We start from the raw sequence: 56,745 nt of genomic DNA on the forward strand, positions 1-56,745 counted from the left end.
GGTGGCGGCCGTGGCGGCGGCGGTGGACGCGGCGGTGGCGGCGGACGGCGGTAAAACCTCTTTCTAGCTCAAGGAGTTACATCATGAGACGTCAATCGATCGCAATTCCGTTTATGCTTGCGACGGTGCTTTGCGCAATGCCGGCGGCACCGGCGCTCTCCCAAGTGCAGACAGATCTCGCCGAATACAGGGCGGCAACGCCGTCGCCGAAATTCGACAATCCATCGCTTGCTCTGGACAAACTGAAATCTGCCCTGAGTTCCGACAGTATCGACGATCTTGCCGCTCTGCTCGGCTTGAAGCCAGACAAGCTGCGCTCGAGCAATGAGGCGATGATCGCCTACGGATTGATCCGCGAGGGCGCCGAGCGTCAAGTGGTCCTGCGGGATTCTGCAGGCATGAAGATCGTTGCGATCGGCGATCGGCTCTGGCCGCTGCCGTTTCCGCTGACCGAAGGCAAGGACGGCAAATGGTCCTTTGACACCCAGCGCGGTTTCGAAGAGATCATCAACCGCCGCATCGGAGAAAATGAACTCGCCACCCTTGATACGATGCACGAATATGTCGCGGCGCAGTATCAATACGCATCCGAGGATCGTGACGGCGATGGCATTTATGAGTTCGCGAAGAAATTGATCAGCAGTCCGGGCAAACTTGATGGCCTATACTGGGATCCGAACGTCTATCCCGAGGAAAGCCCGGCAAGCGCGCTGGTCGAGACGGCGGCCTTCGGCGCCGCCAAACGCGGGGAAGGTTACTTTGGCTATCGCTATCGCATCCTGACTGCACAGGGAGACCAAGTCCTTGAGGGCAAGAAAAGCTATATCGTCAACGGCTACATGACGGGCGGCTTTGCCCTTATCGCTTGGCCGGTCAAATACCGGGTGACCGGCGTGCAGACATTTGTCGTCAACGGGAGGAGTGCCATCTACCAGCGCGATCTCGGCCCGCAAACCGAAGCGCGGGCCGCGGCGATAAAAGATTTCAATCCGGATGCCGATTGGACCATCGTAGGCGAGTAGGATCCGAGCCAGTGGCTCCCTGCGCTATGGCCGACACACGCGAGGCAGCGGCCATGGCGCGGTTGGAGTACCGGTTGTTGCCCGTTACCTCGCGTCCAAGCCATTGCGGCAGCGTGAAGCGCTCATCCTCGCTCGCCATTTCGATCTCGGCGAGCGTCAATCCTTCGTACGGTTCCGCAAAGACGTCCACCTGCCAATGTCTATCGTCATGAAGAACGCGGTAGCGGGTTTTCTCGAGAATGTGACCGGCGGCGAGCAGAAGATCACGTGCCTCGCCGACGGGAATTTCGTACTCATATTCCTCTTTAGCGAGGCGTGACATGGGGAACTTAATTGTGAGGTATCCACAATGTCCGTCAATCAGGCGAACGCGCACGCAGCTCTGATTGCGGTGGGACAGATAAGCCTGCTGTAGGACCTGCCCATTGTCGGCGCAATGACGCCAACTGTCGTCGCGGAACCAGAAACTTGCGCTCGATTTCAGTCGCTTTCAATTGTGGTTCCTTCGCTTGAATCGCTCCGTCGGTCAGTCACTCGACAGGCGGTTCCCAGGTCAGGAAGAAGCCCACGTCGCCCGGCATGCCGTCGGGGAAGTTGATGATCATCGCCTTGAGCCCGTAGCCCTGTGGCTTGGCAACCTCCTCGAACAGTTCCAGAAGCTCCTTTGCCCTTCCCTGCAGCGTCTTCTGCCATCCGGGAAGATTATTATTGATAGCTCGACCGCTATCGGTGCAGAAAGTCGAGGGGAAGCTGTAGATCAGGGCCTCGTACTTGCCGTCCGCAGCTGCCTTCATCACGAGCCGCTTGATAACGGCGCGTTCCGCTTCACCGATTTGCTTGCGAAAAAAATCCTCCACGAATTCGGCATGTTTCTTTGCCTCCCGCGATTTGATCTTTTCGTTGCGCTCCATTTCGAGAAGCTGAAGCTCCAGAGCACGCTTGCGCAGATCCTCTGCGCTTGTCATCGGATGGGATGTTGGCGTCTCAGGTGATGTCATCGTCGCTTCCTCCATAATGCGCGGAAATGATAAGGCGCGCGGGGAGGCTAGGGCAGTAAAATACACGTCCGCTTCGGTAGTATACTGTATCTTACGCTGGCATGAGGCTCTCTGCCCTCCCTGAACGTCGGTGGCCGAAAGTTAGTTTGTCCCGATCAGCTTGTTCTGTCGAATGGCGTTGCCGTTCTGACAAGTCGGGACTATTGTTTGAAGCATTATACTGCAGGTTGTTTGCAATCGGAAACTGGCGGGGAACCGATGACAAGTGCAGGTGTTGGTGCGACTGGCAGCGGCTTGGCTTCACACGAAGAAGTGCAGCAGCAACTCGAGCGCATTCTTTCCAGTCCGGAATTTCGCCTTCCCGAGCGGGCGAGACGATTCCTGGAATTTGTCGTGACCGAAACGCTTGCCGGTCGTCGCGACTATTTAAAGGCGTTTACCATCGCGCAAGCCGTTTTTGGCAGAGATGCGAATTTCGACGCCCAGCAGGATCCATGCGTGCGCATCGAAGCAGGGCGGCTGCGCAGAGAGCTGGAGCACTATTATCTGACTGCCGGCAGCGCCGACCGGGTCATCATCACGATTCCGAGGGGCGGCTATGCTCCGGTCTTCGACGTGAGGCCGGGCGTTGAAACGTTAGCGATGCCGCAATCCGAATGGCCGATATCTTCGGAGGAGGGCTTACAACGGATTGATGCCCCCGGGGATGTAATCAAGCGAATTACGGCAAATCCCCAATTGTCACGATCCCGAAATTGGCTCCTTGCCGGAGGCGTGTTGTTAAGTCTTCTCTCGGCCGCCGCGCTGCTTCAGCATGACAGGCCGCTTGACGCGGGAACTGAGATAGCATCCGGAGTCGGCAGTCGCCCGATCATTGTCGTCGAGCGCTTCGAAAGCAGTTCCGACGGGAGACTTGCGTTGGACATTTCGCAGGGCATCACCGACGACATTATTGAAAAGCTAGTTCCCTTTAACGACATTGTCGTCGTTACCGACTTGCCGCGGTCCAGAGAGGGGCAGATTTCGCCAGAGCCGCTTTATGCCCTTCAGGGAGGCGTGCGATTGGAAAGCAGCATGCTGCGTTCAACCGCGCGGCTTGTACGGCGGACGGATGGGGCCGTTATCTGGGCGAGCAATTACGATGCCGACATGAAAGTGCAGGGCATCCTGAAAACGCAGGCAAGTCTTGCCGAACAAATTGCAACGGCAGTCGCGCGTCCATTTGGCGTCATGTTCCAGACCGATACCGCCAATATCGCTAATGGCGCGGACGCCTTTTCATGTGTCTTGTCCTATTACAGCTACCGCAGCGAAATGACTGCCCGTGCACACGAAATGGCAAAAACCTGTCTGCAACTTTCAGTTGGGGAAAAATCGGCCGATTCCAATGCCACGGCCTTGTTGTCCCTGACCTATCTTGATGAGTTTCGCTTTCCGTATCAGTTGAACACAAGGCCGACCGTCGCCACGCTTGGCGTCGCAAAGAAATTTGCAGAGCGCGCCGTGCAACTCGACCCAAAGAATGCGCGCGCACTTCAGGCCCTCATGCTTGCCAATTTTTTCGGTGGAGATTTGGCCGGGGCCATGCGCGCCGGCGAGGCGGCCTATGCCAGCAATCCGAACGACACTGAAGTGGCCGGTGAATACGGCTTGCGCTTGTCGATGTCGGGCCAATGGGGCAGGGGATGCGAGCTGATTTCTGCGGTCGTCAGCAAAAATGCTGGCCCCCGCGGATATTACGAGGTGGGAATGGCGCTTTGCGCCTTCATGCGAGGGGATACACAGGCTGCGGAATTATGGTCCCGCATGTCGGACCTCAATTACAATCCGATGCATCGTCTCGTGCTGGTCGCTATCCTCGGCTCTATGGGAAAGAAGGCCGAGGCAAAGGAGCAACTCGACTGGATCGAGCTCCACTCACCGGCGTTGATCCCGAATATTAAACAGGAGGTCGCCAGTCGGCTGGTGCGGATCGAAGACCAAGAGCGGTTTTTTGTAGGACTGCAGGCAGCCGGCTTGCCGCTGCAAAACGACGAGAAGCCTGGGAACTGAGTGCAACGACTGCAACGTCTGTTTTATTCTCACTTTGGTGAATATCAGGCTCGTCGCGTGCAGCCTGCAGGTCGTCGTGACGGGCCGCTATGACAATGAGCTGATCAAAATCAGATCGCTATTGCCTTCACGACGAAAGGTTGATCGGCCCATCTATCCTGGGCATCGGAGCCGAACAGGATGAACTTCAAGATCCTGCCGCGCTTCTTGAACTCGACCGAGTTCTCGTTGCTTGCAAAGCGGCATCGGGATGGTTTCATGAGAAATCGACAGGCGAAAGTTTCGCATCGCTCGCTCTGAGCTTTGCGATCAGACCTCAAGAAACCTTCATGAAAGCTCGGGGTTGAAATGGCCGCACCCGGCTCCAAATCCGTCGGCGGTAGTCGAAACGCAAGGGCAGGGGCGCATGGGCAACGCGCATATCGATCGGATCGGCCGGGTCAAATCAGCCTTGGGTTTCGTTCTCGTGCTTTTCGGCCTCTTCTCCTGCCGCCAGGCATTTGCGCCGCCTGCCGATATCGGCGGCCTGACGGTGACGTCGCCTGATGCCGCTTCGGGCTGGAGGAAGGCTGGCAAGGGCAATCTCTTTATGCTGCAGAAAGATTTTCCGGAAACGGAGGACGATAAGCGCGGAAATGAGAGACAGCGCCCAAGCTATTGATAAAGTGGATTTATACGGCGACGCCATTGACCTCCCGGTCGGCTGGAAAGCCACCGTTGGTATCAGTTACTTCGAGCCGTCGGCAATGCGCGAATCACCTGAAATCTGTGTCATGTCGTCAGCCGTCTCGATCGGCTGAAACGGGCGGTTTGGTTAAGCATTTGTAAATTGGTAACGAATCGGGGCATATAGTAACTGCGCAACTGAAGCGCTTTCGTTCAAAATTGCGCAGTTACCTGGGAAAAAGATCATGCAGCCGAGTCTTGCTGTTCAGGACGATCAAGAGCACCTCCCATCGCTTCTGGCAACAGATGCGAAGGAGTTATCCTATCAACTTCAGCAGCATCAGGCAAAAATCTTCCCCCCGCTGTCGCAAAAGACGATCAGAACATTTTCGCCGGCGGAAGCTGCGGCCTTTATCGGCATCGGAGAAGGTTATCTCCGCCAGGTGGCCGCCGACGGCCATGGGCCCGATCCGCTCGCAAACGGACGGCGGCTTTACAGTGCAACGGATATGGATCGCATTCGCCGGGTCCTCGACGAGCGAAACGGAACGCCGAAATATGTGCCGGCTCGCAGGCCGGGCGAGAAGCTCCAGATCATCTCCGTCATGAATTTCAAGGGCGGCTCGGGCAAGACCACCACTGCGGCCCATCTGGCGCAGTTCATGGCGCTGCGAGGCTACCGCGTGCTCGCCGTCGACCTCGATCCGCAGGCCTCCTTGTCCGCCTTGTTCGGTCATCAGCCGGAGTTCGACGTCGGAGAGGGCGAAACGATCTACGGTGCGATCCGATATGAGGAGCCGCGCCCCATCGCCGACATCGTGCGCGCCACCTACACGCCCAATCTGCATCTCATTCCGGGCAATCTCGAGCTGATGGAATTCGAGCACGAGACGCCGAAGGCGATGGCGTCGGGGACGGCGGAGACGATGTTCTTTGCCCGCATCGGCGAAGTCCTGACGGAGATCGAAAGCCTTTATGACGTCGTGGTTATCGACTGCCCGCCACAGCTGGGTTTCCTCACGATGTCGGCGCTCTGCGCTGCAACCTCGGTCTTGATCACGGTCCACCCGCAGATGCTGGATGTCATGTCGATGTCGCAGTTTCTGACGATGACGAGTGAGCTGATGTCGGTCGTCGAAAAGGCTGGCGGACGTACCAGCTATGACTGGATGCGCTATCTCGTGACCCGGTTCGAGCCGAACGACGGACCGCAAAGCCAGATGACCGGCTTCATGCGGGCGATCTTCGGCAATCGAATGCTGCACAATGCCATGGTGAAATCGACGGCGGTCGCCGATGCCGGCGTCACCAAGCAGACTCTCTACGAGGTCGAGCGGTCGCAGTTCACACGCGGAACCTACGATCGGGCGCTGGAATCCCTCAACCTCGTTAATGGCGAGATCGAGGCGCATATTCGCTCGACCTGGGGAAGGAAATAGATAGATGGCGCGCAAGAACCTCATCGAAATTTCCGCTCCGAACCCGGAAAGGATGGACGCGGTCGCACCACGCGACAATCGTCCGATCGCCGGATTCGTGCCGCAGGAGCGCAGTGCTGCGCCTGTCGGCGGCATTACGAAAACGCTCGGCAACATTACCGAGAAAATGGAGCGTGCGAGTGAACTGGAACGGCAGCTTGCCACCGGCCAGACCATCGTCGAACTCGATCCCGGCCTGATCGACGCTTCCTTCGTTAGCGATCGATTGGCGATCGATGCGGCCGAACTTGCACAGCTTGTTGAGCAGATCCGCGAGCATGGGCAGCAGGTTCCGATCCTTGTCCGCCCGCATCCCGAAACCAGGGGACGCTATCAGGTTGCCTACGGCCATCGTCGCCTGGCTGCCGCCCGAGAAATTGGCATCCGGGTGCGCGCGGTCGTCCGCGATCTCACCGACGGTCAACTGGTCGTCAGCCAGGGACAGGAAAACAGCGCTCGAACCAATCTCTCCTACATCGAGCGCGCGCTCTTCGCATCGCGGCTCGAGGAACGCAGCTTTGGCCGCGATGTCATTATGGCGGCCCTCGGCGTGGACAAGGCGGCTCTGTCGAGAATGCTGATCGTCATACGACAGGTCCCCCTGAGGCTCGTCAACGCCATCGGTGCAGCACCTGATATCGGCCGCCGGCGATGGTTGGAATTGGGCGAGCGGCTTGAGAAAGCCGACGTCGAGAAGATCATCGCGGAGTTGTCCGCGGACGACGCGCGCAAAATTTCGAGTGACGAGCGGTTTCAGCGGGCACTCGTTCTGGCAACGAAGAAGACGGCCGCGCCGAAGCCGGCGGTGGCCAAAACCCAGGTTAGTGGCGTGCCTGTCATGATCAAGACGACAGCGTCCGGTGCGACCTTTGTCTTCGACGGCAAGACCGCACCCGGTTTCGATCAATTCGTCCAGGAACGGCTGAAAGGCCTGTTCCAGGAGTTCAACAAGGACAGAGGAGCGTAGCGAGCAAAAGAAAAAGGCCCCCAACGACGCCGTCGTGGAAGCCCTTCTCAGATCTTAAGCACATCGAGAATCGCATTTCCACGAATCACAGTCAAGCGTCTTAGGCACCAAATTGGTGGATGGTTTTCTTTTGCCTGAACGAAGGTGAAGGCAAATGGAGAGTGGATATGTGACGACGCCCTTTGGGCGGCGGCCGATGTCGCTTGGCATGCTGGCAAGTCAGCAATTGGCCGAGACCATCGAGCCGGGAATGAAGCGCAGTAAGTGGAAGCTGTTCAGGGCAATCTGTGAAGCGCGGCCGGCGCTCGGCGTGACCGATCGGGCGTTGACGGTGCTCGATGCGCTTTTGACCTTCTACCCAGACGATGAGATTTCCGAGGAGAAGGGCCTGATTGTCTTCCCGTCGAATGCGCAGCTGTCGCTGCGTGCTCGCGGCATGACGGCAGCCACCCTCAGGCGGCATCTTGCCGTCCTGGTCGACGCCGGCCTGATCCTGCGCAAGGACAGTCCGAACGGAAAGCGCTATGCGCGCCGCGACAGGGCAGGGGCCATCGGCGAGGCCTTTGGCTTTAGCGTCGCGCCGCTTCTGGCGCGTGCTGTCGAGATCGAAAGCCTGGCCGCCCAGGCGGTTGCCGACCGGGAACTGTTACGGGTGACCAGGGAACGCCTGACGGTGTGCCGGCGCGATGTCTCCAAGCTGATCGCGACGGCTATCGAAGAAGGGGTTTCCGGTGATTGGGAGGGCATTTCGGTGATGTTTCGAACGCTTCTTGCCCGGATTCCGCGCGTGGGGACCGCAGCAGAACTGGCACCGTTGCTTGACGAGATGGGGCTGCTTCGTACCGAGATCGTCAACATGCTGGAAAGACGGATAAAAACGAAAAAAATAAACGCCAATGAGTCTCAAATTGAGCACCACAAACAGAATTCAAATCCCGACTCCACTTATGAACTTGAACCAAGCTTCGAAACGAAGCAGGGCGAAAAGGCAGCAGCCGATGATGAACCGAACGCCGGGCCGCCGGACGAGCGAAGATTGAAACAGCCGAAGCGGTCCGGCGGGATGAGCAACAGGGCGGGAGGCGCGGTCGATCCAGGGGCCGGGCCAAGCCTGAAATCCTTCCCGCTCGGCCTCGTCCTCCAGGCCTGCCCCAGTATTCTCGACTACGGGCCCGGCGGAACCATCGGTAACTGGCGAGACCTGATGTCGGCCGCCGTCGTTGTGCGCTCGATGCTCGGCGTCAGTCCCTCGGCCCATGAGGAAGCCTGCTCCGGTATGGGGCCGGAAAACGCCGCAACCGTGATCGCCTGTATCCTGGAAAGGGGAGGGCACATTAACTCGCCCGGTGGTTACCTCAGGGATCTGACCCGAAGGACCGAAAGGGGCGAGTTTGCGATCGGCCCGATGCTGATGGCGCTCGTTCGGGCGAACGGACCGGCAGCAAGGCATGCCAGTTGATCGTAAGGAAGCTACGGCCGCGACAATCGCGTAACGAGGGGTGTGTAATCACCTCTTTACAGCTAACATGTTAGTCTGCTACGTCTGACGCGGTAATTGGGAGGATGCATAGTTGACACAGAAATTCGGGCTCTCGGTCGCGCTTGCGACACCGTTCGACAGCAATGGCGATATCGCGATCGAGGCGATGATCGAGCAGGCGCGGCGCAGCCTCGCGGCCGGATGCTCGAGCGTTACGCTGTTCGGGACGACGGGTGAAGGCTCTTCCATCGGAACGCAGGAACGTGAACGTGTCCTCGCTTCGATGCTTGATAGCGGGATAGCAGCAAAGCAAATCATCGTCGGCGTGCTGGTCGATGCGGCCGAGGATGCCGCGATGCTGGCAAGTCACGCGCTTTCCAAAGGCGCCCGAAATATCCTTCTTGCTCCCCCTTCCTACTTCAAGAACGTGAGTGATGACGGCGTCTTCCAGTGGTTTTCGGCTGTATTCGCCATCCTCGGCGACAAGTCGCGAGACATTATCGTCTACAACATTCCCTCGCTCACCATGGTTCCGCTGACCATATCGTTGATCGGTCGGCTGCGGACCGCCTTTCCCAACATCGTTATCGGCGTCAAGGATTCCTCCGGCGACTGGCCTTTCACGGAAGCACTATTGAAGGCGCATGGCGATCTCGTCATCCTGGTGGGGGACGAACGTCACCTGGCGAGGGGCGTGCGGCTTGGCGGCCAGGGTGCGATCTCCGGCATGGCGAATTTCGTGCCACGCGAGGTCAAGCTGATGGCGGAGGAAGGCATGGACGATTCCCGCATCGAGGATTTCGTGGAGGAACTGCTGAAATTTCCGGTGACTGCGGCCGTGAAAACCATGGTCACTCACGTGACGTCGGATGAAATCTGGCTTGCGGTTCGTCCGCCACTCGTCTCAATATCCGCAGAAGGGCAGGCGCAACTCTTTCGTGCCTTCGATACTCTTTTCCGCTCGAAAGCGGCATAGGGCGGACATGTTTCTGGGAGAGGCGATGGACGGAACCGACGAGCAGCCGACACTGCGGGAAAAGGCGTATGAAAGCTTCACACGCCACCTTCTTGCGCGTGATGTGCGCCCCGGCCAGTTCGTTTCGCAGCGTCGCCTCGTCGAGCTGACGGGGCTGACGCTTGGCGCCATCCGCGAACTTATCCCGAGGCTCGAAGCCGAAGGGCTGATCAAGACAGTGCCCCAGCGGGGTTTGCAGATCGCTCATATCGACCTTAACCTCATTCGCGAGGCGTTTCAGCTGCGCGTCTTCCTGGAGAAGGAAGCAGTTGCGCTTTTCACCCGCTCCGCGTCTGACGAGACGATCGCCAAGCTTTTGAAACAGCATCGGGATATTGCCGATGCCATTCGAAACGGCGATGGATCGCACGAGTTGGAAGTGCACGCGCAAGCTGTCGATTGGGGCATGCACGACGCCTTTATCGATGCATTAGGAAATACCATCATCTCGAACGCCTACCGGGTGAACTCGATCAAGATGCGCCTGATCAGTCAGGATCGTTTTCGCATCGATGGTCACGTCGGACCTGTCATGGGCGAACACCTCAAGGTGCTCGAGGCAATCGAACGACGATCGGCGGAGGACGCCGTCAACAGCCTTGTCGCACACATCAATCATGCAAGAGATCGTGCGCTCAGGATATAATCGGAAATAAACAGCCGGGGGTGAGGAGATCGCCGGCAAAAGGAGGAGGAATCACATGTCATCGTTTTTAAATCCGACGAGACGCGGCTTTCTGGCGGGTACGGCCGCTTTTGGGGCCAGCAGCATGCTCGGCGTGCGGCTGGCATCGGCTGCGGTCGATTGGAAGCGCTTTGCCGGCACGACGCTCGAAGTCAACCTGGTCAAGAGCCCTCGCAGCGAAATACTTCTGAAGTACCTGCCTGAATTCGAGGAGCTCACCGGCATCAAGGTCAATGCCGAAGCGACGCCCGAACAACAGCAGCGCCAGAAGACGACCATCGAGCTGAGCTCCGGCAAGCCGAGCTTCGACGTCGTGCACATGAGTTATCATGTCCAGAAGCGGCAGTTCGAAAAGGGCGGCTGGCTTGCCGATATCAGCGGTTTCCTCAAGGACTCCTCTCTGACCGACCCGTCTCTGGTTGAAAGCGATTTCGCCGAAGCCGGCCTGACTTTTGCCAAAGATCCGGACGGCGTTTTGCGTTCGCTTCCATTCTCGGTCGATTACTGGATAATCTATTGGAACAAGGCGCTGTTCGAGAAGAAGGGGCTTGCCTACCCGACGACGTTCGAAGAACTCGCCAGTGCTGCGGAGGCGCTCACCGATCCTTCCACCAACACCTACGGTTTCGTCGCCCGCGGCCTGAAGAACGCCAATACGCCGGTCTGGACGTCGCTGCTGCTCGGTTATGGTTCGAGCCCGCTCGGCCCTGATGGCAAGCTGCGCACAACATCGCAAGAAGCGATCGATGCGGCCAAGCTTTACCAAAGGCTGATGACCAAGACCGCCCCTCCCGGCGTCTCCGGCTTCAACTGGGCCGAGGCGCAGTCGGCCTTCCTGCAGGGCAAGATCGGCATGTGGCTGGACGGCGTCGGTTTTGCGCCGCCGATCGAGAATCCGGAAAAGTCACGCGTCGTCGGCCAGGTCGGTTACGGCATCATGCCGAAAGGTCCGAAAGCACAGGCCGCAGGCACCTTCGGCGACGGGCTTGGCGTCGTCGCGGCAAGCCAGAAAAAAGAGGCCGGGTACCTCTTCTGCCAATGGGCGATTTCGCATGAAATGGGCGCACGTCTGCTGCAGGCCGGCGCCGGCGTTCCTTTCCGCCAGTCTGTCCTCGAGGATGCGAAAGTCCGTGAAGGTGTCAAGATGCCGAGCGCATGGCTTGATGCCGTCGTCGGTTCCGGCAAGATATCGAAGCTCGCGCTGCCGGTCATCATTCCGGTCACCGAGTTCCGTGACGTTTATGGCGTCGGTCTTACCAACATGATCGGCGGCGCCGATCCCGAAACCGAACTGAAGGCAGCGACGGCACAGTTCGAACCCGTCCTGGCGAAAAGCGAGGGATAATGGCCTCGACAAGTATCGAAACGACCGCAGTGGCCAAGACGTCGAAAGGAAGGAGCAAACCGGATCGGTTTGCTCCCAACTACTGGCCCTTCGTCATCCCGGCGCTCATCGTCATAGCCGCGGTCATCGTCTTTCCATGGGTGTTTACGGTGTGGATGAGCGTCAACAGCTGGACGCTCGGCCAATCGCAGGTCTTTGCTGGGCTGGACAATTACGCGCGCCTCGCCACCGACATGCGCTTTTGGGAGTCGCTGTGGCATACGGTGCTCTATACGACGCTGTCGGTGGTGGTTCCCCTTTTTCTGGGGACACTCGCGGCGCTGATCTTCGATGCTCAATTTCCACTGCGCGGTCTTATACGCGGCATATTCGTGATGCCGATGATGGCGACACCGGTCGCCATCGCACTCGTCTGGACGATGATGTTCCATCCGCAGCTGGGCGTCCTCAACTATCTCCTCTCCTTCATCGGCATCGGCCCGCAGGAGTGGATCTATAATCAGAGCAGCGTCATCCCGTCGCTGGTGCTGGTCGAGACCTGGCAGTGGACGCCGCTTATCATGCTGATCGTGCTTGGCGGTCTGGCGGCGGTTCCGCGCGAGCCCTATGAAAGTGCTGAAATCGACGGAGCCAATGTCTGGCAAAAATTCCGCTATCTGACGCTGCCGATGATCGCGCCGTTCCTGATGATTGCCGTGATTATCCGCAGCATCGATGCGGTGAAAAGTTTCGACATCATCTATGCCATGACCCAAGGCGGCCCCGGCACGGCGTCGGAGACGATCAACATCTATCTCTACAACACCGCTTTCGCCTACTACGACATCGGCTATGGCTCGGCCATGGCGGTTGTCTTCTTCATCCTCATCGTCCTGCTCTCCTTCGTCCTTATGATGCTCCGGCAGCGCGTAAATTGGTCCGACGGGGAGGCACGCTGATGAAGCGCAAGACACTCGATCGCATCGGACTGCTGTTTGTTGCTTTGGTGATGATCTCGCCTGTCGTCCTGTTCTTCCTCTGGATGATCTCGCTGTCGCTGAAATATGAGATCGACAACGGCGCCTATCCGCCGATCTTCATTCCGGAGCGCTTGGCCTGGTCGAACTATCTGAAGGTCTTCGAAGAGAACAACTTCTTCCTCTATCTCTGGAATTCGGTGCTGGTGACGGGTGCAGCCACGCTTCTGGCGCTGCTGATCGGCGTGCCCGCCGGATATGGCATCGCGCGGCTGAAGGCGGAGAAGTCCGCGATGGTCATCATGATCGCGCGCATGACGCCCGGCCTTTCTTTCCTGATCCCGCTCTTCCTGCTGTTCCAGTGGCTGAATCTGCTCGGCACGCTCATGCCGCAGATCATTATCCATCTCGTGGTCACCGTGCCGATCGTCGTGTGGATCATGATCGGTTATTTCGAGACGACGCCGATGGAGCTGGAAGAGGCTGCAAGCATCGACGGCGCAACACCCTGGCAGGTTTTCCGGCTGGTCGCCTTGCCGATCGCAAGGCCGGGCATCGTGGTCGCCTTCATCCTGTCAGTCATCTTCTCGTGGAACAACTTCGTCTTCGGCATCGTGCTCGCCAGCCGCGAGACACGCACGCTTCCGGTCGCAGTCTACAACATGCTCTCGTTCGAGCAGGTCAGTTGGGGTCCGCTGGCGGCGGCGGCGTTGATTGTCACCTTGCCCGTGCTGATATTGACGGTGTTTGCGCAACGGCAGATCGTGGCGGGCCTGACGGCCGGGGCCGTCAAGTGAGCGGGTGAGACAACGGTTTTGACGACTTCTGCCTTCGACTCGCCGCCCGGTCAGGCGCGCCGCGTTTTGTGTGTCGGCGCGGCGGTTATGGACACGTTGTTTCGCGTGCGCTCGTTACCGACCGGCCAGGGAAAAATTCTGCCTTACGATATGCTGCAGATTGCCGAAGGCATGGCATCGAGCGCCGCCTTTGCGGTCGCCCGGCTGGGCGGCCATGCCAGCCTCTGGGGCGCAGTCGGCGGTGACGCCACCGGCGACCGCATCATCGCCGACCTCAGCGACAGCGGCATAGACACGAGCGGCATGGTGCGTGTGGCAGGCGCCCGCTCGGCCGTCTCGACGATCCTTGTCGATGACCAGGGCGAGCGCTTGATCGTGCCTTTCTACGATGCCGGCCTGCACGAAACGGTCAAGCCGGTCACAATACAGGACGTTTCTGCTTTCGATGCGGTGCTGGTCGACGTCCGGTGGCCGAAGCTTGCTCTGCGGGCGCTGTCGGCGGCCCAAGAGGCGGGCAAGCCGGCCATTCTCGATGGTGACGTTGCAGGCGATGGCGTGATCGAGATGCTGGCACCGGCCGCCAGCCATATCGTGTTCTCGCAGCCGGCCGCCGAACGGCTTGTCGGGACAGCCGAGCTGTTGAAGGTCGTCGGCGTTCTGAAGCGAAAGTTCCAGCATGCCTTCATCAGCGTCACGGCTGGCGGAAATGGCTGCTTCTGGTTCGACGACCGAACCGGCGAAATTGTCCATCTTGCCGCTCCGAAGGTGAGGGCGGTCGATACGCTCGCGGCCGGCGATATCTTCCATGGCGCTTTTGCGCTGGCTACTGCGGAAGGCTTGCCGATCGAAGAGACGATGCGGTTGTCATCCATGGCGGCAGCACTCAAATGCCAGGTATTCGGTGGACGTATCGGTGCGCCCACCAGAGCCGAAGTCTGCGATGCCCTGCGGGATTGGAGCGCTGGGCGGTAGTCGTGGCGGGCGGGCAGATCGGAGAAGTGATCTGCCTGTAGTATGCGTTCTCAAAGCCAGTTTAGGATCAGCGCTGCATCAGCTTTTGACCGAGCCGGCGGTCATGCCTGCCAGGAAGTAGCGTTGAGCGACCAGGTAAAGGACCAGGAGGGGAAGCGAACCGAGCACGCTCATGGCCATCATCTCGTTCCACTCGAAGGCGTGCTGGCCCATCAGAAGCTGGATGCCGATCGGAACGGTTCTAAGATCCATCGATTTCGTCAGCGTCAGCGCGAAGAGGAATTCGTTCCAGGCCAGCAGAAACGTGTAGACCCCCGTGGCGACGATCCCCGGGATCGAGACCGGAACGATGACGCGCCAGAGCGCCGTCCAGCTCGAGCCGCCGTCGACAAGGACGGCCTCGTCCAGCTCTTTCGGCAAGGTGTTGAGATAGCCTGTCATCAGCAGGACGGCATAAGGCAGTGTGAAGACCATGTAGGTCAGGATCAGCGCCAGATAGGTATCGAAGATCCTGAAGGCGACCACCATTCCGAAATAGGGGATGAGAAGGGTGATCGGCGGAACGGTCTGGGTGCTGATGATGAAGATGTTCAAGGTGTTCTTGAACCGGAACTGATAGCGGCTGAAGCCGTAGGCGGTCACGATGGCGACGACGAGGGTCAGGCAGGTGACGACGCCGGCAACGAAGTAGCTGTTGATGAAGAACCGCACTTTCACCGGATCGTTGAAGATCGTTAGATAGGCGGCCACCGTAAAATCCTGCGGAAAAAGCCGCGGCGGAAGGGCGAAGATTTCCGTATTCGATTTCAGCGAACTGAAAAACATCCACACGATCGGAAAGGCCGAAAAGACCAGGCCGATCCCCAGGCCGAGATAGGTCAGGATGGTCGGCAATACCGAGCTCTTGAAGGAACGCTTTGCCATGGCGATCACCTGCGCTGCTGGTGTTTGATGTAGAAGTAGGTGACGCTCATCGAGATGATGAGGATGATCATCGCGCTCGCCGAAGCCAACGAGAATTCGTACTGGGAGAAGGCGAGCTTGTAGGTGAAGGTGGAGAGCACTTCCGTCGAATAGATCGGCCCGCCGCCCGTCGTCATCCAAACGAGTGGAAAAACCTGCATCGTCCAGATGAAGTCGAGAAGCGCGATGCTGATGATGATCGGCATCAACTGCGGAATGGTGATGTACCAGAATTTTTCGAGTTCGTTGGCGCCGTCGATACCGGCTGCCTCGTAAAGCTCCTTCGAAATGCCCTGGAGGCCGGCGAGCAGGCTGACCATGTAGAGCGGATAGCCTGCCCAGATATTTGCGAAGGTCAAAGCGTGGATGGCTGTGCGCGTGGACGAAAACCACTCGACCTTGAAGTTGATGATATGGAGCGCCATCAGCACGCTGTTGACGACGCCGTTGGGGTCGAGCAGCAGGCGCCAGATGATGGCGATGATGACGGCCGTGAACAGCCAAGGCAGGATGAAGAGCACACGCAGGATGCTCCGGATGAGCGGATCGACGCGATTGGTGTTCAATAGCAGCGCGAAGGCCAGGCCGATGATGAAGTGGAAGACGACGCTCATGATCGTGAAATAAAGCGTCTGCACCACCGACTGCCAGAAGACAGGATTCTCGAAGATGGTCAGATAATTCTGCACCCCCGCGAATGCAGCGTCCTTTTTCATGATGGCGCCGTCCATCAATGAATATTTGAAGACCATCACCATCGGGAACAGCATCAGCAGAACAAGCAGGAGGGTCGCCGGCGACACGTAGAAATACGGCACCAGCTTCCTCAAGGTGCTGTAACGAAGCCATCCTTTTCTTCGCGCTTTGGGTTGCGCAGCGACCAGAGCCGGAGCCGAATGATTCATGAGCTGTGACTTCCATTCTGCCGAGATTTGACGACTGCACCGGCAGCGCCAGGGTGCGCTGCCGGTGATCCGTGAAAGCGACGTGCTTAGAACTTTGCGAGCCACGCCTTCTGGGTATTGGCAGCCGCATCCTTGGCTGATTGCCCCCCGTCGAACATCTTTTGAACTTCGACGTTCATGTCGCGCATCAGCTCTTCGGCGACCGGAAGGCCGACGAATTCGTTGGCAGGATAACCGCTTTGGAAGATTTTGAAAGCTTCCGCGAAAATCGGGTCCGAGGCCACGAAATCCGGCTTGGCGTGGACGTTGCCGGGGAAGGCGTTGGCAATCGAGACCAGACGGCCGTTGACGTCAGGGCTCATCAGATATTCGACGAGCTTCCAGGCCTCTTCTTTGTGCTGGCTGCCTTCGCTGATGCCGATGCCCCAGGACGCATAGGGCATGCCGCGCTTGCCGGTGTAGCCGTCAGTGGCCGGCAAGGCTGATATGCCGAAATTGAGCTTCGGATTGCGCTCGCGGATGAGGGTCACATGGGCGAGGGAATCCACCATCATGCCGACGCGGCCGTTGACGAATTCCTCGACCTTGTCCTGTTCCTTCTTGGCGAAAATGCCGGGAGAAATAACGCCTTCTTTATTGAGGGAAGCGATATAGTCGAGCGTTCCGACGACAGTGTCATTTTCGAGGTCAGGCTTGCCGTCCTTTAGCATCGAGGCGCCGGAGGCCCAGACCCAGGACATCACGTCGTTCTGGATTCCGCTCGGAGATTGCAGCGAGAGCGGCAGAACCCAGCCATACTGGTTCTTCGCGGCGTCGGTCATCTTCTTTGCGGCGTCTGCAAATTCCGTGCGGGTCGTCGGCAGCTTGTCGACGCCGGATGCCTTGGCGATATCGAGGTTCACGAAGACGGGATAGACGAAGGATGCGAGCGGGAACATCACGCTCTTGCCATCGACCTTGACGATATCGGTGATCTGGCTCTTGTCGTACTTGGCCTTCTCCATCAATTCGTCCATCGAGGCGATTGCGCCCTGCTTGGCGAGCCCGTTTACCCAGGCACCATCCAGCCCCACTACGTCGCTCAGCGTTCCCGAGGCGGCGCCGACGACGATCTGGTCACGCGTCGTGGCATAGGGACCGCTGACCAGCGTCACCTTGATGCCGGGATTTTTGGCTTCGAAATCGTTCATAATGCCGCGCAAGGCGCCGGACGGCATTTCGGGTTCCCACCATTGAATGAATTCGATGGTGGTGTCGGCAAACGCGGATGTGGCGCAGAGCGCCCATACCGCTACGGCAGCCCGCATGGTCACGCCGAATTTTCTGATATTCATCTGTGCCTCCCAAAGATTGTCAGTTAATCGATCCTCCTCAAGATCGTAGGCAAAGTAGGTTCCCTGAAGCCCCCATCTGTCAATGAAGAACTGTGATCGGGAAAGGATGGGAGGCTGGCATTCACGAAGTCGGTTGAGTTAAATCATTGATAGAAAATAATAAAAATGATTGACATCGTCAGTATTTTTCTGCAGCATTTGTGTTGCTTGTGACGCATTTTTTCTTTACTTTCGTAAACAAATGAAAGTTTACCCAACAAAATGAAAAGAGTGGCGCCCGGCAGTCTTCACTGTAAATTTTCGAATTTAGGCGCTGAAACAAGCGCCTTTTGCAACCACGCGGCGCAGACTGCGCAAGTCGCAGATGAAGGGAATATTTCGATTTTCGAAAGGGAGGGGATGGCCCGCACCAAAAATGACGGATCACACCGGCTTAGGTGTTGATTTTCGACGATTCCGGAAAACGAAGATCACCCTGTACAAATTGCCGAATGCGTGATTTGGCGCGTCAGTGGATCTGCCGTTGAGTGCGAAATCATTCCTGACCAGTTGTCGTCCCGCCAATAAGGAATTGAATGGCCAAGAAAAGCTATAAATCGATGGATGACTTCGCGACGGCCGCCGGCGTATCGCGTCCGACATTGTCGAAATATTTCGATGATCCCTCGCAGATCAAGGAGGTCACCCGCAAGCGTATCGAGGCGGCTCTCAAGAAGTCGAATTTCGAGCCGAACCTTTTTGCGCGGCATCTCAATCGCAAGCGGACCAGGAATATCGGGATTCTGGTCCCGACCATGTCGGATCCCTTTTATGTGCAGGTGGTGTCGCTGATCGAGCTGGAGTTGCGCGAAAAGGGTTTCTGGCCCGTCCAGATCTCTTCGCACACGCGGCCAGAGCTGGAGGCGGAGGCCGTGCGGACCCTGCTCTCGCTGAAGGTTGCAGGTGCGATCGTGGCGCCGCTCGGGGCCGGTTCTCGCCGTTCTGCGCTGGAAAGACTAAGCGACGCAATCCCCGTCGTCTGCTTCGACAACCCTGCCAGCGCTGACCTTCCTTATGTCGGCAACGACAACGCGCAAAGCATGGCAGCCATTGTGCAATATCTCTGCCGATCCGGTGAGCCACCGATATTCTTGGAAATTCCGCATTTGACAGAAAATGCCGGCGAGCGGCAGGCGAGCTACCGCGCGACCATGGCGAGGGAAGGGCATTCCCCGCTCGTCATTGATTGCGACGCACCACCTTCCTGGGAATTCGAGCGTCTCGGATACGAGCAGATGCAGAGAATTCTTGCGAATGGCGGTCTTCCCGGCAAAACGCTCCTATGCGCCAACGACCGCTTCGCTTTCGGCGCGATGGCAGCCGCATTCGCTTCGGGACTGAAAATCGGCCGGAGCGACGCTTGTGACGTACGCATCGCCGGGCACGACGATCATCCGCTGAGCCGATATACCTGTCCGTCGCTGACGACCATGGCCCAGAACGCGCCCGAGATCGCGGCAAAGTCCGTGGAGCTTTTGCTGGCGCACATCGAGAGCGAGGATGATGGGACGACCCCTGTGACCAACAGGGTGATCCTCGAGGCGACGCTTGTTATGCGCGACTCGGCTTGAGACCGGGCGGGTTCCCGCTTCAACGGGCAAGCGCAGGGTCCATGGCGCGCCATGCCATTGCAATGGCTTCGAGGGCCTCTTGCCCCTCCGGAATGGCCCGCCTCTTCGATACGAAGCCATGGATCTGTCCGGGCCAGGTCCGGCTTGTGGCCTGCGCTTCCAAGCTCAGCCGCTCGGCATAGGCGGCCCCTTCGTCAAATAGTACGTCGTATCCGGCAAGGATCACGAAGGCTGGCGCCACCCCCGCCAGCGACGCTGCGCTGAGCGGCGAGGCGCGCCAATCCGCCCCGCTCGCGGCTTCCGGCAGATAGTGGTCTCGGAACCATTTCATCGCCGCGGCCGTCAGACCGAAACCCTCCGCATAACGCAAGTAGCTGTCGCTTGCCTGCAACTGGTCGGTCACTGGATAGATCAACACCTGTCCGATGACAGCCGGCACCTGTCCGTCCCGCGCCAGGAGGGCGACGACGGCGGCCAGATTGCCGCCGGCGCTATCGCCGGCGACGATAATCCGCAAGGGATCGATGCCGAGGGCATCAGCTTGATCGGTCATCCAGACGAGCGTTGCGGCGCAATCATGGATCGCGGCCGGAAAGGGGTGTTCCGGGGCCAGGCGATAGTCGGGTGAAACCACGACGGCGCCTGCCATATTGGCAAGCGTCCGGCAGATATCCTCATGAGTTTCCGGCGCGCCGATCACAAAGCCGCCGCCATGGAGATAAAGCAAGGCCGGTGCCCCCTGGCGCGGCGCGGCCCGGCCGCGCCATATCTTCAACCTGATGGCGCCCACATGGCTTTCCAACATCTCGGCCACGTCCTCGAGTGGCCACTGGATGTCTGCGAAACTGTCCAGATACTGCTGCCGCGCCTGCGCCGGGGTGCAACTTTCCACCGGCGTTTCCGGATCGCCCGGCCACGCAAGGGCGCGTTTGGCGGATTCGTCCAGTTGCGTCATGCCAGCAAGCTCCTTGCTTCGTCTTCCCGCAATTCTTTTGGCTGCGCGACGATACCCGTAATAGTCTGCGCTATACCGGTTTCACCTGCACGCAGGATCGCTTCCATGACTTCGAGCACATGCAGGGCGAGATCGCCCGAAGCGCGTGGCGCACGGCCTTCGATGATTGCGCGCGCGAGATCGGCAAGGCCAAGCATGCGGTAGTTGGCACGATCCGGCGCTGCGATCGGCCAGTTGACGGCACCGAAGAGTTCGCCTGATGTATCCGTTTCCTGCCAGGGAGCGCCACGGCTGGAGAGCGCGACGGAGCCGCCGAAATTGTCGGGGTCGGGCAGGCGCAGCGAGCCTTCGGTACCGTGGAGCTCGATGGGGTGGTTGGAGTGGCGGAAGACGTCCCAGGAGCTGCCGAAGGTGACCGTGGCGCCGCAATCGAATTCAAGCAGCGAAAGCACGCTGGTCGGCGTGCCCACCCTGAATGTGGTGCCCCGTTTCGGCCCCTCAGCGGTGATGAGCCGCTCTTCCTGCCCGCTTGTGGCGACGGCCTGCACACGGCGGATCGGCCCCATCAGATTGACCATCATCGTGAGATAGTAGGGCCCCATATCCATGACCGGGCCGGCGCCGGCCTGGTAGTAGAAGCTGGGATCCGGATGCCAGTGCTCCATGCCGCGCCCCATCATGAAGGCTGTTCCAGTCACCAGCTTGCCGATAGCGCCGGCTTCCATCTGCCGTCGGGCATGGCGTCCGGCCGCTCCCAGGAACGTGTCTGGCGCCGAGCCGAGCATGAGGCCCTTGCCGGCGGCGGCATCCACCAGCCGGCGTCCTTCCGCGGCCGTGACGCCGAGCGGCTTCTCCGTGAAGACATGCTTGCCTGCCGACAGCGCCCGCATCGAAACGTCAAAATGCGCAGCCGGGATCGTCAGATTGAGGATCAGGTCGATGTTCTTGTCGTCAATGAGGCTATCGACGTCAGCTGCCCGCAGATCGAATTCCGCCGCGCGGCGCTTGGCGGCATCTGCGTTGAGGTCTGCACAGGCGACGATTTCGACGTCGCGGAACAGCGGCGCGTTGCGCATATAGGCGAGCGAAATATTGCCGCATCCGACAACGCCTATCCTGAGTTTCATACCATTGGTCTGTGTCATCGAAGAACCTGATTTTGCCGTTGCGGTGCGAAGGGTTGAGGTGCGTTACATTTTAATCGCAAGGAATAAAATATGTTGACGCACGGTAACATTTGACCGTAGGTAATGGCAAGACGTTGGCGTCGCAATCCCCGCTGAAGAGCTCGCCGTCCCGGTCTTCGGCCGCCTCTCCAGGCGCAAGGGGTTTGGCAAGGCCGGCGAAGCCACGAAGATTGCTCGCGCAGGGAAGCCGCCGGCTTCGGTACCGGCTGTCATCAACGAATAGGTCAGGACCGAGATATGAAAAATGCTGAGCTGCAGATCGGCTGCCAAACATTCACCTGGGAGATGCTGGGTACCGGTTGGAGCGGCGGTCCGGACGATCTGGTGCGCGCCATTGCCGATGGCGGATATGCCGGTATCGAAATCACCGACACGATGATCGGTCACTACGCGCTCAAGCCTGCCGACTTTGCCCGCACCCTGAAGGATGCCGGTTTGGCGCTGGTTTCCTTTGCCTTCGGCTCCGCCAGCGGCTTCACGGTTGCGGAAAAGATTGCCTCCGATCTCGACGCGGCGCGGCGATGGGTCGATTTCGCGGCGAACTTTCCCGGTGCGATGGTATCGATGGGATCGGCGACGGTCGTCTCGGATGGTCCACTCGATGAGAAATTCGCCATTGCGGCCGAGTACTACAATCGTGCGACCGAGATCGGACAGTCGGCTGGCGTCGCCGTTGCGGTCCATCCTTCCTCGCACCACAATACGCTCCTCTTCACCCGCAACGACTATGATCGCCTCTTTGCTCTCTTGGATCCAGGCGTGGGTTGGGTGCCGGATACCGGCCATATCCTGCGTGGCGGCCAGCAGATCGGCGATACGCTGGCGGCCCACCGAGACCGGATCCGCTACGTGCATCTGAAGGATGTTGACGCCGGCGGGACCTGGGCGATGCTGGGGGAAGGCGTCTGCGACGTGCCTGCCGTGATTTCGGCCGTTCGGGATGCGCCGAACTTTATCGGCTGGATCGTGGTCGAGGAAGAATCGGACCATGCCGGAACCGATCCTGCCGCGGCCGTTCGCGCGAACCGCGAGACGCTTCGACGTCTGGGATTTTAGCCCTTCTCGTATTCCATGGCGTCGGCCAAAGCCATCCGTCGACGCCAAAGCCTCTCCTGTCTCTCTTGTAAATTGGAGAGGTGGACTGCAGGTCACGCGTAGCGAACCTCCACGCCCAGCTTGTCCAGCCGGTGGCGAATGCTGTGCGGCATGTTGCTGTCCGTGATGATCAGGTCGACGCGCGATAGCGAGAAGGCTTTGGAAGAGGCGCCGATGTCAAATTTGCTCGAATCCGCCACGAGGACGACACGCCGGGCCATGCGAACCAGGTTGCGCTTGGTTCGCGCAATATCCTCGGAGACATCGACGACGTCGAAGGCCTGATCGATCGCGTGGGCGCTGACAAAGGCCTGGTGGGCGACGAGGCCGCCGACCGCCTTGTCGGAGTCCGACACAATCGTGCTCACGGTGCTGGGAAATACGCGGCCGCCGATCATGTGCACGTCGAGCCCTGGACGGTACATCAGATGCTGCGCGATGTTCATCGCCGTCGTCGCAACCACGACGTTGTTGACCGGGGGCATCTGCATGGCCACTTGCAACAGCGTCGAACCGCTGTCGAAGACGATTGACTGATTGTCGATAATCTGCCGCGCAGCCATCTGGGCGATGCGTCGCTTCGCATCGAAATTGCGCTGCATGCGTTCCTCAAAGGCCGCCGCTGGCGAGTCGGACGGCAGGGCGATTGCCCCGCCATGTGTTTTGATCAGTTGCTTCTTCGCGTCCATGATTTCGAGGTCGGAGCGGATCGTCACTTCCGAGACCTCGAAGAATTCCGCGAGCTGGCGGGTGCGTGCCTGACCGACCCGTTGAAGTTCCAGCATGATCTGCTGCCGCCTCTGCTCTGCAAGCATTTGTGATCCCGACCTGTCGCCTTTTGCGACCATATGACTTTTGAAAAACGAAAGTTCGCCGCCTTATCCTACGGCTCCTGCTGCAAAAATAGCCGCATGATGACGAAAATGCACGTCAAAAATTCATCATCCATGTAAAAACGAAAGAAATCGAAATATTGAATATTTGTTTGTTTTCGAGTTAGGGTTTCCTCAGCATCGGCGCCAGCAATCGCAAAGCCGGCAATCACGAAGGAAGTATCGCCATGGGTCTCGGAACCAAAGTCCGCCTCGCACGCCTGTTCTCGAACCCATCGGGTCATCTGTTCGGAGGCGCCGTCGATCATTTTGTCGGTTATGGCAATGTGCGTGAGGGCGGGCTTGCCGACCTGCCGGGTGCGCTCAGACGCGTCATGGCGGGGGGACCCGACTACATCAGCATCCAGCCCGGCGCGGCGCGCCACCTCTGGTCGGAATATGCCGGGAAGGCAGCGCTCGTCATTCAGGGTGGTTGCTTCACCGCTGACGACCGCATTCGCCAGCTCATTGCGACCCCGGAAGACGCGGTGCGCTATGGTGCGGACGCTCTGGCTGTCGCCATTCCCGTGCGCGGCGCCACCGAAGGAGAATATATCCGCTGGCTCACCGATACGGTCAACGCCGCCGCCCGCTTCGAGATGCCGGTCGTTGCCCATGTCTATCCCCGTGATTTCTCCGACGGCGGCAAGATCGTGTTCACCCCGGATGAGATTGCCTATGCGGTGCGCATCGGATTCGAGGCCGGAGTCGACGTGATCAAGGTCGGCTATACCGGCGATTTCGAATCCTTCCGCGAGACCGTTGCGACCTGCCCGATTCCGGTCGTGATCGCCGGCGGCCCCAAGACCGAAACGCTGCTCGGAGCGCTCGTCCAGACCTCGGACGCATTGCGCGCTGGAGCCAAGGGCGCGGTCGTCGGTCGCAACCTTTGGGGCCACGGCGATACGACCATGGCCGCGCGCGCCTTCAAGTTCGTCATTCATAACGGGATGGCGCCGGAGGATGCGCTGGCGGCGGCCGGTGCTTGAGACGTGTCGCGCCCTTTCCAGGTTCTGGGCTTCGGCGCCCTGGCAATCGATGACATCATCTATGTCGATCGGGGGCTGACGGCCGGCAAGGGAAAAGTGATTAAGCGTGCCACGGACCATGGCGGCAACGTGGCGACGGCCCTGGTTGCCGCCGCCCGGCTCGGCGGACGGGCCGGCTTCATAGGCTGGCTCGGCGATGAGCCAATGGCCGATGTGGCGGGTAGCGAGCTCGAGCGTAACGGCGTCGACATATCGCTGGCTCCCCGCCACGCTGATGCCGCGCCGATCCGCTCCGTGATCACGGTCGGTCCCGACGGCGACCGGTTCATCGCTTATGACGACGATGTGCTGCACGGCACGTCGGATGCGCTGCCCGACGATGTTCTGATGCAAGCCCCGGTCCTGCTGATCGATGGCTATGCCACGCACTCCGAAAGTGTCGTGGCGCGCGCACGCGCCCTGGGCCTGGCCGTGATTGCCGATATCGAATGGACGGTCGGTGCCGCGACCGACCGGATCCTGGCTTTTGCCGATCACCTGGTGCTGCCGCTCGCCTTTGCGCAGGAATACACCGGCTATGGTGATCCCGCGATGATCCTGGACAAGCTCTGGTCCGGGGATCGGTCCGCGGTTGTCCTCACTGATGGCGAACGAGGAACCTATCTCCGCCAGAAAGGCGATACCGTCAGGTGGCATGTGCCGGCCTATCAGGTTCAGGCGATCGATACGACCGGCGCCGGTGATTGTTTTCACGGTGCCTACGCCCTTGCCCTCGCTAGGGGTAAGAGCCCGCTTGATTGCACTGCCTATGCCACGGCGGCGGCCGCCATTTCCGTGACTGCACGGGGAGGGCGTCGAGGCCTGCCGGATCACCGGACGTGCCTGGCATGGATGGCGGCGGAGAATGCACCTGCGCCGCTCCCGATGTCGGGATCCCAAAAGTGAGCGCAGGTGTGACCGGTGTCGACACTGGTCGACCGACCGAGCGGTGCGTCGCTGATCTGCAATTGAAGCGCCTTGCGAGATCTCTTGACAGTCATGGCGTTGGCCATAAAAGTTACGCGCGATAAAAAATATAATTCCGCAAATTAATATTCGTTTCATATAAAATGATGATATTATTCAACTAGATACGATTTATTTCCGATTAGATTGCGATGAATTCCCCTCGATTCTTTTGTTGACTTTGACGCTCAGGCCTGAGCTTTCTTGTCAAAAGGATCGGAGACGGCGGGGAGCGCCGTTCAAGATGTGATCTGGACTGGTACGGGAGGACGAGACGTGGCTGTGGTTGTACTCGACAAAATTTGCAAGACCTATGGAAACAGCTACCATGCGATCAAGGATCTGAGCCTGACGATCCATGATGGCGAGTTTCTGATTCTGGTCGGTCCGTCCGGATGCGGAAAATCGACCGCTTTGCGCATGATTGCCGGGCTCGAGGAAATCAGCAGCGGAACATTGAGCATCGGCGGTCAGGACGTCGTGGATCTCGCGCCCAAGGACCGGGACATTGCCATGGTCTTTCAAAGCTATGCGCTTTATCCGCACATGACCGTGTTCGACAACATCGCCTTTTCGATGAAGCTGGCCGGAAAGAACAAGGCCGAACGCACCAAACGCGTGCATGAGATCGCCAAGATCCTGCAGCTGGAATCCTTGCTGGGCAACAAGCCCGCACAGCTTTCCGGCGGCCAGCGCCAGCGTGTTGCGATGGGCCGCGCCATGGTCCGTGAGCCCGCGGCATTCCTCATGGACGAACCGCTCTCGAACCTTGATGCGAAGCTGCGTGTTCAGATGCGGGCGGAGATCGCCAGCCTGCAGAGACAGCTGGGCGTGACGACGATCTACGTGACGCACGACCAGACCGAAGCGCTGACCATGGGCGATCGGGTCGCGGTGCTGAAGGGCGGCGTGCTTCAGCAAGTGGATACGCCCAAGGCTCTGTATCACCGCCCGGTCAATGCGTTTGTCGCCGGCTTCATCGGTTCGCCGTCGATGAACCTTTTCGAAGGGCGTCTGGAGGGCGGGCGGATCCATCTGCCGGGCTTCTCCATTCCCTTGTCCGACGGCGCCTTCGAACGCGCTCCCGGTCTTTCCGCCTTCGACGGAAAGGCCCTGATCTTTGGGGTCAGGCCCGAGGACCTCTACGACAGCCGGTTGCCGTCGGGTGCCTCCCATCCGACGATCCCGGTTGTCGTGAAGTCGATCGAGGAGCTAGGCTCCGAGTTGATCGTGCATTTGAAGATCGACGCGGTCCGGATCGACTCAGGCGACCCCGATGCTGTCGAGGACTTGAGCGGGGCCGCCAACGCCGTTGCGCGGTTCGAGGCTGTCAGTGCGGTCGAGACAGGCCAATCGATCAATGTGGCGATCGACCCGGCGAAACTGCACTTTTTCCATCCTCAAACGCATATGGCGCTCTGAATTGACGAGGGAGCAGCGGGCGGCGCTGGTGGCGGCCCGGCCAGAAGACGTCGTTGACGTTTGAAAGCATTCCATCCGACGCCGAAACCGGCGTTCACCTCAATATCCGACCCGAAGGGCTTTTCGATGCCAGCAAAACAGGAACGACGTCTCCGCATCGGCGTATTGGGAGCGGGCCAGATTGCCCAGGCCGCGCACTTCGAGAGCTGCACGAAGGCAGCCAATGCCGACCTCTATGCGATTTGCGACGTTGCCGAGGATCTCCGCGAACGTATGGCAATCACCCACGGGGTGGAAAAAACCTATGACGATTACGACAAGATGCTGGCCGATCCCGACCTCGATGCCGTGGTGATCGCGACCGCCGATGCCTTTCACGTCCCGGCTTCCATTCGCGCCCTTCAGGCAGGCAAACATGTCCTGTGCGAGAAACCCGTCGGTGTCACCGTCGAGGAATGCCTTGAACTGAAAGCTGTAGTCGACAGGGCGGGAAAGGTGTTTCAGGTCGGGCATATGAAGCGTTTTGACGCGGGGCTCCAGGCTGCCAAATCCTTCATCCGCGATGAAATGGGCGAAATGGTTGCTCTGAAAGCATGGTATTGCGACAGCACGCACCGCTATCCGATGACCGATGCGGTCCAGCCCCTGATCGTCACCAGCGCCAATGCGCGGAAGCCCTCCGCCAATCCGAAAGCCGACCTGCGGCGCTACTACATGCTTGCCCACGGTTGCCATCTGATCGACACCGCACGTTATTTCGCCGGCGACATCGTTTCCGTCAACGCTCGCCTGTCGGAGCGCGCCGGTATCTGGTGCTGGTTCGTGGACGTGGAATTTGCCTCCGGCACGCTCGGCCATCTCGATCTCACCGTCCAGGTGCGCATGGACTGGCACGAAGGCTTCCAGATCTACGGCAGGAATGGCAGCATTTTGGGCAAAACCTATAACCCGTGGTACTACAAGACCAGCGAGGTGGACATTTTCCGCGAAGCCGACGGCGCCACACATCGCGTTCTCGGTGCCGACGGCCATTTCTACCGCCGTCAGGTCGAAGGCTTCGCCCGCACCATTCTGGATGGCGCGGTGATGGAAGGCGCCGACATCGATGACGGCCTGGCATCCGTACGGGCGATGGTCGCCGTCGCGCGTTCGGTGGAAAGCGGCAGGGCGGTTGCGTTGGCCGACGTCACGGGTGGCGTGTGATGAAGCTCGGCATCTTCGCAAAGACCTTCGAGGGAACGGAACCGGTAAGCGTTCTCAACTCGGTCGCCGCGGCCGGGTTCACCTGCGCCCAATATAATATGGCCTGCTCGGGCCTTGAGGCTATGCCGGAGATCATCACGGAAGCCCAGGCCCGCTCGGTCGCCGAAGCCGCGCGCGAGAGCGGCGTCGAAATCGTTGCCGTTTCCGGCACCTTCAACATGATCCACCCGGATCCTGCCGTTCGCGCGGCCGGCCTTCGTAACCTCGCGACGCTGGCCGAGCGCAGCACCGGCATGTCGACCGCCCTGATCACGCTCTGCACCGGCACACGCGATCCCATCGACCAGTGGAAGGCCCACGCCGACAACAATACGCCGGAGGCCTGGCGGGACCTCCTCGAAGCGATGGGAACGGCCATCGAGATCGCCGAGCGCTACGATGTCGATCTCGGCATCGAGCCCGAGCTTGCCAATGTCGTCAACTCGGCTGAGAAAGCCCATCGGCTGATCACGGCACTAAAGAGCCCCCGCATCAAGATCGTGCTCGATCCGGCCAATCTCTTCGAGCTCGCGACGCTGGATGAGCAGCGGAGCATCGTGTCTTCCGCCATCGACCTTCTGGCCGATCGGATCGTCATGGCGCATGCGAAAGACCGCAATCGCGACGGTAGTTTCGCGACCGCCGGCAAGGGCGTCCTCGACTACGCGCATTATCTCGGCCGTCTCAAGGCGATCGGCTTCGAGGGCAGTCTCGTCACGCATGGCCTTTCGGCTTCGGAGGCGGCCGGCGTGGCGGCCTTCCTGAAGAATAGCCTCGACGGTCATTGCGCGGGGGCAGGAAGATGAGACGGGCTCAACCGTTCGAAACCAGCGACGGGACCATTCTCAATGTGGATATGGCGGGCGAGGGCGCGTCCGCCATATTCCAGCATGGCTTATGCGGAGACGCGGCGCAGACCGACGAAGTCTTTCCGCTCGAAGCGGGTTTTCGCCGGGTAACGATCGAAGCGCGTGGCCACGGCCACTCCCAAGCCGGCAATCTGGAGCGGTTGTCGATCGCGACCTTCTGCGATGATATCGCCGCCTATATCGAGAAAAACCTTACGCCGCCGATCGTGATCGGCGGCATCTCGATGGGTGCTGCGATCGCCTTACGTCTCGCGGTTACGCGGCCCGATCTTGTCAAGGCTCTGATCATCGCAAGGCCGGCCTGGCTGACGGCACCCGCGCCGGAGAATATGGCGCCCAATGCCGAAGTCGGGCGGCTTTTGAAAACTCTGTCGCCGGATGAGGCAAAGACCACGTTCCTGGCAGGGCCGGTGGGCGTGCGGCTCGCCGCCGAGGCTCCGGACAATCTGGCGTCGCTTGCCGGCTTTTTCTCCCGCACGCCTTTGGATGTGACCGCCGAACTGCTCACCAGGATCTCAAATGACGGTCCTGATGTGACCGACGAGGAGGTCGGCAATATCGCCGTACCGACGCTCATCATCGGCCATGATCGGGACAGCATTCATCCTCTTGGCCACGCGTGTGCTCTTGCCGAGCGCATTGCCGGCGCGCGTTTCGTGCAGATCACATCGAAGACTGAGAGCCGTCCGCAATACGTCGCCGACTTCCGGCTTGCCATGGGCCATTTTCTGAAGGAGCTCTGAAACAATGACGACCCCCTCCAAGACCTGGATCGCCGATCTTCCGAAGGATCGCCTGATTGCTGAATTCTCCGTCTGGTCGGCCGATCTTGTGCGTCTCGCCGATGATCTGATGCGTGTCGATACGCACGTCGACATCCTCCATATCGATGTCGCCGATGGTCATTTCGCGCCGGCAATGTTGTTTTTCCCCGATCTCGTCGCCGGGGTGCGCAAAATTTCCGCACGCCCGATCCATGTTCACCTGATGGTCGCCGACAGCATCATCCTGTCGCAGATCGAGCAGTTCGCCGATGCGGGCAGCGACCTGATTAGCCTGCATGTTGAAAACGAAAGCGTCGCAGACCAGGCGCTCGATCTCCTCGATCGCCGCGGCGTCGCCGCCGGCATGGTCCTCAAAGTCGATACTCCCGTCGAGCGGGTCGAAAGATACGTTTCCCGGCTGAGTTTCGTGACGCTGCTCGGCACGGCGATCGGTGTGAAGGGCCAGGGCCTCGACGAAAAGGCCGGCGCCCGGCTTCAGCAGGCCAAGCAGATCATCGCCGGCTGCGAGGCGGCGCATCGGATCGTGCTTGCGGCCGACGGCGGTATTCGCGAGCACACCGTGCCTCTCCTGCGCCAGTCGGGTGCGGAGACGGTCGTTCTCGGTTCCCTGGCTTTCAATGCGCCGTCGCTCGACGAGCGGATGGCATGGGTCCGCGCACTCTAACTGATGGTCTTCACATGCAGCAGGTTGCCATTGGAATCGACCTCGGTGGGACGCAGGTACGCGCTGCCCTTGTCGACGAGCAAGGCCGGATTCTGGCGCGCGCAGCCGAACCGACGGATGCGCTGGCGGGTCCCGACCGCGTGCTCGCCCAGATTTGCGGTCTGGCCGATGGACTGCTTGCAGCATCAAACCCTGCTTCGGTGGTGGGCGTCGGCGTATCCGCTCCGGGCCCACTCGATACGGTCGCCGGTGTCGCGACTGATATCCCGACCCTCTCCGGCTTCGTCGATTTTCCGCTGAAGGCGGAGTTGCAGAAGCGGTTTCCGTTTCCTGTCGACCTCGAGAATGATGCTATTGCCGCTGCCATCGGTGAGTGGCAGTTCGGTATCGGCAAGGGGCTTGATAACCTTGTCTATGTCACGGTCAGCACCGGAATCGGCGGCGGTGTTATCTCGGATGGTCGCGTGGTGCGCGGCCGCAAGGGCATGGCGGCTCATGTCGGCCACATGTCGGTCGTGCCGAACGGCGAGCTTTGCCCTTGCGGCAACAGGGGCTGTTTCGAGGCCTACGGCTCCGGACCGGCTTTTGCACGACGCGCCCGCATAAGGGCCATGGAATCTAGCGGGACGACGATAGGCAGCGATGGCGGTGCCATCGACAGCCGCAGCATCTTCGCGGCCGCGAGAAATGGCGATCGTCTGGCAAATCAACTGGTTGACGAGGAAGCGGAAATTCTCGGTCGCGGCTTCACCAGCCTGATCCATATCTTCAGTCCCGATATCATTGTGATGGGAGGTGGGCTTTCCCACGAGTTCGATCGTCTCCAACCCGGCATTCAAGGCTACATCACACAATGGGCGATGCCGGCATTCAAGGATGTCAGAGTGATGCTGGCAGCATTGGATCAGAACTCGGGCCTCGTCGGCGCGGCGGCTCTGGCGTTTCTGACGAGGAAGGGCGCTCGGACGTGATCCAGACCCTCGAGGCATAGGCTTCGTCAGGTGTACCGATTCAGCTCGTCTTCGCTGATCCCGAAGTGGTCGAGAATGATGCCGACGTTTCGGCGATGAGACTTGAAATAGACGTCGAAGAGATCGCCGATCAGGGGAACCGTTCCGCCTGCGGCGTCGATCCCGAGATTGACGGCCATACGGGCGAGCTTATGGGTGGGAACACCGAGGCGTCTTGCCTCATCGATGATGAAAAGACCGATCAGAGATCCGGCAATGTCGCCGACGGCCGGGATAAGGCCGAGAATTGAGTCCGCGCCGATCCGCACGCCGATGACAGGCAATCTGACCGCAGTATCCATCATGCGCGCTATGCCGACAGCGCGCCGAATTCTTCCAAGCTCGATAGAGGTCAGGTGTTTCGCGCTGGCGGAAGCTGGCATCAGCAGCCTTTTGGCACGAACGATCGCTCCGCCCCCTCGAGTATGGGCGTGGGAGCGATTTGGTCGCATTGCCGCGAAATAGTCCGACGCAACGAAAGGCCGGTGCCATCATGATTTTCCATTGCCGTGAAACGCTGCAAACCCGATAAGGTTCGCCCGCGAAAGCAAGGATCATCTCTCGTCGGGAACCACGATCAATTTCAAGGCCGGCGATTGCGTTGCCGTCGTGGCGATTGTCTTGGACTAAGGTTGCCGAAAGAGCAGGGGCTTCCGTTGCCGCTCCCGCCTCAAGCAGCTTTCTGCGGTCTGGACGTGCTGGCTCCCGCATCGACCTGAAAGCGGTTGACGACCCCCTCCAGTGTCTGCGTTTGGCTACCGAGGGCGCGGCAGGCCGAGGCAGTTTCGACGGCCATGGCAGCGTTGCGTTGGGTTACCTGATCCAGGGCGTTGACGGAGGTGTTGATCTCGCCGATCGCTACCGCCTGTTCGGAGGATACCGAAACGATGCGGGCGATCAGGCCGGCAACCTGCTCGACCTGGCCCTCGATTTCCAGGAGCGCCTTGCCGGTGCGGTTGACGAGTTCCACACCGGTGGAGACCTGGGCCGAGGAGGTGGAGATCAGAGCTCTGATCTCCTTGGCTGCGTTGGCCGAGCGCATGGCAAGTTCACGCACTTCCTGCGCCACGACGGCAAAACCCTTGCCTGCTTCGCCCGCGCGCGCTGCTTCAACCCCGGCATTGAGCGCCAGAAGATTGGTCTGGAAGGCGATTTCATCGATGACGTTGACGATGGCGCCAATCTGGGAGGACGAGCCTTCGATCCTTTCCATGGCGGCGATTGCTTCGCGAACGACGGCTGCCGAATGTTCGGCGCTGGTGCGGGTCTGCGCCATCATGCCGGTTGCCTTGCCGGCATGGTCGGAGGCGTCTTTGGCTTTGATATTCATTTCATCGAGCGCGGCTGTGGCCTCTTCGAGCATCGCGGCCTGCTGTTCCGTGCGCGACGCAAGACTGTCGGCTGCATCGGTGATGCCGGCCGAGGAGCTGCCCACTTGCTTGGAGGTCTGGGCGATCTCCGCCATCGAAGCGCAAAGCGCGTCCATACTATCGTTGAACTTCGCGCGCAAAGTCTCGTAGGCAGCGGCAAAGGGTGTCTTGATCCGGCAATCGAGGTTGCCGGTCGATAGCTGTTCCAGTCCGTATGTCAGCTGATCGATCACCGTTTCGCGGATCTGCTCCTCTGCGGCCCTTTCGGCCAGCTGACTGCGTTCACGCTCGAATTCCGCATCGCGAAGTGCGGTCTCGCGCTTCTGTGCGTCCTGCCGCTCGAGTGCGTTGCGGCGGAATACCGCGACGGCCTTGGACATGGCGCCGATCTCGTCGGAACGGTTGGCGTAGGGAACGTCGGTCGAAAAATCGCCTTCGGCAAGATTGCCCATATAGGCTTTCATGCCATCCAGGGGCACGATCGCCCGGCGGCGCAGGAGATAGAGGCCGACCAGCAATAGGCCGAACGATCCGAAGCCCGCAGCACCCGCATAGATCGTCCAGGTCACGATCTCCGAGGCTGCATTGCGTTCCTCACCCTTCAGGAAGGCGTCGGAATTGGCAACGAGTTTCTCGACCGCGTCCTGGTGCGAATGAAAGGCGACGCGCAACTGCTCGATTGCACCGTGCGCCTTGTCTTCATCCCTGGCATTCAAGGCCGGGATGATCTCATGGTTCATCACTTCCCAGAATTCATCGCCCTTGGCGATGACATCGTTTTCAAGCTCGTCCTTCAAGGCTTGCGGCAGCCGGGTGGTTTTCCAATAGGCGCGGCGGTCGTCGTAAGCGGCCTTGAGATTTGCGATCTTGGCAAGATTGGTGTCGGTGAGTTCGGGAAATTTGCTCGCCTCGAAGGAGAGCATGTAGGATTCGACCACAAACAGCGGCGGCGGCAGAATATCGGCAATCAAATCCTTGCCGTAGACGACCTGCTCGTAAACCGGCCCGTTGACCTTGAGCCGTTCGAGCGCCGATTGCTGCAATCCGATCGACATGAAAAGACCGACTGAAACGGCGACGCCGAACGCCACCAAACTGCGAGCAATGGTGAATGCCAAGACTGTCTCCAAATAACTTTGGCTTCTCTACTTCGAGAGACCTGATCTACGTATGGCATTATTTCGCAAGAACACTGAAATGTGGTTAATTATTCTGACATTGGAGCTTAGCGGCAGCCGTCCATTATTGGGTTGATGATTTACGAAAAGCAATGGTATCAAGCCATCACTTGCCATCTTGATGGCTAACGCTGCCTTTATATCCTATCGCAAAGGAGATCGGCATGGCCGAACCTCAGCTTTCTGTACGGAGCGCAAAAGCGCGTGATCTTGCTCACCGGCTTTCCCGCCGTGAAAACCGCTCGATAGCCGACATTGTCGAAAGGGCCCTCGAATCGTATGAAATACGCGAAGCCGGAAGAGAGCCGGCTGTGTCCTTCTATGCCAGGGCTTTCGCAGCAAAGCGGGACGGATATCGACCTCGAAGCCGTTATCAACGAAGGCAGGCAGGTTCATAAGGGCATCGAGCTTTGATTTTTCTCGATACCAACATTGTTTCGGAAACTTTGATAAAATCACCCAATGAAGCTGTGATCTCATGGCTCGTCCGCCATGATGCTGAATTGGCGCTGCCGACAGTAACGATTGCCGAGATCGCTTTCGGTATCCAGAAGATCCGGCCTGATCAGCGAGCCGAACGCCTCGAGCAGGGACTGTCCGACTGGCGTCGTCGCTTTGCAGCCCGGATTTTTGGCCTGACCGAAGAGGCCGCTCTTGCTTATGGTGACATTATGGGTTTGGCCGCTCGTCAGGGGCGCGGGATGTCAGTGCCGGATGGCATGATCGCCGCTATCGCGCGGGTCAATGGTGGGCGACTTGCGACGCGAAATCTGGGCAATTTTGCGACCTCAGGTCTTCAATTGATCTCGCCATGGGAGTTTTGACGTCTCGGAAATGCGTGGGCGCTGGTACTTGGGTATCGACACCTTTCAGGCCAATCGCATGAGCATTTCATTCAGGTTGCCGATCTGGCGGAGCAGTTCGACCAACTTATCCGTGTCGTCTTGACTGAGCCGGCCCGTTCCGCCGCTGCTTTTCCAAAGATGTTGAAATTCTTGGCTCGTCTGTAGCGCGATGCCCATGATTTCGATGATTTGCGTACGGTTTTCCCAGGTTGCAACGACCGTCGGTTGGTCCATTCCCATCGACATGTCCGGTTCGCGTTCCAGCAAAAGCAATTCCTGATTCCTCTTGGCGATGGTGGGTTGGTTCGGCAGTCAGCAGCGATTGAAAATCAAACGATTGTCTGTCGGGTGTGGGGCGGACCCGATAGACAATCGGCAAGTCCTTCTTGGGAATCCAAATCAGGAATCGCAGGAACAATAAATGGGAAATTTTCCCATATGTCAATGTGCTCGACTGAGCCTTTCAGCGGGGACCTGGAAAATCTGGAGGCGGCGGGCCGCGAGGCGCGGTATCCCCCGGTGGCGGACCTCGCCTGTTCGGGTCGGGATAATCTCCACCAGGCCCGCCTCTGCCGAAGGAGGGGCGATCATGCGGCGGCCCGTCCGGAGGGCCATCCGGCGGGCGAGGACCAAAGCCGTCTGGGCCCTGCCTGTCCGCAAAGCCCGTCATTCTGCTTGAATCGCGTACGGTGACGTCGACAAACCCATGGCCGTCAGGGGACATTCGCATCGAGCCGTAAGGCGTTGAGCCCCCGGGTCCCGAGCCAGCCCCGCCTTTGTCCGCGGACCTGAAGGTCTCGACGTTGACGATGCCGCGTTTCAGACCCGGCACCACAGGCTCGGCCTGAATGCGTATAATCATCAATCGGTCGGCGACTGTCTTAAGACGTACGAGCGTTTGCTTGCCGACCAGATATCCATGCGTGTTGCCAAGCGAAAGGCCGCCGATCCGGACGCGATGACCGCTCTTCGATGGCACGCCTCGGACATGGGCGCCATCGGAAACGGAACGAGGCTCGATACGCCGAGCAATGATGGTGCCATCCGGTTTACGGATGCCGAACACGGCAACGCGATTGCCTTTTCGCAAGCCCTTCGTCACCAAACCTGTCGTGTCGACGGTTTGCGACAATATGGTGATACCGGTCTTGTCAATCCGGTCGATGCGGCCCTGAACCTCGCTGACGATCGCGATGCGGGCAGCACGCTTTCCCGTCAGCAGCACCCGGGCCACATGACCGACCTTCATCGCGCTTGCAGGAGCGCGCCGTCCATCGATCTCGATCGGGGTCGTCGCGCTGAAAGGTATGTGGACGTTGTTGACGATGATGCTTCCAAAGCCCTGGATGGTCCCGACGATGCCGGTTCCGCCGATCCCGTGATCTTCGTTCTCCCCACCTCCCTGAATGGAAAGACCGGACCCGCCGATTCCATGATCGCTGGTCCCCGTCGGTTGCGCGGCTACGGTCTCCGGTCGCACGATCTGAAGTGCGATGCCGCCCAGCAGAAATTGCCTCCTGGAGATCATTGACGGGCTCATTCGTCTGTCTCCGTCCTGGAAGCGGCGTCTGGCTGAAGATCGGCCTCAGCCGCCTCGGGCATGACATAGACCCCCGCAATCCAGCGGCTATTGCCGCCGGGATCATCCGTGATGGCCCGATGGGCGATCTTGTTGAGCTTCAGGAGCAGCGCCATCCCTTCCTCACGCGCAATCTCGTCGAGTTGGGCCGCCAGCTCAGGGGATATCCCGTCGTAGTGAACCGCGCGTTCGAAGTAGGGGGGAGGGTCGTTCATCAGATTGATGACCGCTGCCTGCACATGGTCACGAAGATTGCGTGTAAAATAGTGCCGACGGGCTTCGTCACCGGCATTCGGAACAATTGATGAGAGGTTGAGCTGGACCTGGCCGTCCTGATCGAGAACGACAATGCCTTTATCCAGCCAGTCGTCCAGGATGGAGCGGGGATGAACGTCCTTGGTGATGTCGCTCACCAGGCTCTCGAATGACGGACCGCCGTCGCTGGAGGTCCGGGGCAGGGCGCTTGGCCTATCCTCCGCATCGCAATAAAGCGGATCGGCAAGCCATCTTGCAAGGATGCGGCTTGTCTGTGAAACGCCGACGGTCAGAAACGATGCCGTGAGTGCCTGTCCACGCAACCGGTTGACGTCCTTGCGGTGGATGCCGGTCAGAAGCGAGATGCGGCTATCCGTCTGCTGCTTGTTCGGTAGCGCGAACTCCTTCTCCGCAACCTCGATATAGAGGCGGCGAAGAACGGTCGAGAAGGAGATGAAGTTGAAGCCGGAGGCGAGTGCGAGCTTGACCAGCGGGCGAAGCACGCGGATCAGCATGGCCTGCAAAGTCTCTTCGGAGAATGGAAGCTTCGCGCGCGGCTTTGACATTAACAACACACTCGGTCTCTGAAAGACCATTGCCGGCAGACTTCGGCAGTCGCCCTCAGCCTCCCTATGGTAAAGTCCAGACTGCCGCAACGGACAAACCACATGCAAGCCCAGCCTATGCCATGCTCCCGAGCGGCGCGGCCGTATAGCGCCGCCTTTGAGAAGAGATTTTAGCGTGTTCCGTTAATGAGTTACCGGATGCGGCTCGGGCGACAGCACTGCGCCATGGCGCCAGTCGATCAGCCGGTCGATGCGCGCAATCTTGTGGAAAACCTCGAAAACGTCGAATGACGTGCCTTTCTCGATATGGGCTGCCAGCAACTCGCAAAGCTCGAATATTTCAGGGGGCGTACCCGTCATCTCGACGCCGTCATCCGTGAAGACACCCGATCGCGGCCATGCCCGCGTCTGTTGTTCGTCGAGTTTGCTGCCGACGAAAGGGATCGTATCGATGATGCCAGAGGCGAGCGCGAAGGCCGCCTCCGCCACGATTTCGGAACACGTCGTGTTGGGTTCCCTCGTTAGGGCCGGTATTTGCATCCGCTTGAATTCCCGCATGTTCAACCCGTCAGAGATAGTTGACCAGACTCAGACCCTGGAGTTTCGAGACGAGCGTGTAAGCTGTCTCCAGTTGCGTCTGCAGCTGGTTGACGAGCGTCGAAGCCTCGTAGGCATCCACCCCCTGGAGATCGACAAGGTTTCCCTGAAGCAGAGTGGATTGAGCGTCGAGGGCGTCATTTGCCTTTTCGAGCCGCTCCTGTGAAAGGCCGAGCTCACTTTGCTGCGTCACGATGCCGGCGGTGGCCTGAGCCGCATAGGCGATCGCCTTGGATGCGACGGTGCTCTGCGCGTCGGAACTGAGATCCTGGCCGAAGAGGGCGGAGACGACGACGGAGGCAAGAGCGAGATAGCGCATGCCTTCGGAATTGGCATTGGTCGACGAGGTGATGGTTTCCGATCCGCTGATCCGGCTCGTCATGTCGGTGCTGGAAGCGGTGGACCAGCCTTCGGAAGCGTCCGTCCAGGCGCTCTCGGAGAACATCGGCTCGACCGTGTCGGTGATGAAGCTGCCGATTTCCTCGCCTGTCAACTCGTTGACGTCTTTTCCGAGACCGGTTGCATAATCGTTCAGAGCCGAAACGATCGTATCCGAGACCGCCGAGGATTGATCGGTCAGAGGCTGGCTGTCGAGGTTGGTTCCGCCGAACAGGAACTCGCCATTGACCGACGTGTTTGCCGTCGAGACCAGCTGCGAAATCGTGGCGCTCGCCGTCTGCAGGGCAACGGCGATGCTCGTCGTATCCTGGCTCGCCTGGAGCGCGGTCAGGTTCGAGACCAGGCTGTCGCCGGCATCCTTCAGGCTCGAAAGGGCGGTTTGCGATGCGTTCATGCGCAATTCGACGACGGCATTGCTCGTCTTGAACGAGGCGGCCTGGGCGATGGCGCTGGTGAGATTGATCGACTTTGCAGCGCCGGCGCCGAGGGATACGCCGATATCGGCGTAGGTTCCTGTGGTCGCTTCCGTCGAGGCCTGCTGCAGCTTGTTTTGGGACTGGCTGATGGTGAGCCGCAAAACATTCTGCATCGCCGATGATGAGACAAAAGATGCTTTCATGACTAGCTCGCTATGTCGAGGAGCGACTGGAACATCTCGTCGATGACGTTCAGGATCTTCGTCGCTGCTTTGTAGGATTGTTCGATGTCGAGAAGTAGCGTCAGTTCCTCGTCGAGGTTGACGCCCGTTTCGTTGGAATAGGCCTCGTCGGAGCGTGACAAGGCCGCAGCTGTGGTTTCGGAAGCCGCCGTTGCATCGCTTCGATATTGTTCGAGCCAGCCGATGGAGGCGCTGGCGTAGTCCGTCAGGCTTTGCGACGTCGAGAGACCTGCGTCGGAAGAGAACGAACGCTGTTCCGTCAGCGCCTGATACAGGGCGTCGAGATTGTCCGAGAAGCCGCTGTCTCCCGAGGTGTTGAGATCGGTGATGCCGCTGATCGTTCCGTCGCGCAGCTTCGTCGCATCGCCGCCCTCGCTTGTGACGACGGCTGAATTGACCGAGATAGTGGAGGCGATCCCTGTCGTATCGTCGGAAGCAGCAGGTGTTCCCCCGGTTGTGCCCGACGCCGTCGTCCACACGAAAAGTCCCGGTGCACTCGTGCTGCCGTCGGTTTCCGAGAAGATCTGGACGAGCGATTTGGCGATCTCGTCGAGCTGGTCCTGGAATGTCGGGGCGATTTCGTCGCGAAGCTGCAGCAGCGCCTGCAGGCTGCCCGAGGCACTCGTCGACGATCCTTCGCCGGCGTCGAGTGCAACGCCGTCGATATAGATGGAATTGCCTTCCGTTCCGGCAACGTAGGTTGCCGTCGACGCGAACGTGACGGTGCGGGGAATGGTCTCGAACAGCGCGGTGCCATCAGAGGTATAGAGCGCCATGTCGTTATTGTCGCGCACGGTGGAGGTGACGCCGACGATCGAGGAGATCTGCTTCAGGAGCTTTTCACGCTCGTCGAGCGCCGAGGATGTATCGGTGCCGGTCGATGTCGCCAGCTTGACCGCATTGTTCGCCGCCTCGAACTGCGACAGCAGCGTGTTCAGGGTGGAGACCTGTGTGGCGATCTCCGCATCCGCCTCGGCTCTGATCGACTGGACGCCGTCGCTTGCGGTATTCAACGAATTGGCAAGATCCTGCGCGGCGGTCACGGCCGATTGCGCTGATGTCGTGCTGCTCGGGGATGTGGCGAATGTCTGGAGCGCCTGCTGGAATGCCGTGAGATAGGTACTCGGCGAGGTCTCGTAGTCATTGCCGCCCACCAGCGACTTCAGGCTTTCGAGGCCGGTCACCAGCGTCTGCTGGGCGCTGTCCTTGGCATTCGTTTGCAGATACTGGGCAAGCAGCGCCGTTTCCTGCGCCCGGCTGATGCTGACAACTTGGGCGCCGGAAAGAGACGTCGTAACCGACGCCTCCCGTCTCACATAGTCGGAATTTCCGACATTGGCGATATTCGTCGAGATGACGCTGCTTTGCTGGCCGGTCGTGTTGAAAATACTTTGCACGCTGTTCAAGGCGGAGGTGAGCGACATGCCGGCGTCCTCCCTATCGTTTCAGATTGACGAGGACATCCATGATATCGGAGCCGGTCTGGAACACCTTCGAATTGGCGGTATAGCTGCGCTGCGCCTCGATCATCTCCGTCAGTTCACCGGCGAGATCGACATTCGAGCTTTCGAGAGCACCGGACTGGATGGAACCAAGCCCGTTCGTCTGCGGGAAGCCGGTGACCGTTACCCCGGACAATCCGTTGGCACTGTAGACGTTGCCGCTGAGCAGCGTCAGATTGTCGGGGCTGGCGACCGTCGCGAGAGGGATCTGATAGAGAGCCTTCGTCGCGCCGTTTGCATAGGAGACCGACACCACGCCGTCCGTACCGATAGACACCGAGCTCACGGCACTTGCGGCCTGGCCGTCTGCGGAGCCCGTCGCCGAGAAGTCGGAGGCGAGCTGGGTGAAATCGGAATAGTCCATGGTGATCGTCTTTGCCGTCACCGGATCGACGATATCAGTGTCGGTCGCGGAGGTGAGCTGCCCGTCGGCGTCGAAGGAGAGCGTCGCGACGCTGACGGCATCGGAAGAGTAGGGAAAGGACGTCGTGCTGCCGGTGGATGCATCGGCATTGCGGTAAACCGCGACCTCCCAGGTGCTGCCGGTGACTGCGCCGCCCGCGTCCGTCGTGACGCCGGTCTTGGTGAAGTAATAGTCGTACTGGACGGTGCCGCCGAGGCTGTCATAGGCAACCAGCGACATCTTCTGCGTGTCGTCGGTGACGCTCGCCGTGTTGGCGCTCGGCAGCGTCGTGGTATCGGTGACGACAGTTGCCTCGGAATTCAGGTTGCCGCTGAAATAGGCGCTGCTCGAAGCGACAGCGCTCAAGCCCGATTGGGATACGTTGACCGGCACCAGGCCGTCGAAGCCATTGACCACCACCGCCGGTACGCCGGAATCATAGGAGTATCCCATGAGCGTGAAACCGGCGCCGTTGACGAGATTGCCGTCGCTGTCGACCGAGAAGTCGCCGGCCCGGGTGAGCACCGGCGTGCCGTCGGCGCTTTCCACGATGAAGAAGCCGTCTCCTGATATCGCCAGGTCGTAATCGGAGGTCGTATAGGAGATGTCGCCCTGTTGAGAAATCGCCTGGCGCACGGATGTCTGGACGCCGCCGGAATTATAATTGCCCGAGGAAGAGGGCAAAACCAGCGACGAGAAGGACGTGGAAACGGCTTTGTAGCCGGTGGTGTTCGCATTGGCGATATTGTCGGACACCGTGCTCAGCCGGTTTGCCTGGGCGCTCATGCCGGAGACGGCGGTTTTCATGCTTCCAAAAATGCTCATGGCTCGATCCTTTAAGGTTTGGGAACATGCCATGTGACGAGGGGCTTCCAGAGCCCGGATGGCGGGCGCACGACATCGCGGGCGCCGGGCAAAGGCCGACACCGGTCGATGATCTGATTGTCTGGACTAACCCCGTGATGGCGATAGGCGCTTCGGCTCATCCGTGCGCTGGTTATCCGTGCGCCTGTGACGGCGCACCATTCGAACGGTTCCACATGTCAGTAGCGACCCGACTGAAGGCTCTGCCGGCTCGACTGCCGGGTCGCTTTCAAACCGTCTCAGTGCAGATCCTCCAGCGACCGCAATGGCGACGGCTTAACGACCGTCAGCTCGTGGACTGTGCAGACAATGAACCGGTGCCTGACGTGTCGAGCAGACTAAAGAGCTGGCTTGCCTGGCTTTCGGTGACGTCGCCCGGCTTACCCGCCATGAATTCGTCCAATGTCACGAGCCCGTCTCCGTCCGTATCGAGATCGGAGAGCAGAGATGCAAACTGGTCTTCGTCAGCGGACGGCGGTCCTTCGGGACGTTCCGACTGCTGAGCTGACATGGCCTCGGTCAGCGCATCGACCGATAGCGAACCGGAACCTTCGCTGTCGAAGCTGTCGAACAGCGTGCCGGCCTGCTCCTCGCTCACATCGGACGGCCGACTTGCAACGAACTCGGCTTTGCTCACAAGCCCGTCGCCGTCGGTATCGAGATCGGAGAGCAGGGATGCAAGGTCGTCATCGTCGGAGGGTGGCGGGGGCGGCGGCCCCTCGGCACGTTCCGACTGCTGGGCGGACATGGCCTCGGTCAGCGCATCGACCGATAGCGAGCCGGAACCTTCGCTATCGAAGCTGTCGAACAGCGTGCCGGCTTGATCCTCCGACACATCGGACGGCCGGGCTGCGACGAACTCGGCCTTGCTCACGTAGCCGTCGCCATCGCTGTCCAGCTGCGCAACGTCCATGTCTGCGCCGCCGTCCTGCTGCTCGCCGGAGCTGGACTGACCGGCGAGGCCGTTCATCGTCAGCGACATCAACTGCGACATGAGTTTCTCGGCGCTGTTGGTCGCGTCTTCGTCGAGCTGCTGGGTTGTGGTTGATTTTTTTGCCGAAATCGTATTACAGGATAGGGCGTCCTGGGATGCTGACGTCGAATTCTTGCTATAGGAATAGGAAGAAATTGATGTTGCGGCGGAAATGGTCGTCATAAGCGCTCCATCGCTAGAGGGTGGGGATGCAACGCATTACAGAACTGATGAGTTCTCTAAATCGAAATTGCTAATGCCACAACCGAAAAAATCGTCCCTCAGAAATCGTAGTTTCCTTTCTGCGGCTGTCGGCTTGTGCTTTAACGGGGCGGTCTAGACCATCATGGATGTTGCCGACGAGCCTGTAGATGAGCCGCGCAGACGGGGCCGGCCGAAAGTCTCGAGCGACGATGACAAGCGAGTGCATATCGTCGAGATTGCCCGCCGCGTTTTTGTAAAATACGGGTATGCCGGAAGCACGACCGCGGTCGTCGCCACCGAGGCGGGAGTTTCAAAACAGACGCTTTACAAGCTCTTTCAGAGCAAGGAAGAGCTGTTTGCCGCTGTGGTCGGTGCTCATCGACGCATGATGCTCGATCTGCCTCGGCCTCCGGAAGATCTCTCGATCGCCGAGAGCCTCGAACGCATCTTCATGATCGATATGGATGAGGACAAGGATGCGGATCGTGCCGGTTTCCTGCAGCTCGTCTTTCGCGAAGCCGGGCAGTTTCCCGAACTCGTGGACATTCTGCAGCGCGAAGGCATGCTTGCCAGCCGGCAGCAACTTGCCAACTGGCTGAGCGACCGTAGGGCGGAAGGCCGTTTGTCGCTCGACGATCCGGCCAGCGGAGCCCGCATGCTGATGGATATGATCTTTGGTGGCATGGGACCGCCGGAAGGACGCGCTCAGGCCTGGCCCGACCGGGCGGCGCTGCTTGCCCATCTCCGGCGCTGCATTGCCATCTTTGCCGCGGGCGTCGGCGCCGCCTGACCCGATAAAGCCGCGATCCCTCGACTTTTGACGTCCTGTTGCATTTTGGACGAATTATAGTACCATATAGTTCTATTAAATTGATTCGGCCGCATGAGTGCGGTCCGTATGCGCCATGAGCGGCGGCAAGATCTCAGCAAATATGAAAAGTTTCAACCGTGGCTGCCGGCAGGCTTTCGCGCGCGCGTGCTTATGAAAGGGACAGAAGTTGGTTTCCACCTATGTGAGCTATCTCTCGGTCGCGCGAAATCTGGGCGCCAGTCTCTCGAGTGTAGCTTCTCAGGCAACGGTTGCCCGCGACAGCAGCTATTACAAGGAAAACATTGGCAAGGTCACGACAGTCGATGAATTCATGGGTGATTATAAGCTCTACTCCTATGCCATGAAGGCCTACGGCCTTGAAGACATGACATATGCCAAGGCGTTCATGAAGAAGGTGCTGGAAAGCGATCTCAGCGATTCATCCAGCTTTGCCAACAGTCTGAGTGATGGCCGCTATGCCGAGTTTGCGGCCGCTTTCAAATTTTCCGGCGAGACGGAGACAGCCCAGTCGGATGCGCAGCGGGACAGCCTGCTCGACGCCTATGAGGAATCTTTCGACACCGAGGCTGACGATATCGCAGACCAGACGGATTATTTCGAAGAGAATATCTCGTCGATCACCTCGGTCGACGATCTCCTGTCGAGCTCGAAGCTGAAGAACTATGTGCTGACCGCTTTCGGCCTCAGCACCGAATACACCTCAACCAGCTTCCTGAAGAGTGTTCTGACGAGCGATCTCGACGATGCCGATAGTTTCGTCAACCAGCTCGACGACGATGTCTATGTCAACCTGGCGAAGGCCTTCAACTTCAACGAGGATGGCTCGACCGACGGCGACGTGATGTCGGAAGATCAGCTCTCGTTGGTCACAAGCGCCTATGCGGTGGCCTCGGCGACGATCGCTTCCTCGGAAACCGGGGAGGCCTATGACACCTATTTCGCTGCACAAGTTGGAAACATCACCTCCGTCGATGAGTTGATGAGCGACGACAAGCTGGTTTCCTATCTGAGAACTGCCTACGGGCTTACCGATAGCGAGACCGATAACTTCATTTCCGCGGCGCTGAAAAGCGCCGACGTCGCCGACGCGATCGGCTTATCCGAACTGCACGATGCCTTTAATTTCGATGAGGACGGCGCGCTTGCCGATGGCGACACGGCCCAGACATCGGAACAGACGGCCGCGACCGCGGCGGCCTTCGATGAAAATTATCAGCTGCTGATTGCCAATACAGACACCGAAGACGCCGTCGACAACTATACGACGCGCATCGCCAGCGTCACTTCGATCGATGATTTCCTGGTCTCGAACGATGACGACGACGATGACGACAACGACGATCTCCCGGAACTGTGGGAAATGGCGTTGCGAGCCTATGACATAGACCCGGACAGCGTTTCGAGAAGCGAGGTCCGGAAAATTCTCGAAAGCGATCCCTCGGACTCGAAAAGCTATGTCAACAGCCTCGACGACGATCGGTTCGTAGCCTTTCGCAAGGCCTTCAACTTCGACAGCAATGGCGACGTTACCGTTCCGCTGCAGGCCATGTCGGAATCCGTCGTCGACGACTATGCTGCCTATTACAAGCAGAACAAGATCCGATACCTCGAAGGCGACGAGCTGACGGAAGCAACCGACGCGGCGGACGAGGAGATTACCTATTTTCGCGAGCAGATGGCGACGATCACCACGGCCAGCGAATTTCTGGCCGACGATCGCCTGGTTTCCTTCGCGCTCGAGGCGAAGGGGCTCGATCCTGATGATGTCACGTCGGAGGAGTTGGAGAAGATGTTTTCTTCCGATCTCGACGACGAAGATAGCTATGTCAACAAGCTGGACGACAATCGTTTCGCCGAACTCGTCGGTGCGTTCAATTTCGACCAGGACGGCAATATTTCCGACGAGCCCACCGGGACGGTGCAGCAGCGCGGCGACGTGCTGGAGACGATCGACGCCTATGTCAGGCTGACGCTCGAGGATGATCAGGGCGACAGCAACACCGGCGTGCGCCTCGCCCTCTACTTCGAACGCAAGGCGCCGGAGATCTCGAACGCCTATGACATTCTGGGCGATAGCGCGCTCTTCGAGTTTTTTACGACGACATTCAACCTGTCCAGTTATGTTTCGAACATGGACGTCGACAAGCAAGCCGAGATGATCAGCAATTTTATCGACATCAAGGATCTGTCGGATCCGGAAAAAGTCGACGATCTGATCAAACGCTTCACTGCCATGTATGACATGGCCAACGGCACGGGCACCACCTCGACAGCCCTTTCGATCCTGACCGGATCAGCGACGATTAGCGCTGACACCCTGCTGGCGATGGCGCAATTGAAAAGCGGCTGAGTGGCCGGTAGGCCGCCGGTCCCGGAGAACCTGACGGATGTGCCTCATGGACGCAACGCTGGTTGAAAATAAAATTTACTGCACGTTATATTCATAATTAAATCCCCGTTAATAAGGACAAGCGAATATTCACGACATGGCTGGATCGACGGCGACGAAATCTAGGGGGATGACGCGTGGGTATTCTTGATCGTGGTGCAAATGCTGTCGCGGCTCTTGCCGCGTTATCGAATTCGCAAGCCATGATCGAGTTTGATCTATCGGGCAGGATCCTCACCGCTAACGAAAACTTCTGCAGGGCGCTCGGCTACGAGTTGAGGGAGATTGTCGGAAAACATCACAGCATGTTTGTCGAGCCTGCCTATGCATCCTCAACGGAATACAAGGCTTTCTGGACGAAGCTCGCAGCCGGGAAATTCGATCAACAACAATACAAACGCGTCGGAAAAGGCGGGCGCGAGGTCTGGATCGAGGCATCCTACAATCCCGTGTTCCGACGCGGGAAGCCGGTCAAGGTCATCAAGATTGCAACGGATATCACTGCGCAGAAACTGAGGTCTGCCGAGGATTCGGGCAAGATCGACGCATTGTCCCGGGCTCAGGCGATCATCGAATTCACGCCGGCCGGCGAAATCCTGACCGCGAACGACAATTTCCTTTCCGCGCTTGGTTATTCGCTTGCCGAAATCCAGGGCAAACATCATTCGATGTTCTGTGAAGCCGACTACTCGAGATCGGAGGCTTACAAGGAATTCTGGCGGAAACTTGCGAGCGGCCAGCTGGTTGCCGACGAATTCATGCGTGTGGGCAAGGGCGGACGAAAGGTCTATATCCAGGCTTCCTACAATCCGATTTTCGACCTGAACGGCAAAGTGTTCAAAGTCGTGAAGTTCGCAACCGATGTCACGGCGCGCGTCGAAAATGTCGAACAACTTGCCCGTTGCCTGACGAACCTTGCGGATGGCGACCTGTCGCAGACGATCCAGAAGCCTTTCATTCCTTCGCTGGAAAGGCTGCGTGCCGACTTCAACAGCGCCTCGGAGAAGTTGAAGGGCGCAATGGCAACGGTTGCCGAAAATGCCAAGGCGATATCAGCCGGTTCCAACGAAATCCGCACGGCGGCCGACGACCTGGCAAAGCGTACCGAGCAGCAAGCGGCATCCGTCGAAGAGACGGCAGCCGCGCTTGAGGAAATCACGACGACGGTCAAGGATTCGAGCCGCCGCGCCGAGGAGGCCGGTCAACTTGTGGCGCGCGCCAGAAATCACGCTGAGCATTCCGGCCAGGTGGTGCGTGACGCAATCGGAGCGATGGACCAGATCGAAAACTCGTCACGCGAAATTTCCAACATCATCGGTGTCATCGATGAGATTGCCTTCCAGACTAACCTTTTGGCGCTCAATGCCGGCGTAGAGGCGGCACGAGCAGGGGAGGCCGGCAAGGGGTTTGCGGTCGTTGCCCAGGAGGTCCGTGAGCTGGCGCAGCGGTCGGCGAAAGCTGCGAAGGAGATAAAGAGCCTGATCACAGCGTCCGGTTCCCATGTCGCAAACGGCGTCGCCCTCGTGACGAATGCCGGATCCGCGCTCCAGGAAATCGCCAGTCAGGTTCACGAAATCAATACCAACGTCACAGCGATCGTGGAGGCGGCGCGCGAGCAATCGACTGCGCTTGGCGGGATCAGCCAGTCCATCAACACCGTCGACCAGGGAACGCAGCAGAATGCCGCAATGGTCGAGGAGCAGACGGCTGCGAGCCATGGTCTCGCCCGAGAGGCTGCCGCTCTCTTCGAGCTTCTTGAACAGTTCCGTTTCAATGATGCGCCGAGATCCAGGTCTTCGTTTGCGCAGGCCGATCGTCACCCCGTCGCACCGACGGCTTTGAAAGTCGTTCGTACTTCGCCCCTCGCATCCATCCAGCGCGGGTCAGCCTCCGTCGCGCTGAAGTCCGATTGGGAAGAGTTCTGATTACTCTGACTGAGCCATTCTCAGCAGTATTGGCGACAATCAATCGAGCGACCACGAGCCGGGATAGTTCGGCTTGCGACGCTCGATCCACGCGTCGAGCCCTTCGCGCAAATCGTCGGTTGGCGCCATGCGGGCGAATTGTTCGCCTTCGATCAGGAGCCCCTCCGCAATGCTCTGGTTGATGCCGCGCGTCACCGCCGTCAGAATGCTCGCCGCTGCCAGCGCTGAATGACGCAGAATGCGCCGCGCGAGGTCGTGGGCGGCCGGCATGAGAGCGTCATGCGGGACAAGCTGGTTGACAAGGCCGAGTTCGAGGGCGTGCTGCGGGGAGAATGCGTCGCCCGTCAACAGCAATTCGAGGGCGCGCTTGCGCCCGGCCAGCCTTGGCAAACGCTGCGTTCCGCCAAAGGTCGGCGGCATTGCGAGATTAATCTCGGGCTTGGCGAACAGGGCGCGTTCGCTGGCGATGGCGAGGGGCACAGCCTCGGTGATTTCGCAGCCTCCGCCAAAGGCAAGGCCGTTGACGGCGGCGATGACGGGTTTGCGGAAGGCTTCCAGCCGCGCAGTTAATCGCTGTCCGCGCGCGACGAAATCGCGCATGGCGACATCGGCGCCCTGCGCCACGCTTTCCGAGAATTCGTAGATATCGCCACCCGCCGAGAATGCCCGCTCGCCTGCGCCGGTGAGGATGATCACCCGAATTGAACTGTCGGTTTCGATGGCGTCGAGGATCGCGAGCAAGCGGTCTATCAAGGCATAATTCAGCGCATTGAGCTTTTCCGGGCGATTGAGAGTGAGCGTGGCGATTCCGTCGTGGCTGTCGATCAAAACAGTGTCGGCCATTCGGTTTTCCTTTCCGCTATGCTGCGTCAGGAGAAGTATGCCGCCGGTCGATGCTTGTGTATATTCACTAGTCGGTATACATAGCGACATGATCTCACAGCCAGTCCCGACGCGCGAACGCATCATCTCGGCGGCCGCCAAACTGTTTTACAACGAGGGCATCAGGAGCGTCAGCGTCGATGCGGTGGCTGAAGAGGCCGGTGTCACGAAACGCACCCTTTACTACCATTTCGCCAGCAAGGACGATCTCATCGGGGCCTATCTGGAGGCGCGCGACCAGCCTAACCTCTCTCTGTTCAAGCGCTGGTACGCGGAAACGACGGGCGAGCCGGCGGATAAGGTGCAAGGCATCTTTCGCAATCTCGCCCGCGCGGCCCGCCATCCGAAATGGAAGGGCTGCGGCTTCCTGCGCACCTCTGCGGAACTCGCCAATATGCCTGGCCATCCAGCCATGAAAGTCGGGATTGAACACAAGAAGAGGGTCGAGGCCTGGTTGCAGGTTACGTTCGAGGCGGCCGGAATCAAGACGGAAGCGCCGCAGCTCGCTCGGCAGATCGTCCTGCTGCTCGATGGCTCGTTCGCCGTCGTTCTGTTGCATCGCGACCCGACCTATATGGAAGCCGCAGGCGAGGCGGCTGGTTCGCTGATCCGCGCTGCGACCGCAAACGCCTAAGGCGGGCGGTTCCTGAGGCGCTCGCTCTGAAGGCCACATCTTCCGCCCTCGGCTTGGCTGTCAGGTCGCCGAACGAGAAGGCATGATGTTGAGCCTCTGAAACAAGAGAACAATGCTGCACTGCCGAAAAAATCACCACACGCACCACTGCGCGTTTTTTCGGCATGACCCATTGACAATTCATCCTTGATGGCACTTCATAATATTGTTCCAGTAAAACAGACATGCGTCCATTATACTGGAACAATAGGAACCATCCATAAGGGGAACGCCATGACCATTTCCTTTCGCACCGGCGTGATGTCGCTGGCTGTCGCCGCTCTGTTGTCCACGCCTGCGCTGGCCGACGGCAGCAAGCTCGATGAAGTGCTGGCCCGCGGCCATCTCGTCCTCGGCACGGGCAGCACCAATGCGCCTTGGCACTTCAAGAGTGCCGACGACAAGCTTCAGGGATTCGACGTCGATATGGGCCACATCATCGCCAAGGCGCTCTTCGGCGATCCTGAGAAGATCGAGTATGTGAACCAGTCCTCCGACGCCCGCATCCCGAACATCACCACCGACAAAGTCGACATCACCTGCCAGTTCATGACCGTTACCGGCGAGCGCGCCCAGCAGGTTGCCTTCACCATTCCTTATTATCGCGAGGGTGTCGGCCTGATGCTCAAGGCGGATGGCAAATATGCCGACTACGCAGCCCTCAAGGCGGCCGGTTCCTCCGTTACCATCTCGGTTCTCCAGAACGTCTACGCCGAGGCGATGGTGCATGCCGCATTGCCGGAGGCGACTGTCGACCAGTACGATTCCGTCGACCTGATCTATCAGGCGCTGGAATCGGGACGCGCCGATGCAGTCGCCACCGACCAGTCGTCGCTCGCCTGGTACATGACGCAGAATCCGGGCCGCTATAAAGATGCCGGCTTCGGCTGGAACCCGCAGACCTATGCCTGCGCTGTCAAGCGCGGCGATCAGGATTGGCTGAACTTCGTCAACACCGCCCTGCACGAAGCCATGACCGGCGTTGAATTCGACTTTTACGCCAAGTCCTTCAAGACCTGGTTCGGCAAAGATCTGACGCCGCCGCAGATCGGCTTTCCCGTCGAGTTCAAGTAGCAGCCATGTGGAGCGGGACTTTTCTCCCGCTCCACTAGCAGGATGATTTCAGGCCGGGTCGGCCTAAAATCTGAATCCTGTTCTCAGTTGAGGAGTGAGAGCATGATGTTGTCCGAAAAGAGCTCACACTTTTCGGCATCATGCTCTGGTCTGAAAGGGCGGCCCGTATGGGTTATACGTTGAATTTCGCCGCCGTCTGGCGCAATTTCGATTTTCTTTTGAGCGGGCTTGTACTCAGCCTCGGTCTTGCGGTGATCTCGATCCTGATCGGGGCCGCGATCGGCTTGGTCGTGGCCTTCGCACTGACGTCCAAAAGCCGTTTTGCGATCGTGCCGGCGCGGGTCTATGTCACTGTCATTCGCAACCTACCGATACTCGTCCTGGTGCTTTTTGCCTTTTTCGCGCTGCCGCAGATGGGTTTGCGCCTCGACAAGATAAAAAGCTTCGTCCTGGTTCTATCCCTCTATTCCGGCGCCTATCTGGCCGAGGTATTCCGCGCCGGGCTGCTGTCAATTCCGAGAGGACTGACGGAAGCGGGTCTTTCCATCGGCCTGACGGGGATGCAGATCCGCAGTTCCATCATCGCGCCGCTGATGCTGCGCAACGTGCTGCCATCGCTGTCCTCGACGATCATCTCGCTCTTCAAGGACACCTCGCTCGCCGCCGCCATCGCCGTGCCGGAACTGACCTTTGCTGCCCGCAAGATCAATGTCGAGAGTTTCCGCGTCATAGAGACCTGGATGGTCACCTCAGCCCTTTATGTCGCGACCTGTTTCCTCATCGCCGCCGTAATGCGCTTCGTCGAGCGCCGTCTGGCCCTGCCGAGATAAACCCGGATGTCCCACACCTTTCTCGAACAACTCTGGATCGCCCGCTACGTCATCATGAACGGCATCGGCGTGACCGTGTCGATCTCCCTGTTGGCCATCCTCGCGGGTTCCATACTCGGCGTTTTCGTCGGTCTGGCGCTCGTCTATGGCGGCGTTGTTTTGCGTCTGGCCGTGCGCGCCTATACGGATATCATCCGCGGCACGCCGGTGCTCGTGCTGGTGCTGGCAAGCTACTATGTCTCTGCCGCCGTCGGCCTCGATCTCGGGCCGTTCTCGGCCGGCGTGCTTGCCCTTGCCATCTTCTGCTCCTCCCATGTCGGCGAAATCGTGCGCGGAGCGCTTCAGGCGATCCCCAAGGGGCAGACCGAAGCCGCCAAGGCGATCGGCCTGACCTTTACCCAGACCTTCACCTCGGTGCTATGGCCGCAGGCCATGCGCCAGTGTTTGCCGGCCTGGGTGAATACGGCGGCCGAGATGGTGAAAGCCTCAACGCTGCTCTCCGTTATCGGCGTCGCCGAGCTTCTCCTGCGCACGCAGGAGATCATCTCCCGCAATTTCATGAGCCTCCAGTTCTATTTCCTGGCCGGTGGTCTCTATTTCATCATCAACTACGGCATCGAGCACTTCGGCAAATATGTCGAGCGCAAGACCGCCCTGCCATCCTGAGGAGACACCCCGATGGCCAAGACCATTCTCGACATCCAGGGCCTGCGCAAGACTTACGGCATCCACGAAGTCCTCAAAGGCGTCGATTGCGCCGTGCAGGAAGGCGAAGTCATTTCCATCATCGGCTCGTCCGGCTCCGGAAAAACCACCTTGCTGCGTTGCATCAACATGCTCGAGGAATTCCAGGGCGGCACGATCAGCCTCGACGGCGAAGAGATTGGCTATCGCGCCGAAGGAGCAACGCGGCGCCGCAAGAGCGAGAAGGAGATTGCACGCCAACGCGCGCTGACCGGCATGGCGTTTCAGCAGTTCAATCTTTTCCCGCATATGAGCGCCGCTGAAAACGTCATGCTCGGCCTCGTCAAGGTGAAGAAAATGACGAAGCCGGATGCGCGCGCGATCGCGGAAAAATGGCTCGATCGTGTCGGCCTTTCCGCCCGCGCGAACCACTATCCCGGACAGCTTTCCGGCGGCCAGCAGCAGCGCGTCGCAATTGCTCGCGCCATCGCCATGTCGCCGAGGCTGATGCTGTTCGATGAAGTGACCTCCGCGCTCGACCCGGAACTGGTGGGCGAAGTGCTCCAGGTGATCAAGGGGCTTGCCGCCGACGGCATGACCATGCTGCTCGTCACGCACGAGATGCGCTTTGCCTACGACGTTTCGTCACGGGTCATCTTCATGAACCAGGGCGTCATCTGCGAGGAGGGCGATCCGAAGGACATGTTCGTGCATCCGAAGACTGAACGGCTGGCGGAATTCCTCAAAACCTCGAGTTTCAACTAATGCATGTCGCCCAAAAGTGCGCAGCGGTTTTGGGATAACGATTTGCATCAACAAAACTTAAAGAATGATCCCGTGACGGTCCGCTCTGCGGATCGTCACGGGCGCTCGGTCCAAGGGTCGACAAGCTCGATCTCAAAGCCCTCGAAATCCTTTATATTGCGAGTGGCGAGGGTGAGATCGTGAGCAATCGCGGTGGCGGCAATCAGGCCATCCATTGACGACAAGCCGCGCCCGCTTCGCTTTGCGAGCCCCATCAAGTCGCCCCAAGCTATCGCAACCGGCTGATCCACAGGGATGACACGCTGCTCGAAGCGCTGCGGCAGGTCCTGGGCAAGCCATTCAGCCAGCGCGTCGCGCTTCCGGCCGCTTTCCATCAATGCAACACCACGCCGGATCTCCGCGATCGATACGACGCTGATGAATGAGCGATCCTCGTCGAGACTGTCCAGCCATTGTAGGACATGTGCATCGGGACGCGGCCTTGTCACCTCGGAAAGCACATTAGTGTCCAGCAGAAGTCTCACAGCTGAAGATCACGCGGTTCGTCGCGCTGCCGTTCGAGGTCCAGATCAGCGCCACGCAGCGGCGATTGCATCAGAAACTCTGCAAGGGTGCCCTTGCGCGCGGTCTTCCGCTGCCATTCCTCGGCCGAAACGACGACGACGCTTGGTTTGCCATTGCGCATGATTGTTTGCGGCGTTGCTTGCGCGCGTTCGATAACCTCAGACAGCTTGGCCTTCGCACTGGCGACGGTCCAACTTTTATCCTCTGGTCGTGATGGCTGCATTCGCTTTATCCTGACTATAGTGACTATCCTGACTATATAAGCCGAACCGGTCTAGCCGCAAGCAACTTTTCGATAGGGAAGGGGCTTTGTCGGCTTTGGGCGGCCGACGCTGATCTGGGTTCGCAAGGCATTGTGGGCTCGCTCAATTTGCGCTCAGTTTGCATTCCCAGCGTGCAAATTCCAGGGGGAGGGATCCGAGACATCTTGGAAATCCTGAACGCAGAATTTTGGCACGAGCTTTGCTTTCCTGTCTTGTATGCAAGATAGCCAGACATCTGAGACCACGCAGAAGACCATCGAGGAGACCATCGTCTCCGGGATTCTTTCAGCCAAAATTCGGCCTGGGACGCGTCTCAGCGAAAACCAGCTGGCAACGCTCTTCAGCGTGTCTCGAACCCGCGTTCGTGAAGCCATGATGCGCCTGGAAACACGCGGCATTGTGCATGTAAGTCCAAGACGAGGCTGGTTTGTCGTCGAGCCGTCCGCTGAAGAGGCGATCGCGGTCTATGAGGCACGGCGTGTCATCGAGGCCGGGTTGCTGCGCAGCATGCGCGTATTGACGGACGAGGGACGCAAAGCTCTCGACGCGCATTTGAACGAGGAAAAGACCGCAATGGCTGCGGGCGACCGCCAGCGCCTGACCTATTTGATGGGTGATTTCCACATCCGCATCGCAGAATTAAGCGGTAACGCCATCATCGTCGATATCCTTCGCGATCTCACCGCGCGGACGATCCTTATTTCGATGCTCTATCAGTCTGAATTTCACGCAGCACAGTCCCATGATGGGCACTGCCGCATCTTCGAGGCCATGCAAGCGGGCGATTTCGTCAGGGCTGCGGAGCTCTCCGTCGAACATCTGGACGAAGTGGAAATGGGCCTCGACCTGACCACGCGCCCGGATCCGCTCTCGGAGCTGCGCAGTTCCCTGTCACTCCCTCCCAAGGCCGTGTCCTCCGGCCCAACTGTCAAACCCAAAAAACCGCAACTTCAAAGGAGCAATTAAAACATGCTGACAAGACGAGTATTTTTCGCAATCGCGACCCTGGCTGCAACCTTTGGCTTCGGCTCCACGTCTCACGCCGATGCTCTCGCCGACATCACGGCGCGCGGTACGCTGCGTGTCGCCGTCCCGCAGGATTTTCCGCCCTTCGGCAGTGTCGGCACCGATATGGCGCCGATGGGCTATGATATCGATGTCGCCAATCTCATTGCCGAAAAGCTGGGCGTCAAGACCGAACTCGTGCCGGTCACCAGCGCCAATCGCGTCCCCTATCTGCAGACGAATAAGGTCGATCTGGTCATATCAAGCCTCGGCAAGAATGCCGAGCGCGAAAAGGTGATCGATTTCTCCGTAGCTTACGCACCCTTCTTCAACGGCGTGTTCGCGCCGGCCGATGTTTCGATCGCCAAGGTGGAAGATCTCGCGGGCAAGAGCATCGGCGTCACGCGCGGCGCTGTCGAAGATCTCGAGCTGACGAAGATCGCGCCAGCCGACGCGACGATCAAGCGCTACGAAGACAACAACGGCACTATCTCGGCCTTCCTGTCTGGCCAGGTCGACACCATTGCGACCGGCAACGTCGTGGCTGCTGCGATCCTCGCCAAAAATCCCCCCAAGCGCCCTGAGATGAAGTTCCTCATCAAGAACTCACCCTGCTACATCGGTCTCAACAAGGAACAGGCAGCCCTTCTGGAGAAGGTGAACGGCATTATCGCTGCGGCCAAAACCGATGGCGCGCTGAACGCCATATCGCAGAAGTGGCTCGGCGCCGATCTCCCGTCGGATCTGTAAGGAACCCGGTCTCACGGATGTCATCCCGCGCCGCGCGCGGGATGACATGACGCTCCGTCACCGCAAGAGGGGACAATTCCTTGAGTTACCATTTCGAATTCGGCTGGCTGCTTGAATATTATCCTGACATCATCAAGGGCATACTGATCACCCTGGAGCTCATCGCGATCGGCGGAGTGCTCGGCATTTCGCTCGGCATTTTCTGTGCCTGGGTGCGCGCACTCGGCCCGGCCTGGCTGAAGCCTGTCGTTGCGACCTATGTCGAACTGATCCGCAACACACCGTTCCTCATCCAGCTCTTTTTCATCTTTTTCGGTCTGCCGTCGCTCGGCCTCAAGCTTTCCGAACTGACGGCCGCCAACCTTGCGATGGTCGTCAACCTCGGCGCCTATAGCTGCGAGATTATCCGCGCGGGCATTCAGGCAACCCCGAAAGGCCAGTTCGAGGCAGGCGAGAGCCTTGCCATGACGCGCTTCGAAACCTTCCGGCATGTCGTTCTCGTGCCGTCCCTGCAGCGCATCTGGCCGGCGTTGTCGTCGCAAGTCGTCATCGTCATGCTCGGCTCATCGGTCGTGTCGCAGATCGCCGCCGAGGATCTGACCTTTGCCGCGAACTTCATACAATCGCGAACCTTCCGCGCCTTCGAGGCCTACATCGTCTCGACAGCCATCTATCTTGTGCTGGCGATCCTGCTCCGGCAGGTGCTGGCGGTGGTCGGCGGGTTCATTTTCCCGAGGAGGGCGGCGCGATGATCGAGTTCACACTCTGGGACATCCTGCGCAACCTGCTGCTCGCCACCCGCTGGACGGTCCTGCTTTCGCTCGTCTCGTTCATTGGCGGCGGTGCGGTCGGACTGGGGCTGCTCTTCCTGCGCATTAGCAAGCGCAAGGCATTCAGGGCGCTTGCGAAATATTATATCGAGCTCTTCCAGGGCACGCCGCTGCTGATGCAGCTCTTCATCGCTTTTTTCGGTCTCGGCCTTTTCGGGATAGATGTGCCGGCCTGGCTTGCTGCGGGATTGGCGCTCACTCTGTGGAGCGCCGCCTTCCTCGCCGAAATCTGGCGAGGCTGCGTCGAAGCGGTGGCGAGGGGTCAATGGGAAGCCTCCGCCAGCCTCGGCATGGGGCGGTTGCAGCAGATGCGCTACGTCATCCTCCCGCAGGCGCTGAGGGTCGCCATACCGCCCACGGTCGGTTTCTCCGTTCAAATCGTCAAGGGAACGGCGCTGACCTCGATCATCGGTTTTGTCGAATTGTCGAAAGCCGGCACGGTGGTCACCAATGCCACCTTCCAGCCCTTCACCGTCTACGGGCTCGTCGCCCTCATCTACTTCGCCCTTTGCTGGCCTTTGTCAAAAAGCAGCCAGATCCTGGAAA

Annotated in this window: 55 protein-coding genes and 3 pseudogenes (1 of these 58 only partly in view); 36 read left to right on the top strand and 22 right to left on the bottom strand. The window is 59.3% G+C overall.

The genetic code is table 11. The features are described 5' to 3' along the window. Positions 1-83 precede the first annotated feature (83 nt). Entirely contained in the window at positions 84-1,022 is a 939-nt protein-coding gene (locus MOV76_RS00005; protein WP_247263515.1) for a DUF2950 family protein, read from the top strand. On the opposite strand, the pseudogene MOV76_RS00010 reads toward MOV76_RS00005, so the two are convergent. Both MOV76_RS00010 and MOV76_RS00015 read right to left on the bottom strand, forming a co-directional pair. After that, positions 985-1,516: pseudogene (locus MOV76_RS00010) on the bottom strand (CYTH domain-containing protein). The gene MOV76_RS00005 and the pseudogene MOV76_RS00010 sit on opposite strands and share 38 nt — an antisense overlap. Before the next feature lie 36 nt (positions 1,517-1,552). Continuing rightward, positions 1,553-2,020, bottom strand: coding sequence for a hypothetical protein (locus tag MOV76_RS00015; RefSeq protein ID WP_026230440.1), 468 nt, complete (start codon positions 2,018-2,020; stop codon positions 1,553-1,555). Between the two features lie 258 nt (positions 2,021-2,278). Here MOV76_RS00015 and MOV76_RS00020 point away from each other — a divergent pair, with 258 nt between their 5' ends. Then, positions 2,279-4,072, top strand: a complete 1,794-nt coding sequence (locus MOV76_RS00020) for a hypothetical protein (protein WP_247263516.1) — start codon at positions 2,279-2,281, stop codon at positions 4,070-4,072. Positions 4,073-4,182: 110 nt separating this feature from the next. Here the strand turns inward: MOV76_RS00020 and MOV76_RS00025 are convergent, their stop codons facing one another. Continuing rightward, the gene (locus MOV76_RS00025) at positions 4,183-4,332 is read right to left on the bottom strand and encodes a hypothetical protein (protein WP_018245759.1); all 150 of its coding nucleotides are present in this window, start codon (positions 4,330-4,332) and stop codon (positions 4,183-4,185) included. 146 nt (positions 4,333-4,478) lie between these two features. Between MOV76_RS00025 and MOV76_RS00030 the strand changes: the two are divergent. From MOV76_RS00030 to MOV76_RS00075, 10 genes and pseudogenes are all read left to right on the top strand, one after another. Beyond that, positions 4,479-4,709: pseudogene (locus MOV76_RS00030) on the top strand (hypothetical protein); the annotation flags it as partial. 274 nt (positions 4,710-4,983) lie between these two features. After that, on the top strand, positions 4,984-6,177 hold the full coding sequence (repA, locus tag MOV76_RS00035; RefSeq protein WP_018245756.1) for a plasmid partitioning protein RepA: 1,194 nt from the start codon (positions 4,984-4,986) through the stop codon (positions 6,175-6,177). 4 nt (positions 6,178-6,181) lie between these two features. Further along, positions 6,182-7,183, top strand: a complete 1,002-nt coding sequence (gene repB / locus MOV76_RS00040) for a plasmid partitioning protein RepB (RefSeq protein ID WP_130729647.1) — start codon at positions 6,182-6,184, stop codon at positions 7,181-7,183. Positions 7,184-7,337: 154 nt separating this feature from the next. Continuing rightward, the gene (gene repC / locus MOV76_RS00045; protein ID WP_247263517.1) at positions 7,338-8,642 is read left to right on the top strand and encodes a plasmid replication protein RepC; all 1,305 of its coding nucleotides are present in this window, start codon (positions 7,338-7,340) and stop codon (positions 8,640-8,642) included. 112 nt (positions 8,643-8,754) lie between these two features. Then, complete coding sequence (locus MOV76_RS00050) at positions 8,755-9,639, top strand: dihydrodipicolinate synthase family protein (protein WP_247263518.1); 885 nt, start codon at positions 8,755-8,757, stop codon at positions 9,637-9,639. Positions 9,640-9,646: 7 nt separating this feature from the next. Continuing rightward, on the top strand, positions 9,647-10,324 hold the full coding sequence (locus MOV76_RS00055) for a GntR family transcriptional regulator (protein WP_018245752.1): 678 nt from the start codon (positions 9,647-9,649) through the stop codon (positions 10,322-10,324). A gap of 55 nt (positions 10,325-10,379) precedes the next feature. Beyond that, entirely contained in the window at positions 10,380-11,708 is a 1,329-nt protein-coding gene (locus MOV76_RS00060; RefSeq protein ID WP_131605086.1) for an ABC transporter substrate-binding protein, read from the top strand. Further along, entirely contained in the window at positions 11,708-12,646 is a 939-nt protein-coding gene (locus tag MOV76_RS00065) for a carbohydrate ABC transporter permease (protein ID WP_131605087.1), read from the top strand. The genes MOV76_RS00060 and MOV76_RS00065 overlap by 1 nt, the downstream gene beginning before the upstream one ends. Then, a complete protein-coding gene (locus MOV76_RS00070) occupies positions 12,646-13,461 on the top strand; it encodes a carbohydrate ABC transporter permease (RefSeq protein ID WP_003550140.1) in 816 nt (271 codons plus the stop codon). The genes MOV76_RS00065 and MOV76_RS00070 overlap by 1 nt, the downstream gene beginning before the upstream one ends. 18 nt (positions 13,462-13,479) lie before the next feature. Next, positions 13,480-14,433: a sugar kinase gene (locus tag MOV76_RS00075; protein WP_247263519.1), complete on the top strand. Its 954-nt coding sequence runs from the start codon at positions 13,480-13,482 to the stop codon at positions 14,431-14,433. A gap of 78 nt (positions 14,434-14,511) precedes the next feature. Here MOV76_RS00075 and MOV76_RS00080 read toward each other — a convergent pair whose 3' ends face one another. The 3 genes from MOV76_RS00080 to MOV76_RS00090 all read right to left on the bottom strand — a co-directional run bounded on the left by MOV76_RS00080 (position 14,512) and on the right by MOV76_RS00090 (position 17,635). Next, the gene (locus tag MOV76_RS00080) at positions 14,512-15,357 is read right to left on the bottom strand and encodes a carbohydrate ABC transporter permease (protein ID WP_247263520.1); all 846 of its coding nucleotides are present in this window, start codon (positions 15,355-15,357) and stop codon (positions 14,512-14,514) included. A gap of 5 nt (positions 15,358-15,362) precedes the next feature. Beyond that, positions 15,363-16,301 carry a carbohydrate ABC transporter permease gene (locus tag MOV76_RS00085; RefSeq protein WP_247263521.1) on the bottom strand — a complete coding sequence of 313 codons (939 nt, stop codon included), beginning with the start codon at positions 16,299-16,301 and terminating at the stop codon, positions 15,363-15,365. An 86-nt stretch (positions 16,302-16,387) separates the two neighbouring features. Then, the gene (locus MOV76_RS00090; protein ID WP_247263522.1) at positions 16,388-17,635 is read right to left on the bottom strand and encodes a sugar ABC transporter substrate-binding protein; all 1,248 of its coding nucleotides are present in this window, start codon (positions 17,633-17,635) and stop codon (positions 16,388-16,390) included. Positions 17,636-18,210: 575 nt separating this feature from the next. Here MOV76_RS00090 and MOV76_RS00095 point away from each other — a divergent pair. Next, a complete protein-coding gene (locus MOV76_RS00095; RefSeq protein ID WP_047622959.1) occupies positions 18,211-19,245 on the top strand; it encodes a LacI family DNA-binding transcriptional regulator in 1,035 nt (344 codons plus the stop codon). A 19-nt stretch (positions 19,246-19,264) separates the two neighbouring features. Here MOV76_RS00095 and MOV76_RS00100 read toward each other — a convergent pair whose 3' ends face one another. Both MOV76_RS00100 and MOV76_RS00105 read right to left on the bottom strand, forming a co-directional pair. Next, the gene (locus MOV76_RS00100; RefSeq protein ID WP_247263523.1) at positions 19,265-20,200 is read right to left on the bottom strand and encodes an alpha/beta hydrolase; all 936 of its coding nucleotides are present in this window, start codon (positions 20,198-20,200) and stop codon (positions 19,265-19,267) included. After that, positions 20,197-21,345 carry a Gfo/Idh/MocA family protein gene (locus MOV76_RS00105; protein WP_131605091.1) on the bottom strand — a complete coding sequence of 383 codons (1,149 nt, stop codon included), beginning with the start codon at positions 21,343-21,345 and terminating at the stop codon, positions 20,197-20,199. Before MOV76_RS00105 ends, MOV76_RS00100 begins: the two co-directional genes overlap by 4 nt. A gap of 279 nt (positions 21,346-21,624) precedes the next feature. Here MOV76_RS00105 and MOV76_RS00110 point away from each other — a divergent pair, with 279 nt between their 5' ends. Beyond that, a complete protein-coding gene (locus MOV76_RS00110) occupies positions 21,625-22,443 on the top strand; it encodes a sugar phosphate isomerase/epimerase (RefSeq protein WP_247263524.1) in 819 nt (272 codons plus the stop codon). Positions 22,444-22,535: 92 nt separating this feature from the next. Here the strand turns inward: MOV76_RS00110 and MOV76_RS00115 are convergent, their stop codons facing one another. Beyond that, positions 22,536-23,297, bottom strand: coding sequence for a DeoR/GlpR family DNA-binding transcription regulator (locus tag MOV76_RS00115; protein ID WP_018245741.1), 762 nt, complete (start codon positions 23,295-23,297; stop codon positions 22,536-22,538). Between the two features lie 245 nt (positions 23,298-23,542). Here MOV76_RS00115 and MOV76_RS00120 point away from each other — a divergent pair, with 245 nt between their 5' ends. The 8 genes from MOV76_RS00120 to MOV76_RS00155 all read left to right on the top strand — a co-directional run bounded on the left by MOV76_RS00120 (position 23,543) and on the right by MOV76_RS00155 (position 31,301). Continuing rightward, positions 23,543-24,343, top strand: a complete 801-nt coding sequence (locus tag MOV76_RS00120) for a class I fructose-bisphosphate aldolase (RefSeq protein WP_247263525.1) — start codon at positions 23,543-23,545, stop codon at positions 24,341-24,343. A 3-nt stretch (positions 24,344-24,346) separates the two neighbouring features. Then, a complete protein-coding gene (locus MOV76_RS00125; protein ID WP_247263526.1) occupies positions 24,347-25,288 on the top strand; it encodes a PfkB family carbohydrate kinase in 942 nt (313 codons plus the stop codon). Positions 25,289-25,624: 336 nt separating this feature from the next. Next, positions 25,625-26,770 carry an ABC transporter ATP-binding protein gene (locus MOV76_RS00130; protein ID WP_247263527.1) on the top strand — a complete coding sequence of 382 codons (1,146 nt, stop codon included), beginning with the start codon at positions 25,625-25,627 and terminating at the stop codon, positions 26,768-26,770. 126 nt (positions 26,771-26,896) lie between these two features. Next, positions 26,897-27,973: a Gfo/Idh/MocA family protein gene (locus MOV76_RS00135; protein ID WP_247263528.1), complete on the top strand. Its 1,077-nt coding sequence runs from the start codon at positions 26,897-26,899 to the stop codon at positions 27,971-27,973. Beyond that, complete coding sequence (locus MOV76_RS00140) at positions 27,973-28,818, top strand: sugar phosphate isomerase/epimerase (RefSeq protein ID WP_247263529.1); 846 nt, start codon at positions 27,973-27,975, stop codon at positions 28,816-28,818. The genes MOV76_RS00135 and MOV76_RS00140 overlap by 1 nt, the downstream gene beginning before the upstream one ends. Continuing rightward, the gene (locus MOV76_RS00145; RefSeq protein ID WP_247263530.1) at positions 28,815-29,624 is read left to right on the top strand and encodes an alpha/beta fold hydrolase; all 810 of its coding nucleotides are present in this window, start codon (positions 28,815-28,817) and stop codon (positions 29,622-29,624) included. The genes MOV76_RS00140 and MOV76_RS00145 overlap by 4 nt, the downstream gene beginning before the upstream one ends. A 4-nt stretch (positions 29,625-29,628) precedes the next feature. Then, positions 29,629-30,330 carry a ribulose-phosphate 3-epimerase gene (locus MOV76_RS00150; RefSeq protein WP_112906986.1) on the top strand — a complete coding sequence of 234 codons (702 nt, stop codon included), beginning with the start codon at positions 29,629-29,631 and terminating at the stop codon, positions 30,328-30,330. Between the two features lie 14 nt (positions 30,331-30,344). Further along, positions 30,345-31,301 (top strand): ROK family protein, encoded by a 957-nt coding sequence (locus MOV76_RS00155; protein WP_247263531.1) that lies wholly within the window; start codon positions 30,345-30,347, stop codon positions 31,299-31,301. A gap of 26 nt (positions 31,302-31,327) precedes the next feature. Here the strand turns inward: MOV76_RS00155 and MOV76_RS00160 are convergent, their stop codons facing one another. Continuing rightward, positions 31,328-31,723 (bottom strand): DUF4112 domain-containing protein, encoded by a 396-nt coding sequence (locus MOV76_RS00160; protein ID WP_113543063.1) that lies wholly within the window; start codon positions 31,721-31,723, stop codon positions 31,328-31,330. A gap of 287 nt (positions 31,724-32,010) precedes the next feature. Then, entirely contained in the window at positions 32,011-33,828 is a 1,818-nt protein-coding gene (locus tag MOV76_RS00165) for a methyl-accepting chemotaxis protein (protein WP_113543062.1), read from the bottom strand. A gap of 224 nt (positions 33,829-34,052) precedes the next feature. Between MOV76_RS00165 and MOV76_RS00170 the strand changes: the two are divergent. Continuing rightward, positions 34,053-34,302 (top strand): annotated as a pseudogene (locus MOV76_RS00170) (plasmid stabilization protein). After that, positions 34,299-34,712 (top strand): type II toxin-antitoxin system VapC family toxin, encoded by a 414-nt coding sequence (locus tag MOV76_RS00175; protein ID WP_018245729.1) that lies wholly within the window; start codon positions 34,299-34,301, stop codon positions 34,710-34,712. Before MOV76_RS00170 ends, MOV76_RS00175 begins: the two are co-directional and overlap by 4 nt. A 45-nt stretch (positions 34,713-34,757) precedes the next feature. Here the strand turns inward: MOV76_RS00175 and MOV76_RS00180 are convergent, their stop codons facing one another. The 8 genes from MOV76_RS00180 to MOV76_RS00215 all read right to left on the bottom strand — a co-directional run bounded on the left by MOV76_RS00180 (position 34,758) and on the right by MOV76_RS00215 (position 42,712). Then, on the bottom strand, positions 34,758-35,006 hold the full coding sequence (locus tag MOV76_RS00180) for a hypothetical protein (protein WP_018245728.1): 249 nt from the start codon (positions 35,004-35,006) through the stop codon (positions 34,758-34,760). A gap of 190 nt (positions 35,007-35,196) precedes the next feature. Continuing rightward, entirely contained in the window at positions 35,197-36,273 is a 1,077-nt protein-coding gene (locus MOV76_RS00185; protein WP_018245727.1) for a DUF5666 domain-containing protein, read from the bottom strand. Beyond that, a complete protein-coding gene (locus tag MOV76_RS00190) occupies positions 36,270-37,163 on the bottom strand; it encodes a DUF6502 family protein (protein ID WP_018245726.1) in 894 nt (297 codons plus the stop codon). The genes MOV76_RS00185 and MOV76_RS00190 overlap by 4 nt, the downstream gene beginning before the upstream one ends. 153 nt (positions 37,164-37,316) lie before the next feature. Continuing rightward, entirely contained in the window at positions 37,317-37,691 is a 375-nt protein-coding gene (locus MOV76_RS00195; protein ID WP_018245725.1) for a hypothetical protein, read from the bottom strand. Positions 37,692-37,701: 10 nt separating this feature from the next. Next, positions 37,702-38,748: a flagellar hook-associated family protein gene (locus tag MOV76_RS00200; protein ID WP_018245724.1), complete on the bottom strand. Its 1,047-nt coding sequence runs from the start codon at positions 38,746-38,748 to the stop codon at positions 37,702-37,704. 2 nt (positions 38,749-38,750) lie between these two features. Further along, on the bottom strand, positions 38,751-40,211 hold the full coding sequence (gene flgK / locus MOV76_RS00205) for a flagellar hook-associated protein FlgK (protein ID WP_247263532.1): 1,461 nt from the start codon (positions 40,209-40,211) through the stop codon (positions 38,751-38,753). Positions 40,212-40,224: 13 nt separating this feature from the next. Further along, entirely contained in the window at positions 40,225-41,517 is a 1,293-nt protein-coding gene (locus MOV76_RS00210; protein ID WP_247263533.1) for a flagellar hook protein FlgE, read from the bottom strand. 325 nt (positions 41,518-41,842) lie between these two features. After that, positions 41,843-42,712, bottom strand: coding sequence for an EF-hand domain-containing protein (locus MOV76_RS00215; RefSeq protein ID WP_247263534.1), 870 nt, complete (start codon positions 42,710-42,712; stop codon positions 41,843-41,845). A 163-nt stretch (positions 42,713-42,875) separates the two neighbouring features. Here MOV76_RS00215 and MOV76_RS00220 point away from each other — a divergent pair, with 163 nt between their 5' ends. The 3 genes from MOV76_RS00220 to MOV76_RS00230 all read left to right on the top strand — a co-directional run bounded on the left by MOV76_RS00220 (position 42,876) and on the right by MOV76_RS00230 (position 47,879). Then, positions 42,876-43,523 carry a TetR/AcrR family transcriptional regulator gene (locus MOV76_RS00220; protein ID WP_018245720.1) on the top strand — a complete coding sequence of 216 codons (648 nt, stop codon included), beginning with the start codon at positions 42,876-42,878 and terminating at the stop codon, positions 43,521-43,523. Positions 43,524-43,731: 208 nt separating this feature from the next. Next, a complete protein-coding gene (locus MOV76_RS00225) occupies positions 43,732-45,915 on the top strand; it encodes a DUF1217 domain-containing protein (RefSeq protein ID WP_247263535.1) in 2,184 nt (727 codons plus the stop codon). A 176-nt stretch (positions 45,916-46,091) separates the two neighbouring features. Continuing rightward, a complete protein-coding gene (locus tag MOV76_RS00230; RefSeq protein WP_210069315.1) occupies positions 46,092-47,879 on the top strand; it encodes a PAS domain-containing methyl-accepting chemotaxis protein in 1,788 nt (595 codons plus the stop codon). Positions 47,880-47,918: 39 nt separating this feature from the next. On the opposite strand, the gene MOV76_RS00235 is transcribed toward MOV76_RS00230, so the two are convergent. Beyond that, positions 47,919-48,722, bottom strand: a complete 804-nt coding sequence (locus tag MOV76_RS00235) for a crotonase/enoyl-CoA hydratase family protein (RefSeq protein ID WP_113543054.1) — start codon at positions 48,720-48,722, stop codon at positions 47,919-47,921. 88 nt (positions 48,723-48,810) lie between these two features. On the opposite strand from MOV76_RS00235, the gene MOV76_RS00240 reads away from it, so the two are divergent. The 5 genes from MOV76_RS00240 to MOV76_RS00260 all read left to right on the top strand — a co-directional run bounded on the left by MOV76_RS00240 (position 48,811) and on the right by MOV76_RS00260 (position 52,787). Next, positions 48,811-49,395, top strand: coding sequence for a TetR/AcrR family transcriptional regulator (locus MOV76_RS00240; RefSeq protein WP_026188704.1), 585 nt, complete (start codon positions 48,811-48,813; stop codon positions 49,393-49,395). Between the two features lie 273 nt (positions 49,396-49,668). Continuing rightward, on the top strand, positions 49,669-50,508 hold the full coding sequence (locus MOV76_RS00245; protein WP_018245715.1) for a transporter substrate-binding domain-containing protein: 840 nt from the start codon (positions 49,669-49,671) through the stop codon (positions 50,506-50,508). Between the two features lie 167 nt (positions 50,509-50,675). After that, positions 50,676-51,338: an amino acid ABC transporter permease gene (locus MOV76_RS00250; RefSeq protein WP_026188703.1), complete on the top strand. Its 663-nt coding sequence runs from the start codon at positions 50,676-50,678 to the stop codon at positions 51,336-51,338. Positions 51,339-51,344: 6 nt separating this feature from the next. Then, positions 51,345-52,004: an amino acid ABC transporter permease gene (locus tag MOV76_RS00255; RefSeq protein ID WP_011648868.1), complete on the top strand. Its 660-nt coding sequence runs from the start codon at positions 51,345-51,347 to the stop codon at positions 52,002-52,004. Positions 52,005-52,016: 12 nt separating this feature from the next. Next, positions 52,017-52,787 (top strand): amino acid ABC transporter ATP-binding protein, encoded by a 771-nt coding sequence (locus tag MOV76_RS00260; protein WP_018245713.1) that lies wholly within the window; start codon positions 52,017-52,019, stop codon positions 52,785-52,787. 95 nt (positions 52,788-52,882) lie between these two features. On the opposite strand, the gene MOV76_RS00265 is transcribed toward MOV76_RS00260, so the two are convergent. Continuing rightward, a complete protein-coding gene (locus MOV76_RS00265) occupies positions 52,883-53,311 on the bottom strand; it encodes a type II toxin-antitoxin system VapC family toxin (RefSeq protein WP_018245712.1) in 429 nt (142 codons plus the stop codon). Continuing rightward, the gene (locus tag MOV76_RS00270) at positions 53,308-53,574 is read right to left on the bottom strand and encodes a type II toxin-antitoxin system Phd/YefM family antitoxin (protein WP_017991284.1); all 267 of its coding nucleotides are present in this window, start codon (positions 53,572-53,574) and stop codon (positions 53,308-53,310) included. Before MOV76_RS00270 ends, MOV76_RS00265 begins: the two co-directional genes overlap by 4 nt. A 256-nt stretch (positions 53,575-53,830) precedes the next feature. Between MOV76_RS00270 and MOV76_RS00275 the strand changes: the two genes are divergently transcribed. The 4 genes from MOV76_RS00275 to MOV76_RS00290 form a co-directional block, all read left to right on the top strand. Then, positions 53,831-54,580 carry a GntR family transcriptional regulator gene (locus MOV76_RS00275; RefSeq protein ID WP_018245711.1) on the top strand — a complete coding sequence of 250 codons (750 nt, stop codon included), beginning with the start codon at positions 53,831-53,833 and terminating at the stop codon, positions 54,578-54,580. Between the two features lie 3 nt (positions 54,581-54,583). Continuing rightward, on the top strand, positions 54,584-55,369 hold the full coding sequence (locus MOV76_RS00280; protein ID WP_018245710.1) for a transporter substrate-binding domain-containing protein: 786 nt from the start codon (positions 54,584-54,586) through the stop codon (positions 55,367-55,369). An 80-nt stretch (positions 55,370-55,449) separates the two neighbouring features. Further along, a complete protein-coding gene (locus MOV76_RS00285; RefSeq protein WP_018245709.1) occupies positions 55,450-56,121 on the top strand; it encodes an amino acid ABC transporter permease in 672 nt (223 codons plus the stop codon). After that, positions 56,118-56,745, top strand: partial view of an amino acid ABC transporter permease gene (locus MOV76_RS00290; RefSeq protein ID WP_018245708.1) — the 5' portion only. 32 nt of this gene lie beyond the right edge of the window; 628 of the gene's 660 nt are visible here — the first part of the coding sequence; it begins with the start codon at positions 56,118-56,120; the stop codon falls past the right edge of the window. Before MOV76_RS00285 ends, MOV76_RS00290 begins: the two co-directional genes overlap by 4 nt.

Origin of the sequence: Rhizobium sp. PRIMUS64, from assembly GCF_023006465.1 — a bacterium.
GTDB lineage: Bacteria > Pseudomonadota > Alphaproteobacteria > Rhizobiales > Rhizobiaceae > Rhizobium > Rhizobium leguminosarum.

Bases quoted from the DNA above. Each gene is read 5' to 3' on its own strand.
- MOV76_RS00120 (WP_247263525.1), top strand. From the start codon at position 23,543: ATGGGTCTCGGAACCAAAGTCCGCCTCGCACGCCTGTTCTCGAACCCA.
- MOV76_RS00195 (WP_018245725.1), bottom strand. From the start codon at position 37,691: ATGCGGGAATTCAAGCGGATGCAAATACCGGCCCTAACGAGGGAACCC.
- MOV76_RS00280 (WP_018245710.1), top strand. From the start codon at position 54,584: ATGCTGACAAGACGAGTATTTTTCGCAATCGCGACCCTGGCTGCAACC.
- MOV76_RS00005 (WP_247263515.1), top strand. From the start codon at position 84: ATGAGACGTCAATCGATCGCAATTCCGTTTATGCTTGCGACGGTGCTT.
- flgK (WP_247263532.1), bottom strand. From the start codon at position 40,211: ATGTCGCTCACCTCCGCCTTGAACAGCGTGCAAAGTATTTTCAACACG.
- MOV76_RS00245 (WP_018245715.1), top strand. From the start codon at position 49,669: ATGACCATTTCCTTTCGCACCGGCGTGATGTCGCTGGCTGTCGCCGCT.
- MOV76_RS00110 (WP_247263524.1), top strand. From the start codon at position 21,625: ATGAAAAATGCTGAGCTGCAGATCGGCTGCCAAACATTCACCTGGGAG.
- MOV76_RS00240 (WP_026188704.1), top strand. From the start codon at position 48,811: ATGATCTCACAGCCAGTCCCGACGCGCGAACGCATCATCTCGGCGGCC.
- MOV76_RS00220 (WP_018245720.1), top strand. From the start codon at position 42,876: ATGGATGTTGCCGACGAGCCTGTAGATGAGCCGCGCAGACGGGGCCGG.
- MOV76_RS00090 (WP_247263522.1), bottom strand. From the start codon at position 17,635: ATGAATATCAGAAAATTCGGCGTGACCATGCGGGCTGCCGTAGCGGTA.
- MOV76_RS00255 (WP_011648868.1), top strand. From the start codon at position 51,345: ATGTCCCACACCTTTCTCGAACAACTCTGGATCGCCCGCTACGTCATC.
- MOV76_RS00150 (WP_112906986.1), top strand. From the start codon at position 29,629: ATGACGACCCCCTCCAAGACCTGGATCGCCGATCTTCCGAAGGATCGC.
- MOV76_RS00105 (WP_131605091.1), bottom strand. From the start codon at position 21,345: ATGACACAGACCAATGGTATGAAACTCAGGATAGGCGTTGTCGGATGC.
- MOV76_RS00080 (WP_247263520.1), bottom strand. From the start codon at position 15,357: ATGGCAAAGCGTTCCTTCAAGAGCTCGGTATTGCCGACCATCCTGACC.
- MOV76_RS00270 (WP_017991284.1), bottom strand. From the start codon at position 53,574: ATGCAGCCATCACGACCAGAGGATAAAAGTTGGACCGTCGCCAGTGCG.
- repA (WP_018245756.1), top strand. From the start codon at position 4,984: ATGCAGCCGAGTCTTGCTGTTCAGGACGATCAAGAGCACCTCCCATCG.
- MOV76_RS00235 (WP_113543054.1), bottom strand. From the start codon at position 48,722: ATGGCCGACACTGTTTTGATCGACAGCCACGACGGAATCGCCACGCTC.
- MOV76_RS00015 (WP_026230440.1), bottom strand. From the start codon at position 2,020: ATGACATCACCTGAGACGCCAACATCCCATCCGATGACAAGCGCAGAG.
- MOV76_RS00215 (WP_247263534.1), bottom strand. From the start codon at position 42,712: ATGACGACCATTTCCGCCGCAACATCAATTTCTTCCTATTCCTATAGC.
- MOV76_RS00095 (WP_047622959.1), top strand. From the start codon at position 18,211: ATGGCCAAGAAAAGCTATAAATCGATGGATGACTTCGCGACGGCCGCC.
- repC (WP_247263517.1), top strand. From the start codon at position 7,338: ATGGAGAGTGGATATGTGACGACGCCCTTTGGGCGGCGGCCGATGTCG.
- MOV76_RS00260 (WP_018245713.1), top strand. From the start codon at position 52,017: ATGGCCAAGACCATTCTCGACATCCAGGGCCTGCGCAAGACTTACGGC.
- MOV76_RS00145 (WP_247263530.1), top strand. From the start codon at position 28,815: ATGAGACGGGCTCAACCGTTCGAAACCAGCGACGGGACCATTCTCAAT.
- MOV76_RS00140 (WP_247263529.1), top strand. From the start codon at position 27,973: ATGAAGCTCGGCATCTTCGCAAAGACCTTCGAGGGAACGGAACCGGTA.
- MOV76_RS00055 (WP_018245752.1), top strand. From the start codon at position 9,647: ATGTTTCTGGGAGAGGCGATGGACGGAACCGACGAGCAGCCGACACTG.
- MOV76_RS00200 (WP_018245724.1), bottom strand. From the start codon at position 38,748: ATGAAAGCATCTTTTGTCTCATCATCGGCGATGCAGAATGTTTTGCGG.
- MOV76_RS00210 (WP_247263533.1), bottom strand. From the start codon at position 41,517: ATGAGCATTTTTGGAAGCATGAAAACCGCCGTCTCCGGCATGAGCGCC.
- repB (WP_130729647.1), top strand. From the start codon at position 6,182: ATGGCGCGCAAGAACCTCATCGAAATTTCCGCTCCGAACCCGGAAAGG.
- MOV76_RS00135 (WP_247263528.1), top strand. From the start codon at position 26,897: ATGCCAGCAAAACAGGAACGACGTCTCCGCATCGGCGTATTGGGAGCG.
- MOV76_RS00100 (WP_247263523.1), bottom strand. From the start codon at position 20,200: ATGACGCAACTGGACGAATCCGCCAAACGCGCCCTTGCGTGGCCGGGC.
- MOV76_RS00085 (WP_247263521.1), bottom strand. From the start codon at position 16,301: ATGAATCATTCGGCTCCGGCTCTGGTCGCTGCGCAACCCAAAGCGCGA.
- MOV76_RS00060 (WP_131605086.1), top strand. From the start codon at position 10,380: ATGTCATCGTTTTTAAATCCGACGAGACGCGGCTTTCTGGCGGGTACG.
- MOV76_RS00115 (WP_018245741.1), bottom strand. From the start codon at position 23,297: ATGCTTGCAGAGCAGAGGCGGCAGCAGATCATGCTGGAACTTCAACGG.
- MOV76_RS00025 (WP_018245759.1), bottom strand. From the start codon at position 4,332: ATGAAACCATCCCGATGCCGCTTTGCAAGCAACGAGAACTCGGTCGAG.
- MOV76_RS00190 (WP_018245726.1), bottom strand. From the start codon at position 37,163: ATGGTCTTTCAGAGACCGAGTGTGTTGTTAATGTCAAAGCCGCGCGCG.
- MOV76_RS00275 (WP_018245711.1), top strand. From the start codon at position 53,831: ATGCAAGATAGCCAGACATCTGAGACCACGCAGAAGACCATCGAGGAG.
- MOV76_RS00155 (WP_247263531.1), top strand. From the start codon at position 30,345: ATGCAGCAGGTTGCCATTGGAATCGACCTCGGTGGGACGCAGGTACGC.
- MOV76_RS00185 (WP_018245727.1), bottom strand. From the start codon at position 36,273: ATGAGCCCGTCAATGATCTCCAGGAGGCAATTTCTGCTGGGCGGCATC.
- MOV76_RS00020 (WP_247263516.1), top strand. From the start codon at position 2,279: ATGACAAGTGCAGGTGTTGGTGCGACTGGCAGCGGCTTGGCTTCACAC.
- MOV76_RS00065 (WP_131605087.1), top strand. From the start codon at position 11,708: ATGGCCTCGACAAGTATCGAAACGACCGCAGTGGCCAAGACGTCGAAA.
- MOV76_RS00250 (WP_026188703.1), top strand. From the start codon at position 50,676: ATGGGTTATACGTTGAATTTCGCCGCCGTCTGGCGCAATTTCGATTTT.
- MOV76_RS00070 (WP_003550140.1), top strand. From the start codon at position 12,646: ATGAAGCGCAAGACACTCGATCGCATCGGACTGCTGTTTGTTGCTTTG.
- MOV76_RS00160 (WP_113543063.1), bottom strand. From the start codon at position 31,723: ATGCCAGCTTCCGCCAGCGCGAAACACCTGACCTCTATCGAGCTTGGA.